Annotated in this window: 29 protein-coding genes and 1 pseudogene; 14 read left to right on the top strand and 16 right to left on the bottom strand. The window is 35.7% G+C overall.

Features of this window, described 5'->3' with window-relative positions; genetic code table 11:
* Window positions 1-627: 627 nt before the first annotated feature.
* Window positions 628-3,441: a T9SS-dependent M36 family metallopeptidase gene (locus EKM02_RS11715; RefSeq protein ID WP_126455367.1), complete on the top strand. Its 2,814-nt coding sequence runs from the start codon at window positions 628-630 to the stop codon at window positions 3,439-3,441.
* 259 nt (window positions 3,442-3,700) lie between these two features.
* Here the strand turns inward: EKM02_RS11715 and EKM02_RS11710 are convergent, their stop codons facing one another.
* The 7 genes from EKM02_RS11710 to EKM02_RS11680 all read right to left on the bottom strand — a co-directional run bounded on the left by EKM02_RS11710 (window position 3,701) and on the right by EKM02_RS11680 (window position 10,518).
* On the bottom strand, window positions 3,701-6,244 hold the full coding sequence (locus EKM02_RS11710) for a TonB-dependent receptor (RefSeq protein WP_126455365.1): 2,544 nt from the start codon (window positions 6,242-6,244) through the stop codon (window positions 3,701-3,703).
* Window positions 6,245-6,487: 243 nt separating this feature from the next.
* The gene (locus EKM02_RS11705) at window positions 6,488-6,901 is read right to left on the bottom strand and encodes an RrF2 family transcriptional regulator (protein ID WP_126455363.1); all 414 of its coding nucleotides are present in this window, start codon (window positions 6,899-6,901) and stop codon (window positions 6,488-6,490) included.
* Window positions 6,902-7,092: 191 nt separating this feature from the next.
* Window positions 7,093-7,887, bottom strand: a complete 795-nt coding sequence (locus tag EKM02_RS11700) for a TPM domain-containing protein (RefSeq protein ID WP_126455361.1) — start codon at window positions 7,885-7,887, stop codon at window positions 7,093-7,095.
* The gene (locus EKM02_RS11695; RefSeq protein ID WP_126455359.1) at window positions 7,887-8,324 is read right to left on the bottom strand and encodes a TPM domain-containing protein; all 438 of its coding nucleotides are present in this window, start codon (window positions 8,322-8,324) and stop codon (window positions 7,887-7,889) included. The genes EKM02_RS11700 and EKM02_RS11695 overlap by 1 nt, the downstream gene beginning before the upstream one ends.
* A 150-nt stretch (window positions 8,325-8,474) precedes the next feature.
* Window positions 8,475-9,062, bottom strand: a complete 588-nt coding sequence (locus EKM02_RS11690; protein ID WP_126455357.1) for a LemA family protein — start codon at window positions 9,060-9,062, stop codon at window positions 8,475-8,477.
* A 69-nt stretch (window positions 9,063-9,131) separates the two neighbouring features.
* Entirely contained in the window at window positions 9,132-9,464 is a 333-nt protein-coding gene (locus EKM02_RS11685; RefSeq protein ID WP_126455355.1) for a MerR family transcriptional regulator, read from the bottom strand.
* Between the two features lie 76 nt (window positions 9,465-9,540).
* The gene (locus EKM02_RS11680) at window positions 9,541-10,518 is read right to left on the bottom strand and encodes a M23 family metallopeptidase (protein WP_126455353.1); all 978 of its coding nucleotides are present in this window, start codon (window positions 10,516-10,518) and stop codon (window positions 9,541-9,543) included.
* A 338-nt stretch (window positions 10,519-10,856) separates the two neighbouring features.
* Between EKM02_RS11680 and alaS the strand changes: the two genes are divergently transcribed.
* The 4 genes and pseudogenes from alaS (at window position 10,857) to EKM02_RS11660 (ending at window position 15,570) form a co-directional block, all read left to right on the top strand.
* A complete protein-coding gene (gene alaS, locus EKM02_RS11675; RefSeq protein ID WP_126455351.1) occupies window positions 10,857-13,550 on the top strand; it encodes an alanine--tRNA ligase in 2,694 nt (897 codons plus the stop codon).
* Between the two features lie 90 nt (window positions 13,551-13,640).
* A pseudogene (locus EKM02_RS11670) lies at window positions 13,641-13,871 on the top strand (GxxExxY protein).
* A gap of 125 nt (window positions 13,872-13,996) precedes the next feature.
* On the top strand, window positions 13,997-14,947 hold the full coding sequence (locus tag EKM02_RS11665; protein WP_126455349.1) for a GSCFA domain-containing protein: 951 nt from the start codon (window positions 13,997-13,999) through the stop codon (window positions 14,945-14,947).
* A gap of 2 nt (window positions 14,948-14,949) precedes the next feature.
* On the top strand, window positions 14,950-15,570 hold the full coding sequence (locus EKM02_RS11660) for a DUF4230 domain-containing protein (RefSeq protein ID WP_126455347.1): 621 nt from the start codon (window positions 14,950-14,952) through the stop codon (window positions 15,568-15,570).
* 104 nt (window positions 15,571-15,674) lie between these two features.
* Here the strand turns inward: EKM02_RS11660 and EKM02_RS11655 are convergent, their stop codons facing one another.
* The 6 genes from EKM02_RS11655 to EKM02_RS11630 all read right to left on the bottom strand — a co-directional run bounded on the left by EKM02_RS11655 (window position 15,675) and on the right by EKM02_RS11630 (window position 22,892).
* On the bottom strand, window positions 15,675-17,432 hold the full coding sequence (locus EKM02_RS11655; RefSeq protein WP_126455345.1) for an aromatic amino acid hydroxylase: 1,758 nt from the start codon (window positions 17,430-17,432) through the stop codon (window positions 15,675-15,677).
* Between the two features lie 971 nt (window positions 17,433-18,403).
* Window positions 18,404-19,540 (bottom strand): esterase-like activity of phytase family protein, encoded by a 1,137-nt coding sequence (locus tag EKM02_RS11650; RefSeq protein ID WP_126455343.1) that lies wholly within the window; start codon window positions 19,538-19,540, stop codon window positions 18,404-18,406.
* Window positions 19,541-19,600: 60 nt separating this feature from the next.
* Entirely contained in the window at window positions 19,601-20,002 is a 402-nt protein-coding gene (locus EKM02_RS11645; RefSeq protein WP_126455341.1) for a group III truncated hemoglobin, read from the bottom strand.
* A 60-nt stretch (window positions 20,003-20,062) separates the two neighbouring features.
* Window positions 20,063-20,599: a DUF4136 domain-containing protein gene (locus tag EKM02_RS11640; protein ID WP_126455339.1), complete on the bottom strand. Its 537-nt coding sequence runs from the start codon at window positions 20,597-20,599 to the stop codon at window positions 20,063-20,065.
* 50 nt (window positions 20,600-20,649) lie between these two features.
* Window positions 20,650-22,686: a urocanate hydratase gene (locus EKM02_RS11635; RefSeq protein ID WP_126455337.1), complete on the bottom strand. Its 2,037-nt coding sequence runs from the start codon at window positions 22,684-22,686 to the stop codon at window positions 20,650-20,652.
* Window positions 22,687-22,703: 17 nt separating this feature from the next.
* On the bottom strand, window positions 22,704-22,892 hold the full coding sequence (locus EKM02_RS11630; protein ID WP_126455335.1) for a DUF5522 domain-containing protein: 189 nt from the start codon (window positions 22,890-22,892) through the stop codon (window positions 22,704-22,706).
* Window positions 22,893-23,927: 1,035 nt separating this feature from the next.
* Between EKM02_RS11630 and EKM02_RS11620 the strand changes: the two genes are divergently transcribed.
* The 4 genes from EKM02_RS11620 to hemL all read left to right on the top strand — a co-directional run bounded on the left by EKM02_RS11620 (window position 23,928) and on the right by hemL (window position 28,958).
* Complete coding sequence (locus tag EKM02_RS11620) at window positions 23,928-25,754, top strand: T9SS type A sorting domain-containing protein (protein WP_158614747.1); 1,827 nt, start codon at window positions 23,928-23,930, stop codon at window positions 25,752-25,754.
* Window positions 25,755-25,844: 90 nt separating this feature from the next.
* A complete protein-coding gene (locus EKM02_RS11615) occupies window positions 25,845-26,741 on the top strand; it encodes a 1-aminocyclopropane-1-carboxylate deaminase/D-cysteine desulfhydrase (protein ID WP_126455331.1) in 897 nt (298 codons plus the stop codon).
* Complete coding sequence (locus tag EKM02_RS11610) at window positions 26,734-27,639, top strand: glucosaminidase domain-containing protein (protein WP_126455329.1); 906 nt, start codon at window positions 26,734-26,736, stop codon at window positions 27,637-27,639. Before EKM02_RS11615 ends, EKM02_RS11610 begins: the two co-directional genes overlap by 8 nt.
* 32 nt (window positions 27,640-27,671) lie before the next feature.
* Window positions 27,672-28,958 carry a glutamate-1-semialdehyde 2,1-aminomutase gene (gene hemL, locus EKM02_RS11605; protein WP_126455327.1) on the top strand — a complete coding sequence of 429 codons (1,287 nt, stop codon included), beginning with the start codon at window positions 27,672-27,674 and terminating at the stop codon, window positions 28,956-28,958.
* Window positions 28,959-29,176: 218 nt separating this feature from the next.
* Here the strand turns inward: hemL and EKM02_RS11600 are convergent, their stop codons facing one another.
* Entirely contained in the window at window positions 29,177-29,641 is a 465-nt protein-coding gene (locus EKM02_RS11600) for a hypothetical protein (RefSeq protein ID WP_126455325.1), read from the bottom strand.
* Window positions 29,642-30,427: 786 nt separating this feature from the next.
* Window positions 30,428-32,137: a lysine--tRNA ligase gene (gene lysS, locus EKM02_RS11595; RefSeq protein WP_126455323.1), complete on the bottom strand. Its 1,710-nt coding sequence runs from the start codon at window positions 32,135-32,137 to the stop codon at window positions 30,428-30,430.
* Between the two features lie 396 nt (window positions 32,138-32,533).
* On the opposite strand from lysS, the gene EKM02_RS11590 reads away from it, so the two are divergent.
* Together EKM02_RS11590 and lipB are read left to right on the top strand one after the other, a co-directional pair.
* Window positions 32,534-32,788, top strand: a complete 255-nt coding sequence (locus tag EKM02_RS11590; protein ID WP_126455321.1) for a hypothetical protein — start codon at window positions 32,534-32,536, stop codon at window positions 32,786-32,788.
* 671 nt (window positions 32,789-33,459) lie between these two features.
* A complete protein-coding gene (lipB, locus tag EKM02_RS11585) occupies window positions 33,460-34,191 on the top strand; it encodes a lipoyl(octanoyl) transferase LipB (protein WP_126455318.1) in 732 nt (243 codons plus the stop codon).
* A 25-nt stretch (window positions 34,192-34,216) separates the two neighbouring features.
* On the opposite strand, the gene EKM02_RS11580 is transcribed toward lipB, so the two are convergent.
* Entirely contained in the window at window positions 34,217-34,876 is a 660-nt protein-coding gene (locus tag EKM02_RS11580) for a ribonuclease HII (RefSeq protein WP_126455316.1), read from the bottom strand.
* A 199-nt stretch (window positions 34,877-35,075) separates the two neighbouring features.
* On the opposite strand from EKM02_RS11580, the gene EKM02_RS11575 reads away from it, so the two are divergent.
* From EKM02_RS11575 to EKM02_RS11565, 3 genes are all read left to right on the top strand, one after another.
* Window positions 35,076-38,246: a SusC/RagA family TonB-linked outer membrane protein gene (locus EKM02_RS11575; RefSeq protein ID WP_126455314.1), complete on the top strand. Its 3,171-nt coding sequence runs from the start codon at window positions 35,076-35,078 to the stop codon at window positions 38,244-38,246.
* Between the two features lie 14 nt (window positions 38,247-38,260).
* Complete coding sequence (locus tag EKM02_RS11570; protein ID WP_126455312.1) at window positions 38,261-39,727, top strand: SusD/RagB family nutrient-binding outer membrane lipoprotein; 1,467 nt, start codon at window positions 38,261-38,263, stop codon at window positions 39,725-39,727.
* A gap of 820 nt (window positions 39,728-40,547) precedes the next feature.
* A complete protein-coding gene (locus tag EKM02_RS11565) occupies window positions 40,548-42,617 on the top strand; it encodes a SusC/RagA family TonB-linked outer membrane protein (RefSeq protein ID WP_126455310.1) in 2,070 nt (689 codons plus the stop codon).
* Window positions 42,618-42,676 lie beyond the last annotated feature (59 nt).

Here is a 42,676-nt window from a genome sequence, read left to right as displayed (position 1 = left end):
GCAAAAACGTTTTTGCAAGTGTTTAATTAAATATTTTTATCTAATAATCTGTATCGGTTATTCAGGACAAGACAAAAATATTTTAAAATTGGTGTGCATTCAAAATAAGGTGCTAACAGTCTGGTTATTATTAAGTGCATTAATGTTTTTGTAAGTAATTCATAGACAGATTTTTGCCTTATTATAGTGCTGGTATAACTTATAAAAACTCGGGTGTAGAACCAGTGGTTTTGTGTTCTTTGTACTGATTGTGGCCAAATATATAGCTGTTTTAACGCTGGTGCATTAGATGTGGATTGCATTTTGTAGTCTTCAAAACATTATACATTAGTTTGTTTTTAAAAGGAATAAAACTGATTGGTAAGTTTAGCTTGTAGTTTTAAGCACTAGAATTTTGAATAACAGAATATTGTCTTTTATAAACGTGTACAAATATGTTGTTGGTATTGCTAAAAAATATTTTTTTCTTTTATTTTAGGGCAATAAATTGCTATTTACATTCTTTTTTATGTTTAAATATAAATTATTGGTTTTTTATTTCAAATTATACGCTAAAATTTATAAAATTAAATTTCATAAATTACTTTCGTCGTAAATTTGAATTAAGTAATTAAAAATCGGCTATTTATGAAAAACCTTTACTCTGTTTTTTTGTTTTGTTCTTTTTTAACCTTGAGCACCGTGAGTCATGGTCAAGATAAAAAAGATATTATAAAAAACTATCTGCTTGTGAATTTTGCAAGTTTAAATTTATCTGCTTCAGATGCCAATCAATTTACCATAACTAGTTATGGAACGCTTAAAAATAAGGAGTATTTGGTTGCTTACCTACAACAAGAAGTTGGAGGCATTAAAATTGCTAATACATCAGCAACAGTGCTTTTAAAAAACAATGTGGTTACTAGCTTTACGCATATGTTCGTAAAAAACATATCGGGAAGCATTAGTAGCGGGACTGCAAGTTTAACTGCAACTGAAGCAGCTAAACAAGCAATTAATCAGCTAGGACTAAACGGTTCTGCTGGAGTAGAAGTAGTGAATTATGCCACTAAAAAGGATGTATTACCTTCCGAATTGGGTAGTACAACTTTTGAAGCACCACTAACTTATTTTAAGAACATCAGCAATAGCTATGTATTGGCGTATGAGATTATTGTCAAAGCTCCAGACTCACATTGGTGGTCAACTAAAATTAATGCTACAGATGGCGCCCTCTTGAGTCAGTCTGATTTAATGATCAGTTGCAACTTTGACGTTCCTGTTGTAACAGATGCAATTCCAATAGATGCAAGAAGCCACAAGAACCACACCCATAGCTATGGTACTGATAAGCTTTCATTCAACTTTAAAAATGACAGCAAAAAAGTTACTTTAGTGAAATCTAATTCAGCTCTTTCTGCTTCGGATGGGTCAAAATATAATGCGTTTCGTATGGGTGTTGAAACACCAAATCACGGTAGTCGCAGTATAATTCAAAATCCTGCCAACATTGCCACTCAACCAGCTGCAAGCGCTGTTCCTTCACCGCAAGGATGGCATGATTTTGCTGGAGCAAAAGAGACTAAAACAAAAGGAAATAACACACAATCTTATGAAGATAGCGGTAATAAAAATGCACCCGCTAATGATAATTCTTTTGCCGCAGAAAACGGCGCTACAGGAGCATTAAGTTTTGATTACCCTTTAGATTTGACCCAGGCACCAATCAACTACCAAAAGGCGGCTGTTGTTAATTTATTTGTATGGAATAATTACGTGCATGATTTTTCATACGCATACGGTTTTGACGAAAATAATGGAAATTTTCAAGAAGACTCTTACGCCCGATTTAACGCAATTGACGGTGTAGTAAACAATTGGGATGGTGATGAAGTACAGGCTGAGGCTCAGGATGGTAGTGGACTTAACAACGCTAATTTCGGTACGTTGATTGATGGATTTGAGCCAACCATGCAAATGTTTTTGTGGGGTGCTTCTCCTTTTGGAGAATTTCTTGATGTGATCGCTCCAAGTGCAACTGATATTCGTAAGTCATATGCATCAGCTCGTTTCCCATTTGTAGCTATTCCTAGAGAAGCAAATCCTTCTCTTGATAGTAAATTAGTACTTGCAGAAGATGACGGGACTCCGTGGCTTGGAACAAACACCACTCCCCCCGGTACACCAGCACAGAGTCCGGATCCTAGGGATGGATGTACAGCTTACACTGCTGCCGGTGCGGCTGCAGTTAAAGGTAAAATTGCTGTTGTTATCCGCGGTATTTGTCCGTTTGTTGATAAAATTACAATAGCGCAGGACAATGGTGCTATTGGTGTCATAGTGATTAATAACGCTCCAGGCGCTGGTCCAGTAAATGGAGGCGGTGTACCATATAAACCGATTACAATCCCCACAATAGGTTTATCTTTTGAGGATGGAAAGATATTGCTGGACAAAATGGCGACAGAAGCCGTTTTTGGTAGACTAATTGACAGAGGTCCAGCTGAAAATTTAATCAACAGAGATGGAGATTTAGATCAAGGGATCATCGCGCACGAATATGGGCATGGAATATCTACTCGTTTAGTAGGAGGCCGGAATCGTATTGACTGTTTATTGGGTCAAGCCCATGAAGAGCAAATGGGAGAAGGTTGGTCAGACTTTTTTGGACTTGTAATGACTCATAGAACCGGAGATACTCAAGGTCAAAAAAGAGGAATAGGAACATACGTACAATTTCAGAATACTGAAGGACCAGGAATACGTCCTTCTCCTTATTCTACTGACATGGGAATCAATGATTACACTTACGCTGATATTGCTAGTCCTAAATTAAGTGTGCCTCATGGTATTGGTTTTGTATGGGCAACTATGATTTGGGATATGTATTGGGCTTTTATCGGCACATACGGTTTTGACCCAGATATCTATTATGGAACTGGAGGAAACAACATGGCTATCCAATTAGTAATGGATGGTCTAAAATTGATTACCTGTGATAATGTTGGTTTTGTGGAGGGTAGAGATGCAATAATAAAGGCCGACGCAGCACTTTATGCAGGTAAAAATGAATGTTTGATTCGTGCAGTATTTGCAAGAAGAGGTGTTGGAGCTTTGGCCCTTCAGGGCACATCTGCACGCAGAGATGATCAAGTGGAAAACTTTCAAGTTAATCCTTTACTAGGTCCTTGTAATTCTTTATCTATTTTTGATAATACAAAAACTTTATTCAGTATCTATCCTAACCCGATGACTTCTGAAGTGTTTATCAATACAAATAAAAACGCAGGGAATGCTGTAATATCTATATTTGATATCAACGGAAGACAATTAATAGAGTCTAAAATGGACTTAGCTACCGAATCTAGAGTAGACACGGGTAATCTTGTTCAAGGGGTTTATATTATAACTATAAAATTAGAAGATGGTACAAGTTACAGTCAGAAGTTGATTAAAAAATAAGAACCTTCAATGGTTTTTTCAATGAGCCTATCTATATTAAACTGCCCTCAAAAAGTTAGCCGCTTTTTTGGGGCAGTTTTTTTGTATTACAAATGCCGCACAAAAAAAACAGAGTATATGCTGCTTTTGAGGACAAAATAGTTCAACATTAAAGGTTTAAAAATGTAAAAAAATTAATACGGTTAGTTTTATTTGCATATCTGGCACAATCAAAACTCAGTTTTACTGGTGCTGTTGTTCTTGTTTATATTTAGTGCTACTATAACGAATAACGAAGTGTAATACCGTACGTTCTTTGGTCACCTAATACTCCTGCATATTGTCCTGAATTTCCACCCGCCGGTAATAGTTGTTCGTAGTACTCTTTGTCGAAAAGGTTACGTCCCCAGAATTGTACCGACAAACCATCTGTTGCACGGAAACCTACACGAGCATTCAATAAGGCATAACCCTGAACGACTAAATATTTTGAAGCAGATGGACTAGAAGAGAATTCAGAACGGGCATAAGAATCAATTCCAAAGAATATTTTTCCTGTATTTCCAAAGAATCTTGCTTTATCGGAAAGTTCACCCCCTAAAGAACCTGCCCATTTTGAAGCACCAGGTAAAGCAGTTCCTGAAACATCTTTAAAGGATACTGCTGCTCCTGTTTCTTCTAACGGAAGAGGTGCATTTGTAAATTTGACATATTTACCGTCTGTATAGGTCGCTGCTCCATTGATGGTTAAATGTTTGTTGATTACAAAACTAGCGTCTAATTCTACCCCTTTTACCGTTACTTTATCTGCATTGGCAAGATAGCCACGGTTTACACCTAATTCAGCGGACTGTACATTGGTTTGAAAATCTTTGATATCGGTATTAAAGAAGGTAAAATTGAATATTGAGTTTTTAAACGGTGCTGTTTTTACTCCAATTTCATAATGATTTACTTCTTCCGGTTTAATTACTGCAAGTTCAAGAATGGGTTGTCCGGCAAGAGTAGGTAATCCAGCTACGTTTATTCCAACTGGTTTGTAGCTTTTTGCAAAAGTAGCATACACATTAATCTTTTCAGTAGCTTTAAAAAAAACAGTTACATTTCCAGAAAAGTCAGTATTATCAGTGTTAGAGGTAAAAGACTGCTCTGTATAAACTAATTTTTTCAAAGCAATTAAGGCTGGATCATTCGTTTGAAGTCCTCCGTAGGTTTTACGATTGTAGTCTGCTGCTTTTTTATCATAATTATATCGTAAACCTGTTAATACGTGCAAACGATCTGTTAATGCCCAGTCCAATTGTCCGAAAACTGCTGCACTGGATGACTTAATTTTAGCAGTAGTTTTTATTCCGTATCCTTCAAATAGACTCGGTGTTTTCCATAAATTACTAGTGGTACTTTGTGAAAATCTCCATTGCGCATTCCCAGACTCTTCGGTACCATCAGTTTTTGATGTTTGGTCAATAAAAAAGACACCTACAACACCATTTATTCTTGAGGTAAGTATACTGGCATACCGAACCTCTTGTGATATCTGTGTTTGTCTAGAAGGATTTTGCGATTTGGCTAATACTTGTAATCCTGTATAATCTCTATCGTTTGACGGATCCCAATTCCAAAAACGCCAAGCAGTTATTGATTTAAGTGTTCCATTGCCAGTTTTTGAATCTATATTAAGAGAAATACCTCCCATATCTTGTCCGGAACGCCAAGGTGTATCGTGGTCAATTTTACGATCAAACGCATTTGAACTTGGCAACTGATAATTCAAATCTGCAATTATTGCATCAAATTGTCGGTAAGCCGCTCTTTGTGTAGGTGCTACACCAGCAACTACCTGTGCATATCCGTCTGGACGATGCGTTGTGATATCTGCCGCTAATATAATATTGGTTCTTTCAAAAGGTGTATATAGCAATTGTCCCCTAATTCCGTGATTATTGAGGGTATTGGTAGATTTTCCTGTCGCAACATTATGGATTAAACCGTCACGTTGCGTTCCTGAAAATGATATCCGTCCAGCTATTTTTGAACTCAAAGCTCCAGTAACCGCAGCTTTAACTTGCAAAAAGTTATAATTTCCGTAACTGACTTCAAAGGTAGCATCTGGAATAAAACTTGGTTTACGTGTTGTAATGTTAAAGGCACCTGAAGTGGTGTTTTTACCAAATAGTGATCCTTGTGGGCCGCGCAATACCTCAATTTGTTCTACATCGATAAAATCTAAAGTGGCGGCGGCTGGACGTGCATAATAAACACCATCAACATAGAAACCAACACCCGGATCGATTCCGTCATTTGTAAGTCCAAAAGGGGAACCTAAGCTTCGAATATTAATTCCCGTATTTCTGGGGTTTGATGAATACAATTGAACGGATGGGACAAGTTCTTTTATGCGATTAACGTTAAAAGCTCCGGATTGTTCTGCCTGTTTTCCCGTTATTACGGAGATTGCAATTGGCACATCTTGTACTTTCTCTATCCGGCGTCTTGAAGAAACGACCACCTCGACCAATACATTTACTTCAGTAAGATTTATTTGTAATGTAGATATCGGTAAGGAAGTAATTTCTATTTCTGAGGTTTTATATCCCACATATTGAACTAAAAGAGTTAAAGGGAATTTTCCTTTCGAGTCAATCGTAAATTTTCCGCTAGAATCTGTAAATGAGTTAGAATCTGTTTCTTTTAGTACAATATTTGCGGCTTCTAATGGTATGTTTAGGTTTGTTGTAATTACACCTTTAATGTTTTGCGCAAATGATATTGAGAACGTTAAAACGGATAGTATTACAAGGGTATTATTTAGATAAATTTTCATGTTAAGTAAGTATATGTAATTAGTAGAATTTAATTTAAATTTTTTTACTAACTCATACACATCATTTGAGAGTTCTTTTTTGTACTTATAATTAGATGTTTTTTGCGGGATCGTCTATGCAAAAAAGCAAACTTACTTCGGTACGTTTTCATATTTTTAAATTTGTATTGTTAATGATATTTTAAATTCGAGGCAAATATATAATTAATTCTATAAAATTAGTAGAGTTTAAATAATATTTTTTTATTTTTTTACCAATGAAGCAATAGTGATGCCTTCCATAGCCTTTAAAGTTTCTTCTCTAATACTAATTAATCCGTGTCTTAGTAGGCATTCCGACTCATTAACGCAATCAGAACAACGTTCATAAAAATTCAATGAAGCACAAGGTAGCAGGGCAATTGCACCATCAAAAAGCCTGTGAATATCGGCTAAAGTAATGTCATTTTTGGATTTTAAAAGATAATAACCTCCAAATTTCCCTTGTTTGCTCCCTACGAAATGGCCTCGTTTAAGATCCAATAGAATCTGTTCCAAAAACTTTTTTGGAATAGAGGCTGCCTCGGCAATTTCGATAGTTCGAGAAATATGGGTTTCTTCTTGTTGCGCTAAAAACAGCAGTGCTTTTAGCGCATATTTGGCTTTATGTGAAAGCATGTAATATCATTGATTGATTAATTTGGCTACTAATTTGGATTATTGCTATTCTGTCAATAGATTTTAAAAAAATGAGCTAAATTATTGGTATTTAAAAAGAAATCTACTTTTATAAGTTGATTATCAATCACTGTCTTATTGTTTAGTTAGCAAGGTCTTAATTTGGAAACGCATCCCTGTAAGCGGTATTGCTACCAACTACCACTTGATCCGCCACCAGAGAATCCCCCGCCGCCAAAACCGCCACCAAAACCACCTCCAGAAGAGCCTCCGCCGCCAAAACCGCCGCCACCTCTGCCACCGGCAAGACTGCTTAAAATAATAACGTCGAGTAGACTTGGACCTCCGCCACCGGAATTTCCTGAATTTCCACCCCCTTTATTTCGGGATATTAATACCAGTATCACGATCACGATAACTATAATAGGCAGTATCGGGAATTCTTTTTCTTTTGGTGTTTGTTTGCGAACACCTTTGTATTTGCCTTTAAAAACATCAATTAAGGCATCTGTTCCTTTGTCTAATCCACTGTAATAGGTTCCCTTTTTAAATTCTGGAATGATTATATTCCGGATTATTTCTCCACCAGTTCCTGCGGTAAGCCTGTCTTCTAGACCATAACCAGGGTTTATTGCAATTTTTCTTTCGGTTTTAGAGAGTAAAATAATGACACCATTGTCTTCTTTTGCAGTTCCTCCAATTCCCCAAGTTTGTGCCCACCGGGTAGCTAATTGACTTACATCTTCCCCTTTTAGGCTTTCTATAGTGATCACTACAATTTGCGTTGTGGTAGAGTCAGAGTATTTAATCAGTTTTTCTTCTAATTGTGCTTTTTCTGTGGCACTTAAAACCTTGGCATAATCGTAAACAGAGGTTTGTAACGTTGGTTTTTCAGGTATGGTTAATTGCGCAAAACTAACTTGTGTAAATAACAGATAAACAAACAACTTTAGGCAAATTAGGGTATTCTTTTTTTGTAATAGCATTATCCTTTAGATATTTCGTTTGATAATTCATTCGTGTCTCCCTCTTGCCAAGGAAAATAACTTTGTAATTGTTCACCGGCTCTGGTGATTCCGTCAATAAGTCCTTGCTTGAAATTCCCGGTTTTAAACTGAACGACCATTAGATCCCGTGTACAATTCCAAAAGTCATCTTGAACAACATCATTGATGCCTTGGTCTCCACAAATTACAAATTGGTGATCATCAACAGCTAAATATATTAAAACACCATTTTTAAGTTCGGTTTCATCCATTTTAAGTTCATGAAAAACGTCTCTGGCTCGTTCATACGCATCCATGGAAGTTGTTTTTTCTATGTGAACTCTAATCTCACCAGAAGTGTTTTTTTCAGCCATGCGAATAGCTTCAACAATCTCCTGTTCGTTTTCCGGGGTTAATAATTCTGCTACTTTTGACATTGAGATATTTTTGAGTTAAGATTAACGATTTTTGATTTCAGCAATGTTAAATCTGAAGTCAAAAATCGTTAATTTTTAAAAGGTTGTTTCTTGAATTTAAATTTGATTTATTCTGACCTATAAAAATATATAAGATCTAATAATCCAATTTTAGAAGTTTACTTCAACAGGTGCATCCGCTCCTTCAACAGCAGTAAAATATGCTTTGTCTTTGAATCCAAACATTCCTGCAAATAAGCTGTTTGGAAACGTTTTAATGTGTGAATTATAAGGTTTAACTGCTTCGTTAAAACGTGTTCTTGCTGTTAGAATTTGATTTTCTGTGCTAGCTAATTCATCTTGTAATTTCAAGAAATTCTGGTTGGCTTTCAGCTCAGGATAGCGCTCTACTGATACTAACAATCGAGACAAAGAACTACTAACACCACTTTGTGCTTTGTTGAATTCAGCTAATTTTTCCGGTGTGATGTTCGTTGGGTCAATAGTAGTTGAGGTAGCTTTGGCACGTGCCTCAATAACAGCAGTCAAGGTACTTCTTTCAAAATCAGCAGCACCTTTTACAGTATTTACTAGATTTCCAATCAGGTCATTTCTTCTTTGGTACGCCGTTTGCACATCTCCCCATGATTGTTCTACTGTTTGGTTCATTGTTACCGCAGTATTATTAATCCCTTTAATCCAGCTGTACATACCAATAATAATAACTCCTACGATAATCCAAGGCAAAAATCTTTTCATCTTTGTTTAATTTAATGTTTGTTGTTTAATTTTAATTGTAAATGGTAGGATCCCTGTTTTGTTTTGGGATTACAATTCGTTTTTAATATTTGTTAATTGTGTGCGTATCGTTTCTAATTTCCGGATTATTTCAAAATTATCCAAAGCCTTCTTTTGTCCTTCCTTCAAATGGGTTTTAGCCCCTTCCAGCGTAAAACCTCTTTCCTTGACTAAATGATAAATCAATTGCAAATTAGTGATATCCTCGGGTGTAAACATGCGATTGCCCTTGGCATTTTTTTTTGGTTTCAAAATATCAAATTCATTGTCCCAAAAACGTATCAGCGAGGCGTTCACGTCAAATGCTTTGGCTACTTCGCCAATGCTATAATATCTTTTATCTTTAGAAAGTTCAATGTGCATATTTTTTATTTTAATCTTTTCTGAACACTTCTTTTATAAACTGTTACGACTGAATACTGAACACTTTGTTAAAGGATTAATCTAGCGATTGATTCTCTTGATTCGCTAATTGTGCTATAGCAACATACTCTACTGCCGAAATGTTTCCATAATAAAAATTAAGCGGATTTACCACTTTGTTATCTTTATGAACTTCATAATGCAAGTGCGGTGCTTCAGATCTTCCGGTACTTCCCACATATCCTATTACATCTCCGCGTTTTACACGCTGTCCAGCTCGTATTTTATATTTACTCAAATGCGCGTATAATGTTACGTATCCAAATCCATGCCGAATTACAATATGATTTCCATATCCAGAGGCCCTATTGTCGGCGGTTATTACAATTCCGTCTCCAGTGGCATAAATTGGAGTTCCTGTTTTGGCGGTAAAGTCCATTCCCTCATGCATTTTTCTTACTTTTGTAAACGGATCTGTTCGATAACCAAAACCAGATGCCAGTCGTTTTAAATTTTCATTTCGCACTGGCTGAATGGCAGGAATGGCAGACAAAAAATCACTTTTAGCATCTGCCATTTTCAAAATGACATCCAGTGATTTGGATTGAATGGCGAGTTCCTTACTTAATACATCAATTCTTTTGGTGGTATTCAGTACCAACTGGGAATTGTCATATCCCTCTAGTACTTTATACCTGTTTATTCCCGGTAATCCCGCTTTCCGGACAGAGTCAGGAATTGCTGTTTTATTAAAATATACCCGATACAAATTATTATCTCTCTCTTCAAGAGCCTCAACTACGCTATTTACCTGATCCATTTTTTTATTTAAAATCGCATAATTCAATCTTAAATTTTCAATTTCACGAGCCTGCAACCGATCTTTAGGCGTTTCAAAATAAGGGGTGTTCAATAATACAATAAAACTCAAAAAACCAAATAATATCGAGGCCAGCAAAAACAGAATGATAACACCAAATTTTCTTCTTTTTCGAGTTTTTATTTTCCTATACGCTAAATTTTCAGAATCGTAATAATATTTTACTTTCGACATATTTTAAAATACCCTATTTTTGCACACTGTAAAAGGTTAGACGAACAAATTTAAGAAATGTTTCATTTGTTACACCCTTTTTTCAATAATAAATAAAATAATGTGCCTATTCCAGCTATTTGTTGCAAGTTCTCGTTTATAAATTTTTTTTCTAATGAGCTAGCAGGAGCTTCCTTCGGTCGCTCTGCCACCTCAAGAAAAAATAAATGTATAAATCTCGAAGCTTTTCACTACTATCTGGGGCAAAAGAAATTAAAAGATTTAATGATTAAAAGATTGAAAAATTCAATTCTAACTAATCTTTAAATTTTTGAATCTTTAAATATTTAAATAAAAAAATGAAATCACAAGACGTACGCAAACAATTTTTGGATTTTTTCGCATCAAAGGGACACTTAATCGTTCCATCGGCACCCATAGTTCTCAAGGATGATCCAACACTAATGTTCAACAATTCAGGGATGGCCCAGTTCAAAGAATATTTTTTAGGTAACGGAACTCCAAAAAGCAACAGAATTGCTGATACGCAAAAATGCCTTCGTGTTTCAGGAAAACATAATGATCTGGAAGATGTAGGTTTTGATACCTACCATCACACCATGTTTGAAATGCTGGGGAACTGGTCTTTTGGAGATTATTTCAAGAAAGAAGCTATCAACTGGGCATGGGAACTTTTGACAGAAGTCTATAAAATTCCAAAAGAAAACTTATACGTATCCGTTTTTGAAGGTAATCCAAGTGAAAACGTACCATTCGATCAGGAAGCTTGGGATATTTGGGCGGCATTAATTGACGAAGACCGTATCATTCTTGGAAACAAGAAAGACAATTTCTGGGAAATGGGAGACCAAGGACCTTGCGGGCCGTGTTCAGAAATTCACGTTGATATTCGTTCTGCAGCAGAAAAAGCCTTAGTTTCAGGAAAAAGTTTGGTTAACAATGATCATCCCCAAGTAGTGGAAATCTGGAACAATGTATTCATGGAGTTCAACCGTAAAGCCGATGGTTCTCTGGAAAAATTGCCAGCAAAACACGTTGATACCGGAATGGGATTTGAGCGTTTGTGTATGGCATTACAAGGAAAAACATCCAATTATGATACGGATGTGTTTATGCCACTTATCGAAAAAGTAGAGCAAATTACAGGATTAAAATACACATCAAATTCCGTAGGTACAAGTCGAGACTTGTCCGTACCGAATGCAGATGAGGAAAAAATAAATATCGCTATTCGGGTAGTAGTCGATCACGTTCGTGCGGTTGCATTTGCTATTGCCGATGGACAATTGCCATCAAACACAGGTGCTGGTTACGTAATTCGTAGAATTTTGCGTCGTGCCATTCGGTACGGATTTACGTTTCTTAATATAAAAGAACCGTTCATCAATCAATTAGTTACTGTTTTAGCGAATCAAATGGGAGAGTTTTTTCCGGAAATCAAATCGCAACAACAATTGGTTACGAATGTAATTCGGGAAGAAGAAGTATCGTTCTTGAGAACATTAGACCAAGGATTGCAATTATTAGAAAATGTGGTTGCCGAAACTAAAGGTTCAACAGTTTCTGGAATAAAAGCGTTTGAATTGTATGATACGTTTGGATTTCCAATTGACTTGACCGCATTAATTCTTCGAGAAAAAGGATTCGAACTGGACGAAGCTGGTTTTAACGCCGCCATGCAAGAACAAAAAAAACGTTCCCGTGCGGCATCGGAAGTTTCTACCGAAGACTGGTTGCTATTAGTCCCAGGAAATGTAGAAACATTCGTAGGCTACGACCAATCAGAAAGTGACGTAAAAATCACTCGCATTCGTAAAGTAGACAGTAAAAAAGATGGTGTTTTATACCAAATCGTTTTAGACAAGACCCCGTTCTATCCAGAGGGTGGAGGACAAGTGGGTGATAAAGGAACGTTAGTTTGCTCCGCCAGTTCGCTAACGCTCGGGTCTGCAAATGAAACTATCGAAATCATCGATACGAAAAAAGAAAACAACCTGATTTTACATCTTGCAAAAAAATTACCGGAAAATATAAATGCTGGTTTTGTAGCCAAAGTAAATCAAGATTTGAGAAGTTTGTCTTCCAGAAATCACTCGGCGACACATCTAATGCACCAAGCCTTGAGAAGTATTCTTGGAACACACGTAGAACAAAAAGGTTCGCTAGTAAATCCAAACTACTTGCGTTTTGACTTTTCTCATTTTGCTAAAATGACGGAAACCGAATTGCAGCAAGTGGAAGATTTTGTAAATGCAAGAATTCAAGAGCAATTACCACTAATTGAAAGAAGAAATATTCCTTTTGCGCAAGCAGTTCAAGAAGGAGCGATGGCACTTTTTGGAGAGAAATATGGAGATGAGGTTCGGGCAATCAAATTTGGCGAAAGCATGGAATTATGCGGTGGAATCCACGTGAAAAATACAGCTGAAATCTGGCATTTCAAAATCGTTTCAGAAGGAGCGGTTGCTGCAGGAATTCGTCGTGTAGAAGCGATTACAAGTGATGCGGTAAAAGCACATTTTGCTTCGCATGAAAGCACATTGAATGAAGTAAAAATAGCCTTAAAAAATCCTCAGGATATTCTGAAAGCCGTTCATTCGATGCAAGAAGAAAATGTCAAATTGACTAAGCAAATTGAGTTTTTGGTAAAAGATAAAGTCAAAAATATTAAAGTGAGTTTAATCGCTGAGATACAGGAAATTAATGGCGTTCAATTCTTGGCAAAACAAGTCGATTTGAATCCGGAGGGAGCAAAAGATTTGGCGTACGAATTAGGAAATTTAGGAAATAACTTGTTTCTAGTTTTGGCTACAGTGAATCCCGAAGCTTCTGGAGAAAAACCAATGTTGACCTGTTATATTTCTAAAGAATTAGTTGCGGAGAAAAACCTAAATGCAGGACAAGTGGTTCGTGAATTGGGTAAATTTATCCAAGGTGGAGGCGGAGGACAACCATTTTTTGCAACAGCAGGAGGGAAGAATGTCGCAGGAATTCAGCAAGCTTTAGAAAAAGCAATTGAGTTTGTAAAGTAATTATATCGTAATTTTTTTAATATATTGGCGAGAAATAAAAAAATGACTGAAAACGAGATTTCAAAAATTGTTATTGATGTTTGTTAAAAGATGCACATTAAGTTTGGTCCAGGGTTATTAGAATCAGTTTATGAAGTTGTTTTGTTTTATGAGTTAACGAAAAGAGGACTACTAGTTGAAAGTCAAAAACCACTTCCCGTTGTCTGGGATTAAGTAAAATTAGATATTGGATTCAGAACTGGCTTGATCATAGAAAATAAAGTTATTTTAGAAATAAAATCAGTTGAACAAATTGCTAATGTTCATCCAATACAACTTTAAACGTAACTGAAAATTACAGGAATGAAATTTGGCTTGTTAATTAATTTCAACGAACCACCAATTAAAACAGGAATTACAAGAATTGTAAATAACCTTTAACCTATGCGGCTTTGCGAGAAATAAATATGAATTTCAGAACCCAAGTTCCCATTCCTAAAAGTAAGTTTCCTATTGATTATACTTCTAAAATTATTTCTTTAGGTTCTTGTTTTGCGGTAAATATGGCGCAGAAACTGGACTATTTTAAATTTCAAAATAGTTGTAATCCATTTGGCATTTTGTTTCATCCTATAGCGATTGAAAAACTAGTTGATTTTGCTGTTTCCGGAAAGCAATTTACAGAAAGCGACATTTTTTTTTACAACGAACGCTGGCATTGTTTTGATGTGCATTCGGATTTAAGCAGTTCTAGTAAAGAGGAATTGTTAGCATCTTTAAATGCAATGCTGATAGCTACAAAACTGCAATTGCAGCATGTTTCCCATATTATTATTACTTACGGAACTTCGTGGGTATATCGAAATATAGAAAGCAATTGTGTTGTGGCTAATTGTCATAAAGTACCGCAAAAGCTGTTTCAGAAAGAATTACTTTCTGTTGAAGAAATAGAAGAAAGTATAGTAAAGACACTGAAATTAATTCATGTTGTAAATCCTAGTTGCACCATTATTTTTACCGTTTCTCCAGTGCGTCACATCAAAGATGGTTTTGTCGAAAATCAATGGAGCAAAGCCAATATAATTAGTGCGCTTCATGGGACTTTTGATTTTCGACTTTCGACTATAAATTACTTTCCCAGCTACGAAATCATGATGGATGAACTTCGAGATTACCGTTTTTATACTGAAGATATGTTGCATCCCAATCCAGTGGCAATCGATTATATTTGGAAACGTTTCAAGGAAACTACAATTTCTGAAACTGCTTTTGCTACAATGGATGAAGTTTCAACTATTCAAAAAAGTCTTTCGCACAAGCCTTTTAATCCGAAATCTGAAAGTCATTTAAAATTTGAGTCTAAAGTCAGAGAAAAAATCACTAAATTGGAATCAGAATATTCATTTATGAAATTTTAATTATGTTAAGAAGAATAGGTATTGCAATAGTAGTTATCGGGGGAATATTTTTATTATTCAAATACTGCGATTTTAAGAAAAACGACGATGAAGATATCCAGTACAACACAAATCTCATTCAGCAACAAATTCTAAATGTTGGAAAATTAGTAGTTACTGAAGGTCATTTCTCCGAAGTGATTACCTATAAAAATCAGCAAAAATATTTGTTGGATATGCTTTCTTTTGAGAAAAAAGCATTGGTAATAGTCAATGCTGATGTTACAGTTGCTTATGATTTGCGCCAAATGAAATATGAAATAGATGAAAAAAATAAAACCATCACTATTGTCAGTATTCCAAAAGAAGAAATAAAAATAAGTCCAGATATTCAGTTTTATAACGTAGAACAAAGCAAGCTGAATCCGTTTACGGGAGATGATTATAATAAGATCAATAAATCGGTCAAAGCAAATCTCGCCAAGAAAATAGAAAAGTCTTCACTGAAAACCAATGCTCAAAACCGATTAATCAGCGAATTGTCCAAAATATTAATTTTGAGTAATTCAATGGGCTGGAAATTACAATACGAAGGAAAAGTAATCGAAAGCGAAAAAGATTTTGGACAAAAAATAAAATTATAATAGTTTTTTTGTCAGGTTGAGCGCAGTCGAAACCATTTTTATAGCTGTTTAAGCCTATTGAAAAATCTCGACTGCGCTCGATTTGACAAACCTAAATTGGAAAACTAAGCTTTCTCTTTGTCAAAGATTAAATCCAAACCACCAGTAATCAAATGCGCTACTTCAGGTCTTTTTTGTTTTAATTGATCGAGATAAACCAATATTTCCTGTAATAATTTAATTTCATTTCTTTCTTTTAGCAGCTCTGTGATTTCAACAGCTAGTAACCAATCCTTTGGGTGATTGGTTCGTAAATTTTCGAATATAGGCTTCAAGGGAGTTTCTGTATCCCTGGTTTCTCTACTATTTCTAACAGTTTGGTACAAAACCTCTAAATCATCACGTTCTGCGGTATGTTTCGCTTTAATGGTTTTGCTCGCGGGAAGATGCGAAATCAAATCAAAACTATTCACATCTGCAGGGCCTGAAAAAGCCGAAATCACTTTTTTACCCACAGCCATATCATAAATGCCCCATTCTGGTTGAAACAAAATCGTTTCTCCGTGTGACACAGTACAGTTTTTAAAGCGAATCAAAATAATTTCGCCTTGTAAGTTTCTGGAGCCGGTTATGATTTCACCTTCAACAGTGATGCCACCTTCAAACTCCAGTTTGACCGTTTTCGATTCCAATATATCGTAGTCATTCAAATCTTTTGGACTCATGTCTTCAATTGCCAGATTGATTCCTTCCAGCTTCCCAATAGGACTTCCAAAACCCTCAGGATGTGTCAAAGTTCCATGACCAACCAGTTCTTTTTGGCGAGAAGCTAAAGCCGTTTTTCCGATGGTTTGTATATAAATAGGCTTGCCTTCGTGTGCAATTACGGAACTGAAAATTCCAGAAATTTGCAAGCCTGTACTCAATTCAATTGTTCCCAGAGCATTTGAGTCTATCAGTTTTTCTATTCCGGATAAACCGCCCGTTCTAAGTGCCATTTTATTGGCAAATTCCTCTAAAATTAGGTTTAAATAAGCAAATGTTGGTGTGACATAAAGTTGCGGTTGCAATTTTGTGATGTCAAAACTCTGGTTTGCTGCTGATAGGTCGTACGGGATTTTCTTTACCTCGTTTGTCATGCAGTGCGCACTTTCGCCTATTGAAGATAACAAACCGGCACCATAAATTTTAGGATTTTCTACGGTTCCAATGAGACCGTATTCAACAGTCCACCAATGCAGGTTTCTAATTTGCGCCATTTCTGATAATTCACCCATATTGTTTTGCAAATCTTCTACCGCTTTTTCGGCAGCATCAATAACAGCTTGGGGAGTTCCCTCAGCTTCTTTTACGATGGAAAGCAGTCGGATGGCTTCATACATTTCATAATCCTTATGTGAAGAGAGCGCTTTACAGCCTATTTCGCCAAAACGGCGTAAATATTCCGCATATTCCGGATTAGCAATTATGGGAGCATGACCTGCACCTTCGTGAATAATATCTGGTGCGGGCGTGTATTCTATATGTTCAAGTTGGCGAATGTCAGAAGCAATTACAAGCACATTATAGGCCTGAAATTCCATGAAAGCATTGGGCGGAATAAATCCATCTACCGCAACCGCCGCCCAGCCTATTTCAGTCAGAATGCGGTTCATACCGTACATACTCGGAATATTATCAATCTCAATTCCTGTTTTTTTTAATCCTTCTAGGTAGGAACTATGCGCCACTTTTGATAAATAAGCTACATTTTTGCGCATCACATAACGCCAAACCGCTTGATTTATGGGCGTATAATCGCTATAATCCTGAGGCTTAATGAATTGTTTTAAGTGCTTTGGCAATCGGTCTAATAACGGATTGCTTTCTATAGTTGAGTTCATATCGAAAACGTTGTAGTTCTACTGCAAAAGTACGAATTTCAGGAGCGATTTCCCGCTTTTCATTGCAAGTTTTTGCAAACCCGTTTGTTTTTCTAATGTTCCGGCAGGAGAAATAAAAAGGGGTATTCCTCTTTTCTCCCTTTCCTTTGGAGAGGGTTGGGGAGAGGAGTCGCTTTTTATAAACAAGAAAAATCAAAACGGCTTTCACAAAAAGCTTTTCATTGCAATCGGGGTTAGAGGAGTTGGGGATTAATTAGAGATTTTGACATTTATGATGATTTTTGTCCATTTAGTCATTGCGAGGAACGAAGCAATCTCATCAATACATTCCGCGCACAAAGTCTGCTCAGTTCGTCACACTCTCGCTTAAGCTTATAAAGATTTTAAAGCTGTCAGTACAACAATAGAAATTGCTATGAAAATCCAGTTTTTTATGGTTGGGCTGTATTTCCGTTTGAATTCTATATTATTTAATGCGAATACAATAGCTATAAAAACAAATGTAATTATTCCTATAATAAATATAGAAATTAAATCTAACTCATTAGGATTGCTTTGGTTTAATCGATAGGAGTTAATTATCAATGTTATTATAAGCATAATCCAAGTTATAACACTCATCACCCAGCCCCTTGAGATAAGTTTTTGATTAAAAGTATTGCTGATGAAATAGCAATAAGTGATAGAATTACTAAAGTTATATTTTTTCTGACAGCCATTTGAACAATGCTATGATGGTCCATTAATGGATTTTTCCACAAAAAAGTATAATATTGATTGCAAGTTAAATAGACAAAAAACCATATTAAAATACCGAGGCAAATCTGAATTCCAGATAGTATAATTTCAAACATTCTCCAATTATGTTTCATTGACTTCCGCTAAATTAAACATTGTGCATTCTCATTTTTGTTGGTACTGAATATGTTCTTTGGCGAACTGGATAGAGGATTGATAGCTATTTTTTGGATTTACTTCTTCGCCAACTCAAACACCAAAACCTGCGTTTTTTGTTTATCTGAAAAATTATTATCTGAAATGAAAATAATAGATTGATTACCATTTGCCAATTTTGGACCAAAAGTAAGTCCTTCGATATTATCAATAAAAATCCCCAAATCATCCATGTTAAGGACCAGTTTTTTAGAAGCCAATTCGAATTTTTGATTTTGCAAAGAGCTGTAATTTTTTATATTAGTTGCTTTTTTCAGGTCACACAAAAATACTTTTATCGTGCAGGCTTGCGTTCCGGTAGAATAGGAGCGTTCCACTACCAGTAATTGATTTTTATCATAATACTGAATTGCCGAAACGCCATTTACACCAAATGCCCCTTTCGGATTAGGCTCACGAGCAATAGGTTCCAGTTTATAGCCGTATTGAGCGGTGTTCTTTTTTGTTTTGACATCAAATTGATACAACCGAATCAAACCGCCTTTGCTGGTATTGGCTTGGTCGCCATCTTCAAATAATGGTTCTTCAATATTGGTATAGACATTTTTATAGTTTTTGTCAAAAGTAATTCCTTCTAAAGTGCCGTTGTTTCGCGGACCTTTTTCCAGTTTCTGCATTTTTAAATTTTCCGGTAAGGTGACATTGCCTAGAAAATCACCTTTTAAATTCATGAAATTTAGAGAAGGATCTTGTAAAACTTCCTTATCTGCTGTTAGCACTCGAGCGCCTTCGCTACTCCAAACCAAAGTGTTCGTTATTGGATTGAATCGGATGTCTTCCGGGTCTGCGGAAGTAGTTGGCATGGTATTCCAATTGCCAAACGCTTTCCCAGTTGCATTTTTTAAAGTGGTGATACTTTGGAAATCAATACGTTCAGCTTTATTTTCGAGCAAATGAATTTTTGCCGTATAAAATCTTGAATTGTTAAACATGGATCTATCGTCACTGATCAAATAATACAAATCATTCTTGGCATCATAATCGATTCCGGACAATCCGCCCACTTTTGTGTTTTGAAACGTTTCCTCAAAAGGAATTTCAATGGAACTGATTAGTTTTAAACTTGGGGTTGACTTGTTGTCAGCTGTTTGCTTTAAATTGGAACAAGAAAGGAGGGAAGCTTGTAAAACGACAAGTAATAATAAATTGCGCATAAAATAATTTGTTGCTGTTTGCAAAAAGGAACATATTTTGGATTGAACCCACTTTAAAAACTATGAATTGTTCGTTTGATTTTTCTCAAGATTGCGGAAGTAGTCAATTTTGTAATTAAACATTTCAGCCATATTTTTTGCCCGAAGTTTAGCTTCGTCGGCTAATGGACCAGAAAATAAGTTGTCAGTTGTTTCAGTGAAAATTTGCATCCAGCGGTCAAAATGTTCTTTGGCGACCGGTAATTGTTTGTGTGGTGGAAATGGACTTCCGGAATAAGAATGCACTTCAAGTAAAATAGTTTGCCAAAAGCGATACATTTTTTCTAAATGTTCCGGCCAGCGATTGCCTATTTTTTCGTTGAATATGGGTCCGATAAATTCGTCTTTTTGAACTTTAGAATAAAAAGTATTCACTAGTAATTTGATATCTTCGAATGTGGAAATGTCGTTAAATTGTGCCATAATTAGGTATAAAAAAAGCCTACGCAAAGGTAGGCTTTTATGTTGAAATGTGATGGTAAACTATTTTACTTTGGGCGGAAATTGTTCAAGAATTTTTGCCACAAATTCGTTGATTTGTTTTTCTTTTTCACTTCGGGTTTCGGTCAAATAACCAACTCCTTCGCCTTGCCAAACCAATTCTTTTTTCTTGGCATCAATTAAATCAATATACAATGTCCCTTCTGTTGATGAGGAAACAAAACTGCTGCGGCCTCCCCAAAAGTAAGGATTCCATCCCCAACCCCATCCGTAACCCCATCCTGCGTTGAACTGATTTACGTCAGTGCGTTCTCTTTCTTTAGTTAATATATTAATCAGCAAATCTGGATTTTCACTTTTGGTCATTCCTTTTTTGCTTAATTCTCGATCTATGGCATTGAGTATTCTTTTTTTGTCCAATTCTGATATTTCAACTCGATCGATGCCTTTTTTATGAAAAGCATACGTTTTGTATGGAGTAAAATCGACATTATTATCATAATCAGAATATACTTTTACGGAAGCGCAAGAGGCAAATACTAAAAGTAGAAATGCGAGAAGGAGTTTAATTGCTTTCATGACCTGTTTTTTTTGATTACTAAATGTTTATTAAAGATACGTTCAAATTTTTAAAAATCCAACAAATTGTCAGCGACTGTATTAGGGATGGTTACTTTCAATAAAGGTTGTGTTTGCATCGCTCTTTTTATAGCAAATACTGCTCCTTCATTTCTAGCCCAGCTTCTTCTGGAAATTCCGTTGTTGACATCCCAGAAAAGCATTGATGCTAAACGTCTTGACGCTTCCTTTGAACCATCAAGAACCATACCAAATCCGCCGTTTATTACCTCTCCCCAGCCCACGCCACCGCCATTGTGAATAGATACCCAAGTGGCGCCACGAAAGCTGTCTCCAATGACGTTTTGTATCGCCATATCAGCGGTAAATCTTGAGCCATCATAAACGTTAGAAGTCTCTCTGTATGGAGAATCGGTGCCGGAAACATCATGGTGATCGCGACCTAAAATTACGGTTTCTATTTCGCCTTTGGCAATAGCCTGATTGAAAGCTTCGGCAATATTTACGCGTCCTTCAGCATCTGCATAAAGGATTCGTGCTTGTGAGCCTACAACCAATTTGTTTTCTTGTGCGCCTTTTATCCAATGAATATTGTCTTGTATTTGTTGCTGAATTTCTTCGGGAGCTGTTTTGGACATTTCTTCCAAAACCTGGCAAGCAATTACATCTGTTTTGGCTAAATCTTCTGGTTTTCCCGAAGCACAAACCCATCGGAAAGGGCCAAAACCGTAATCAAAACACATGGGTCCCATGATATCCTGTACATAACTCGGATATCTGAAATCGATGTGATTCTCTGCCATGACATCTGCACCGGCACGGGAAGCTTCCAGTAAGAAAGCATTTCCATAATCAAAGAAATACGTTCCTTTGGCAGTGTGTTTATTGATTGCTGTCGTATGACGTCGTAATGTTTCTTGTACTTTTGTTTTAAATAAATCAGGAGTTGATGCCATCATTTCATTGGCTTCTTCAAAGGAAATATCAGCAGGATAATAGCCACCTGCCCAAGGATTGTGTAGCGAAGTCTGATCTGATCCTAAATCAATATGGATGTTTTCCTGGTCAAATTTTTCCCAAACCTCAACCACATTTCCAAGATATCCGATGGACACAATTTCATTATTGGCTTGCGCCAAAGCGACTCTTTTTACCAGCGCATCAATATTTTCAATCACTTCATTAATCCATCCTTGACTGTGGCGAATATGTGTAATTTTAGGGTTTACTTCGGCACAAACGGTGATACAACCGGCAATATTTCCGGCTTTAGGTTGTGCGCCAGACATGCCGCCCAAACCAGAAGTAACAAATAATCCGCCCTTTGGACTGCGTTTTATTTTACGAAAACCATTCAAAACCGTGATAGTTGTTCCGTGTACAATTCCTTGCGGGCCAATATACATGTAACTTCCGGCGGTCATTTGGCCGTATTGAGAAACGCCTAAAGCATTCATTTTTTCCCAATCATCCGGTTTAGAATAATTAGGGATTACCATGCCGTTTGTTACTACAACTCGTGGCGCTTCTTTGTGCGAGGGAAATAATCCCATTGGATGCCCGGAATACATCGTCAATGTTTGCTCATCGGTCATTTCTGATAAGTATTGCATCGTCAATAAATACTGTGCCCAGTTTTGGAATACAGCTCCATTGCCGCCATAGGTTATCAATTCGTGCGGATGTTGTGCCACGGCGTAATCCAGATTGTTTTGAATCATCAGCATAATTGCTTTGGCCTGTTCGCTTTTTCCAGGATATTCATTTATTGGACGCGCACGCATTTCATAATCGGGACGAAAGCGATACATATAAATACGGCCGTATATTTCTAATTCTTGTCGAAATTCTTTTATTAGCTCTTTATGATGTTTTGGTTCAAAATAACGCAAAGCATTACGAAGGGCTAATTTTTTTTCTTCATTCGAAAGGATTTCTTTACGCTTAGGTGCGTGATTGATGTCCATATCGTATGGTTTTGGTTTTGGTAAAACCGATGGGATTCCTTGTTGTATTTGTTCTTGAAAAGAGGTCCTAGTTTCTGAAATCGGAATCGTGGTAGGAGTTATGTGAGGTGAATTAGTCATGGTAATGTAGGCTTTTATTATTCATAATCTCTTCTTTTTTCCCCTTTGGGTGTTAGCGGGCTTTTATACGGACAATGGCGACAGCCACTTTTACAGCAATAACCCCGTTTTAAATGGTATTTTTCAGTAAAACATTTATAGCCTTCGGGTGTGTAATAGAAATCTTCCCCTTCTATTAATTTATTTTCAGTATTTTGGTCCATCATATTTGGTATTGTGCGATTGCAGGCGTCATTCGATTTCGTTCAATTGCTAAATTGGGATTCAAACGATTGCGCTTTTTCATTAAAAAGGACCACTTTAGTAGTACAAATTTATAATTTTATAGCGAATGTTTCTGATTGTTTCTAAATATTTAATTCCAAAAGGATACAGTGGATTAGCGGTATTCCCATTTGCTGTGGTACAATAGCAAGAAGATAAAACAAATATCAGTTTAATTAATCATGAAAAAATTCATTTGCGCCAGCAATTAGAATTATTAATTATTCCTCTTTTTCTTGGTATCTGTTAGAATATTGTTTTCGATTGGTTCGGTATAAAAATGCAAATTTGGCTTACAGAAATAGTAGTTTTGAAAGAGAGGCGTATGCTCATGAGAGGAATTTTCAATACCTTAAAAGACGACTTTTTTACGGTTTTTTAAATATTTATGATCTATCGGCCAGTTTTTTTGTTTTAATGTTTCTTTTTATTTTAAACGGCGGGTTTTTTTATTAAATAAAAGGGATTGAACTACTGAAAAATGATTTTTTTTATAATAAGTAGCAAGAAAGATATATTGTCGCAATTATTAAAAAGAGTTTTTGCCACAGATTGTAAGGATTAAAAAGATTTTAAAATTACATAACGAATTAATCTGTGGTAATCTGTGAAATCTGTGGCAAAGAAATTTAGTATTTTATTAAAATACGACATTAAATTTTAGTCATTACTTACTTTGGAGAGTTTTGTATTGTTTTAATTTTGTTTATTTTTAATTTTATTTTTTTGAAAGGAATAACTTATTTAAACAATAGGTATAATTAGTTAAACGAATTTTAAATACTTTTTATTGGTACTTAGTCAAATAAAGATCCTGTTTTTTTGTAATTTTACTCGTTTTTAGAGAAAATTTCATGTTATGGTATTGAAAAAACTGATTTGTAGTTTTATTATGCAAGCAAGATTTTTTAATAGGATATATTTTGACTATCGTTTTAGAAAAAATAATATAGAAAAACAACTTAACATATATGCTTATGAACGCAGCAAGACTTAAACAGATAGTGGCAATTTTTGCGATAATTTTTTTGCAAAACAACATGAGTGCTCAAATGTATGTGAGTCCTAATAGTTATGTTTTTGTCAATAATGAGGTTGTTTTCATTAACCAACAATTAGAACTAAATGCGGTCAACAGTAATTTTTATTTAAGGGAAAATGGGCAGTTGATACAAGGGACAACTGCAGCAGGAACAAATCAAGGATTAGGAAGTTTGTCCGTATTTCAGGAAGGGACAACTAATAATTTTCAATATGACTATTGGTGTTCGCCTGTGGGACAAACAAGTGTCACCGCCGGAAATTCTCCTTTTGGGGTGACTCAACTTAAGGATGTTGATGGTTTGATTGCTTTCAAAGAGCCGGCAATATTGTCAATGAGTAATTATAATGGAACGGCGAATCCGTTAGCAATTGCACCCTATTGGGTCTATAAATTAATAGCGTCATCAGGTTATTCGAATTGGGTACGAGTGGGAGCCAGTTTCGGTCTGAACGCAGGAGAAGGATTTACAATGAAAGGAACATCAGGTACAAATGGCTTTACTGTAAATGGCGTTCAAAATAATCCCGGAAGTCAACAGCGATATGATTTTAGAGGAAAACCAAATGACGGAACAATAGCAATACCCGTTGCAGTGGAACAATTTACATTGACAGGAAATCCGTATCCATCCGCAATTGATTTATCAGCCTTTTTGCTGGCAGAAACAAATTGTACCGGAATAGCCTATTTTTGGGAACAAGACGCCACAGTGAATTCACATTATATAGCGGATTACAAAGGGGGTTATGGTGCTTTTTCCCCGGGTGCATTAGGAAGTGCCGGAATTTATGTTCCAGCTACTTTTAATTCGTATGACGGTTCTGGTAATGAAGGCGCAGCAGGCGTAACCGGAGGGAATTATCAGAGACGTTTTTCTCCAATAGGACAAGGTTTTTTGATTGGGGGATTAGCAAACGGTTTTGTTGAGATGAAAAATAGTTATAGGAGATTTGTTAAAGAAACGGTAAGTAATCAAGCCCGTACGAGAATAACGGGTGTTTCTAAAACAAAAAAAAATATTGGTTTGATGACTCAAAAGCAATCCGGATTTGATTACACATCGCTAGATTTAGTTACAACGCCACAAATCAGATTCAATACCTTGATGAACGACCATGGTGTGCGTCAATTAGCATTGGCATTGATTCCCGAAGCTACTGATGGAATTGATCGGGCTATGGATGCCATTTCTTCTAGTGATAGTACTCCGGCAGATGTTTATTTTGTACTAGAGGATTCTGAGTTCATTATCAATGCAATCCGTTTTGATAGTGATAAAAAAATCCCCTTAGGTTTTAGAAATGATAAATCAGCCAATTATAAAATCACAGTTAATGAAATTTTAAATCTTCCAGAGGTAGCAAACATTTATCTGCATGATAAGAAATCGGACAGATATTTTGATATCAAGAACGATTTCCATGAATTGTCACTTCCGGCTGGTGTCAATAATACACAGTTTGAAATTACCTTTAAAAACAATTCCAGTTTAGGTGTCGAAGAGGCAGTGCGTAAAGATTTTGTAATTTATCAAAACAATTCTGCAAAAGATCTAAAAATCAGTAATCCCATGTTATTGGATCTCGCTGCCTGCAGTTTATATGATGTCGCCGGAAAATTGATTTTTAAAAAAGAAAATTTGGGAGTTAATGCAAGCTATGCGTTTTCTACTGCGGGTCTTCGCGATGGAATTTACATCGTAAAATTAGCCACAAAAGACAAAATAGAGGTGGGTCAGAAAATTATAATTAAAAATTAAATCCTTTTGAAAAGAATTAATACAAAATGCGATCTATAAAGGTTGCATTTTTTTATATATAAATTTACCTTTGTGTTAAAAAATATTCGTTTGAATCAAAAGGTAATTACAGCATTTCCGCACTCTATTTCAGTAACCATCAAACGAGAAGATTTGATCCATCCTTTTGTTTCCGGAAATAAGTTTAGAAAACTGAAATACAATTTGCTTGAAGCCAAAAAAAACGAGCAGACCACATTGCTTACTTTTGGAGGTGCTTTTTCCAATCATATTGCCGCTGTGGCTTATGCGGGAAAAGAAAAAGGATTTAAAACCATCGGGATTATCCGTGGTGAGGAATTAGAAAGTAAAATCTCAGAGAATCCAACATTAATTTTCGCTCAAAATTGTGGAATGCAACTGGAATTTATTTCAAGAGACGCGTATAGGTTAAAAAGTGATGACTCATTTTTGGAGAAATTAAAACAACAATTTGGTCGTTTTTATCTCCTGCCAGAGGGCGGGACTAATGAACTTGCCATCAAGGGATGTGAAGAAATTCTGAGTCAGGAAGATGCTCAATTTGATTATATTTGTTGTGCGATAGGAACTGGCGGTACCATTTCCGGTATCATAAACAGTGCTTTACCGCATCAAAAAGTTTTAGGGTTTCCGGCCTTAAAAGGCGATTTTTTGAAAGAAGAAATTCGTAATTTTGTACAAAATGAAAACTGGGAGTTCATTACAGACTATCATTTTGGGGGCTACGGTAAAGTTAATGAAGCATTAATAGGGTTTATCAATTCATTTTATAAGCAAAATAAGATTCCTTTAGATCCAATTTATACGGGAAAGATGGTTTTTGGTGTTATCGAACTAATTCAAAAAAACTATTTTCCTGCCCAATCAAAAATTTTACTAATTCATACTGGTGGAATTCAGGGAATTCAGGGAATGAATATAAAACTTCGGAACAGACAATTACCAATAATTGAGATCAATGATTAAGAAAATCCTACTGCTATTTATACTAATAACTTTGGTGAGTTGTAATGCCACTAAACCACTTATTGTTATTACAAAAAAAGCGCCTTCAAAATCAAAAATTGCGACGACGGCTAAAAAGGGATATGAAAAGAAAACCAAAACAGTACGTGCCACCGCAGGAAAAGCATCAAGTAAAGATCTGAATAATAGTGAAGCGGAAGAGATTGTTTCAACTTCAAAAACAATAGTTACAAATGATGTGATTGTAACCTACGTTTCCATATTCAAAGATATTGCAATGGGCAATATGAGGAATTATGGTATTCCTGCAAGTATTATTTTAGCACAGGCCATTTTAGAGTCTGGTGCCGGGAGGGGTAATTTGGCTTTAAATGCGAACAATCATTTTGGTATAAAATGTCATGTAGGTTGGACAGGTGAAAGTATCAGGCATGATGACGATGCTGCACAGGAATGTTTTAGAAAATATGACAATCCATCAGAATCATTTAAAGATCACGCTTTATTTTTAACAGGAAGAAGCCGCTATGCTGGATTATTTGAATTCTCAAAAGGCGATTATAAAGCTTGGGCCAAAGGCTTAAAAGCCGCCGGATATGCCACAGATCCTAAATATCCGGATAAATTGATTTCGTATATTGAACGCTACAATTTGCATGAATATGACAATCAGGTTCTGGATATTAATTATGTGTCCAATGAAAAACAAATGATTGCAGAATTAACGGTTGAATCCAGAAATACAATCCCTAAGGGGCTGGATTCCTATGTGGTTCAAAAAGGCGATACGCTATATTCTATTTCGAAAAAATTCGAATTAAAGATTGAGGATTTAAAACAAAAAAACAACCTCTCGGACAATGCCCTTTCTATTGGACAAAAACTGGTAGTAAAATAATTTTAAAATAACGATAATTCATAATTCCATACATGTTATATAAAAGAAGTAGTCAGCTTTTTGCTGAAGCAGAAAAAGTAATTCCCGGTGGCGTAAATTCGCCCGTAAGAGCGTTTAAAGCAGTGGGAGGAACTCCTATTTTTGTCAAAAGTGCCAAAGGTGCTTATTTGTACGATGAAGATGGCAACCGTTTGATTGATTATATCAATTCTTGGGGGCCAATGATTTTAGGACACGCTTACGAACCGGTTGTACATGCCGTGATAGAGAAAGCAAAGTTGGGAACCTCGTTTGGGATGCCCACAGAATTAGAAACACAAATTGCCGCTTTAGCCGTTGCTATGGTTCCAAATATTGATAAAATTAGATTTGTAAACTCTGGTACCGAAGCCTGTATGAGCGCTGTACGGCTGGCTCGTGGTTTTACAAAAAAAGATAAAATAATCAAATTTGCAGGTTGTTACCACGGACATTCGGATTCGTTTTTGATACAAGCCGGAAGCGGAGCCATTACTTTTGGTTCGCCAAACAGTCCTGGTGTTACAGCAGGGACGGCCAAAGATACTTTGCTGGCACGATACAATGATTTAGAAAACGTAGCCATTTTAATTGAAGCAAATAAAAATGAAATTGCAGCAATAATCGTTGAGCCTGTTGCTGGGAATATGGGTTGTATTCCGCCTAATAAAGGCTTTTTAGAAGGCTTACGTCAATTGTGTACTGACAACGGAATCCTCTTGATTTTTGATGAGGTAATGACCGGATTTAGACTCGCCGCTGGTGGTGTTCAGGAATTATTGCATGTAACGGCTGATATCGTTTGTTTTGGGAAAGTAATCGGTGGAGGATTGCCTGTCGGTGCTTTTGCTGCCCGAGCAGAAATCATGAACTATCTTGCTCCGTTAGGTCCTGTATATCAGGCTGGAACATTGTCTGGAAACCCATTGGCAATGGCCGCAGGATTAGCCATGTTACAAGCTTTAGACAGTGATCGTACTATTTTTAAAAGACTAGAAGAAAAAACAGCGTATTTGGCTGCAGGAATCGATAAAGTTCTGAAAGCAAATGATGTTACATTTACAATCAACACTATTGGCTCAATGATTTCGATTCACTTTGACGCGGCTCCGGTTGTAGACTTTCAAACGGCTGCAAACGGCGACAACGAAACGTTCAAGAATTTTTTTCACGGATTATTGCAGGAAGGAATTTATATTGCGCCATCCGCCTATGAGACATGGTTTATTACGGATGCATTAACGTATGCTGATTTAGATTTTACCATTCAAGCGATAGATAAAGTTTCGAAAACATTTTAAACCAAAAAAAGCCCCAAAAATAGACTGCCTCTAAAAAATTAGACACTATTTCAGGGCTTTTTTATGAAATAAAATGAAATAAGTAACAGCCACTGTATAATGTCGTGTTTTAAAATTAGACAAAATGACGCAACAGATTAATTTTAAACTACTGTTTGCAACAGTGTATCTTTTGACTTTATGAAGTTTAAACTTTTGACTTACTTCAAGTAAATGGATTATTTTTTATCGCCTATTTTTGTTGGTTTTCTATTCTGATGGTATGCCATTCTTTTTTTTATTCGGTTGTGTCTTTTCCCTTTTATGTCATCCCATTTTTTATATTGGTCTAAGGAAAGAATTTTTTTCATTCTCTCTTTCATCACAATTTGCTCATCTAACATTTGGCTTTTTTTAGCAAAAAGTTCATCAGAGGTAAGCCGTTTTTTAGCCGAATCTTTGTTAGCTTTTCGTTCGGCCATTTTAGCTTCTCTTTTAGTGCTTTGTTCCGCGAGGATTGTACTCATTTCTTTTTGCTGTGAAGCATTCAAATCTAATTCCAAAGTCATCTTTTTTAACTGCAGTTGATTTCTTTGATCAGGAGTTAATTGCCCCATTTGAGCTCTTTCCGGTCTTACTTCTTTTTCTTGTGCAAAGCTTGTCATTCCGACAACTAATAATGCAACGATAAATAATTTTTTCATTTGTTTTGTTTTAAGTATATAAGACCGGGTTCTTATTTAAAAGTTTAATCATTAACAAAATTTTGGGTTTAATATTTAAATTCGAAGAATACTTTAATCCGATTTTTCGGTACTCCAGCATTCTAAAAAAAGAAATTTCAGCGATACAAAAGCATGATATTTATCAGTTTTTATCCGGTTATGTTTCTCGAACTTTGTGGCTTATTTATCAAATCATTTTAGCATGACAACATGTAAACTACTTCATACTTTTCATATCCCTATTGTAAGGACCTACTTATATTATGGATAGTCTGATACGAGTGTGGAATATGGAATTTCATCCATTATTTCTATTATGGATGACGTACTTATCGAAAAAATAAATGCTTTTTATAGCAGGAAATTCGATTTGTCGTAGCAGGGAATTACTCAAAAAACAGAGGATTACCGCGTAGAACGCATCACTTCTTATCTGAATTTGGCAAACAAAATCGAGAAGGAACAATTTGAAAATTTTAAAACGGAAGTAACAGCGCGCGCGGATTTCCAATTCGTGCCCGTAAAGTTTTTTATATTTTAAAAATATAAAGAAATAATAACTTTAATTATTTGCTGTTGTGGCTTATGTTTGTGGGCACGGATTGCAAATCCGCTATCAAATCCGCGATATCGGGTTAGATTGATGATTACTGATTTAGAAACAACTTGGGATTAGTTACGGACAGTCATAAAAAATAATAGTATTTATAAAAATGGAGCTTCAATTTGAAGCTCCATTTTTATAAATATAGCTCTATAATACACTTAGGATTTCAATCGACACGCTTTGCTGTCGCCATTTACCACAACTTCGGTCAATCCTAAAGAAGATAAATTTTTCATTGCTTTATCCCATTTTTTACCGCTCAGTTCCGATTTGATTTTTAGTAAACCAAAATCCATTTGGTTTTCATTGACTTTCAAAAGGTCAATAATCAATTTCTCATCGTCTTCCAATTCAATTTTAACTTGAGTTTTTTCTGGGCGCATTTGCGGGAACAACAACACTTCCTGGATAGAAGCATTATTTGTCAAATACATAATCAATCGATCCATTCCAATTCCCATTCCGGATGTTGGAGGCATTCCGTATTCTAATGCTCTCAAGAAATCTTCGTCAATTATTCCTGTGGCTTCATCATCTCCTTTTTCAGCCAATCTCATTTGGTCTTCAAAACGGGCTCTTTGATCAATTGGGTCATTCAATTCAGAATAGGCGTTTGCCACTTCTTTTCCGCAAACCATCAATTCAAAACGTTCTGTCAATTCTGGATTGTCACGGTGTTGCTTGCAAAGCGGAGACATTTCCTTTGGGTAATCCGTGATGTAAGTAGGCTGAATGTAATTTCCTTCGCATTTCGCGCCAAAAATCTCATCAATCAGTTTTCCTTTCCCCATGGTTGCATCTACATCAATTCCCATTCCTCTGGCAGCATCAAATAACGCTGTTTCACTTTTTCCTGAAATATCAAATCCAGTAAAATGTTTGATAGAGTCCGTCATTGTCACTCTGGCGTAAGGCGCTTTAAAATTGATGGTATGTTCTCCAAAAGTAACTTCTGAGCTTCCATTTACGGCAATCGCGCAATGTTCTAAAAGGTCTTCGGCAAATTTCATCATCCAGTTGTAGTCTTTGTAGGCTACATATATTTCCATGGCAGTAAATTCTGGGTTGTGGGTACGGTCCATTCCTTCGTTACGAAAATTTTTCGAAAACTCATAAACCCCTTCAAAACCACCAACAATCAATCTTTTTAAGTATAATTCATTCGCAATACGCATGTACAAAGGCATATCAAGCGAGTTGTGATGCGTGATAAAAGGACGCGCTGCAGCACCACCGGGAATTGGTTGCAAAACAGGCGTTTCTACTTCAAGATATCCTTTGTCATTAAAAAAAGAACGCATTGCATTGAACAATTTTGTTCTTTTGATAAACGTTTCTTTTACATGATCATTCACGGTTAAATCCACGTACCGACGACGGTATCTTTGTTCCGGATCAGCAAAAGCATCGTGTGTTTTACCATCAGCATCCGTTTTCACAACAGGAAGTGGTTTCAAGGCTTTGGCCAAAACTGTTAATCCATAAACATGAACCGATATTTCTCCCACTTGCGTTTTGAAAACCGTTCCGCGAATCCCAATAAAATCGCCAATATCCAACAGTTTTTTGAAAACGACATTATACATGGTTTTCTCCTCATCTGTCGAAATATCATCTCTCGAAACATAGATTTGAATACGCCCTTCAGCATCTTTCAATTCGGCAAATGACGCCTTTCCCATGATACGCTTCCCCATCAAACGACCCGCTAAAACCACTTCCTTACCTTCGTATTTTGCAAAATCAGCTAGGATTTCGCTAGAATATGCGGTTGTAATAAATTCGGCTGCAGGATAAGGTTCAATACCTAAATTGCGTAATTCTGTAAGTGCTTCTCTACGTAATATTTCTTGTTCGGATAATGCCATTTTATGCTGATTTTAAGAGCGCAAAGATACTATTTAAGTTTTAAAATTTAAAGTTTAAAATGTACCGTTTTTTGGAGCAGAATATTTTGTTTCTTCAAGACGATCCGTCCCGCTATTCGTTCTATCTTTTTTTCTTGTTCAAAAAAAACAAGAAAAAAAGGATGCCACTGCTATCGGGGCTATGCTACGATTTTTATTTTTTTAAATCAACATGAAAAATAGTATAAATAACATATATAGAAACCAATAAGTATTTTAAATTACCAAATGGAAAAACACGATTTACTGCTTTTAGTGTTATTTTTGATCAGTTGCCAAGTATAAGAAACCATTTGTCTAAACCAAGACGGAACCGGAGAAATTGAAACAGAATTACTCCACGATGAACATCGTTGTATGCAATTTATAGCTGAAAATCACTCCAAAGAAGACGTTTTTCTTGATGCAAATTATGTTTTTAAAGATCTGATAACCAAAAATTCCGAGACGTTTTCCAAATTACCAGCATCCGAAAAAGCCATTTTTAAAAAAATTACTACGGTAAAAGTCCATAGTAAGAAAAGTTCCTTCGAGAAAGAATTTTGCACAACAATCTGTCAAAAATTCAATACAATAGCCGAAGTTGCTGATTTATACAAAACCGAAGAATAGGCAGATGATATAGAAAATAATTACGCACTGGTTGCCGAAGAACATTATTATAGTGTGAACTATGCTTTTGATGCAAGTGTTTTTCAGGAGAATAGTAAAAATAACAAATGCAGTTGAACTAATAAGACAACAGGATAAGATTAAAGGATCCAAACGCAAGTTTCTAAATTCAAAATTACGCAGTCTTATGCTCTGAAATATCATTTTCCTCGAAAAATAAAATCGGTTTCAAATATAAATTCAAAAATAAGCGATGACAAAAAAGCAATGGAAATGCAATTTCTAATCACAGATTGTTTAAAAACCCGGAGAGTATAAATCTTGAAGTTGTTTTGGAATAATAATATTGAACTTAAATAATCGCCTTATGGTCAAGTCGAGCGCAGTCGAGACTCATTTGGTTAGTCTCGACGGCGCTCAACTTGACAGAAATATGAGTTAATCCTTCAATGGTTTTTTCAAATCTTGTAGGTGACTTTTTTGGCGCAATGATAAAACATCGAAATTAGTTCAAGTCCGAGACTAATTATTTTTGATTCATAATTTTATATTATACCTGCAAGGTTTAAAAAAAAACCTTATTGGAAAAAACAGTAAACTCAAAACGTTGTACCTTTGTCATTCAAAAATAAGTGAACGAAATAGGATTGCTTCGTTCCTCGCAATGACACATGAATAAAAACATCCAACTTCAAGATTTAGGAACTAAAGATTACAAAGAAACTTGGGAATACCAAGAAGAATTGTTCAAAGAAATAGTTGACTTAAAAATTAAAAATAGGAGAGAAGAAACGAGTTTACAAACACCCAATTATTTCCTTTTTGTAGCACATCCGCATGTATATACATTAGGCAAAAGTGGTGATTTAAGTAATTTACTTTTGTCTGAAAAACAATTGGAAGCTAAAGGAGCTACTTTTTATAAAATTAATCGTGGCGGTGACATAACGTATCATGGACCTGGACAAATCGTAGGATATCCTATTATAGACTTAGAAAATTTCTTTACGGATATTCATAAATACCTACGGTTTCTGGAGGAAGCTATTATTCTTACCCTTGAAGAATATGGAATTGCTTGCGGCAGAAGCGAAGGCGAAACCGGTGTTTGGTTAGGCGCAGGAACACCATTTGCCAGAAAAATTTGTGCAATGGGCGTTCGCGCTTCCCGTTGGGTCACTATGCACGGATTTGCTTTAAACGTAAATGCTGATTTGGGTTATTTTGACAATATTATTCCCTGTGGGATTCGCGGTAAAGCCGTAACTTCTTTGAACGTAGAACTAGGCGTAGCCAAAGTGAATGAACAAGAAGTCAAAGAAAAAATCCTGAAATATTTTGCCATTCTTTTTGACGCGACTTTTGAGAAACCAGCACTCAAAAATCGTTACACGAGCCTGTAAGGCGAACTGGCGAAGCAATCTAAATTCAAAAATCAAAACAATACTGTTCCGGCAACAAACGAAATGTCATTCGGTGGTGTTTTGTAACCCCATATTTCCGAATGGCTTCCCGGTGTTCTTTTGTAGGATATCCTTTATTTTGTTTCCAATTGTACATTGGGAATTCCTCATGAATCCGATTCATATATTCATCCCGATACGTTTTTGCTAGTACAGAAGCGGCGGCAATACTCATAAATTTTGAATCTCCTTTTATGATACTGGCATTCGGAATCGAATGTAGGATTTCAATTTCAGCATCGGTAAAAATCTTTCCTCCGCAATTTTTAATCCCATCCTTAGGAATCAATGGAGTATTTCCGTCTACAATAATGGATTCAGGTCTTGGATTTAGTTTTAAAATACTTTCCTGCATTGCTTTTATGGAGGCATTAAGAATGTTTATTTCGTCAATTATCAAAGGCTCCAGATGGGTTACGGCAAATGAAACACATTCTTGTTCGATAATAGGTTTTAATTTTTCTCTTGTTTTTTCAGACAATTGTTTACTGTCATTTAATAACTCATTTTGGAAATGCGCAGGCAGTATTACGGCTGCTGCAGTGACAGGTCCTGCCAGACAACCCCGACCGGCTTCATCCGTTCCGGTTTCTAAATATGGCGTTAAAAAGAAGGGGCTTAACATTATATTGATTTTGACAAAAATAATATTTTTTAAGTGATTATCCGCAGTTTGTAGTGTTATAATAGCTAAATTTCATTTGTATGTTTATTTTTTGAAAAGGAATGGTGTAAAAAATATAATGTGTTAAATTTTATAAAAGCTTGTTTTTTTAAGAAATTATTAAGAAATTTGTAAAATAACTAATTCAAAACAAATTAATATGAGATCAAAATTTAAATGGATTTTTACGTTGCTGTTGGCTTTGTCAATGCAATTTGTGTTCGCACAAGAAAAAACTGTTACAGGTGTAGTGTCTGATGCAACTGGTCCTATACCAGGGGTAAACATCGTTATTAAAGGTACAAAAAAAGGGGTTTCAACAAGCTTAGATGGGAAGTACTCTGTAGCTGTTCCCGCTAATGCAATATTAGAATTCAGTTCATTGGGTTATCTAGCTCAATCAAAAAGCGTGGGTAAACTATCGACAATTAATGTGACTTTAGTTGCTGATGCGCAATCGCTAAATGAGGTTGTGATAACGTCCTTTGGGATAAAAAGAGATAAAAAATCTCTGGGTTATTCTACACCAAAAATCCAAGCAAAAGAACTTACTGCCGCAAAAGCTACTAACGTCACCAACCAACTTGTAGGTAAAGTTGCAGGTGTACGCGTAACCGGATCAGGAGGAGCTTTTACGGGTTCTAGTATAATAATAAGAGGGCTTACAACTTTTACAGGAAGTAATCAGCCGTTGTTTGTTGTGGATGGAGTGCCTATCGATAACAGTGGTGGAGGTGCTTCATTACAAAGAGGAGCCTCGCCATCAAATCGTGGTATCGATATTAATCCTGAAGACATCGAAAGCGTAGTTGTTTTAAAAGATGCTGCTTCAACAGTTCTTTATGGATCTAGAGGTGCGTCTGGTGTTATAGTTATTACTACTAAAAAAGGTAGAAAAGGAGAGAAATCGTCAATTACTTTTGATTCAAGTTTTAACATAGGAAATGTTAATCGTTTACCAGATTATCAAAATGAATATGCGCAAGGTTTAAACGGTACGTTAACATCTGCTCAAATTGGGTCTGCTTTAGTGCCTAATAGGTCAAATTCAACAGGGCTTATGGTCGCATCTTCATGGGGGCCTAGGATTATGGGTCAAACCATTACAAACGCATATGGTCAACCTGAAGTGTTACAAGCTTATAAAAATAATGTTAAAGATTTTTTTAAAACTTCGTATAATGCTCAAAATAACTTAAGCTTTACTGGAGGTTCTGAAAAGTCTAGTTTTAGACTTGCTATAGGAAATACAAAAGAAACATATGTTATTGACAACAACAATTTATCTCGAACTAATCTAACTTTTTCTGGAAACACTCAAATGTCTGAAAAGTTGAATGTAGGAGCTAATATAACCTACACCAATACAACTTCACAAAGAACTTTACAAGGAAACAATTTGTCTAATCCTTTGTTTAGAGGATATTTTACCCCAAGATCCTATAATTTAAGTGGTTTGCCATTTGAAAATGCACAAGGTCAGCAGTTGTATGCTGGTGGTGAGGACAATCCTTATTGGACTGTTAAAAACAATCTGTACAATGATAAGGTAAATAGAATATTGGCTAATTTTAACGCTAAATACGATTTTTCTTCATGGTTGAATGCTGACTTTAAAATTGGTACAGATTTCTATAATTTGAATAGTGTTGGTTTTGACGAGATTGGAAACAGAGGTGCTGGTTTTGTGCAAGGTTCAACTAATATTGGTGGTTTAATTGAGGGTGCGACAAACGTTCATAACTTGAACCAATATTTCACATTGAATGCCTCTAAAAAGTTCAATGATTTCACTTTGTCTGGATCACTTGGAAATGAGTTTAATAATAACTACAGCTTCGCTTCTCAGGTTACAGGCCTAAATTTAGTGGTTCCTGGATTTGCCAATTTATCTAATGCTGTGACGTATGCTCCTGGTTCCTCTATCAGAAATACAAAATTGTTTGGAGTTTTTGCAGATGTTGTTCTAGAGTATAAAAATTTCTTGTCCGTAAACGTTAAGGCAAGAAATGACTGGTCCTCTACGTTAGCTCCAGCGAACAATTCTATTTTCTATTCGGCAGTGTCAGGAAGTTTTGTATTAACTGAGGCATTTCCTGCAATTAAGTTTGGCGATAAAATCAATTTAATAAAGTTTAGAGCAAGTGCAGGTGAAGTAGGAAAAGGTGCTCCTGCTTATGCAACGAATACGTACTTCTCTCAAGCTAATGCTGCTGATGGTTTTGGTCCACAAATTATTTTCCCTTATAATGGGAATGCTGGTTTTTCTCTTTCTAATACAGCGGGTAATGCAGATCTTACACCAGAGTTTACTAGAGAGATTGCTTTTGGAACTGAAATGGCATTTTTTAATAATCGATTAAATATTGATGCAACCTATTACGAACGAAATACTCGTAATGTAATTTTAAGTGTGCCTGTGTCAGCAGGATCAGGAGTTACAAATGTTTTGCAGAATGCAGGAAAGCTTTCTACAAAAGGGCTTGAAATTGCAGTATCTGGAACACCAATCAGAACTCAAAATTTTTCATGGGATTTGGGAGCAAATTATACTCAATATGTATCAATGGTTGATGAATTGGCTCCAGGTGTAACTAACATATTTTTAGGTGGTTTTGTAACTCCTAATATTCGTTTAGTTGCAGGAGATGAATATGGTCAACTTTATGGTTCTAAATATCAACGCAATGCTAATGGGCAAATGTTAATTAGTCCTACAACCGGTTTGCCATTGCAAACTACAAGCGTAGAGAAAATTGGAAATCCTAATCCTGATTTTACAATGGGTATTACTAATACTTTTACTTACAAAAACTTTAGTTTATACGTTTTGTTAGATATTCGTGAAGGAGGAGATCAATATTCAAGAAATATAGCTGACGTACAAAGAAATGGTGTGGCCATAGAAACAGCTGAATTTCCTAGATTTGCAGCCGATAATGTTACAGCTAACACACCATATCTTTATGAAGGTGTTTATGCTTCAGGTGCAAATGCAGGTCAGCCGAACACGATACAGGTAAATGCTCAGTCTTATTATGGTAATAGTGGGAAGTATATTGCTGCTGAAGGATTTATATATGACACCTCTTGGTTTAGAGTTAGGGAGATGTCCTTTTCATACAAACTAGGTTCTAGTTTATTAGCGAATACCGGAATTAAACAATTCGAAGTTGGAGTATTTGGAAGAAATTTATTCTTGCACGCACCTAATTATCCACATTTTGACCCAGAACAAAATGCTTTAGGGGTTAGTAATGCACAAGGTTTAGAGTTTAACTCTTTACCAAATACAAGAACAATTGGATTTAATCTTAAAGTAGTACTTTAATAATAATTTTAAATATGAAAAACATAAAAAATAAAATAGTAGCCGTTCTATTCTTAGTTGCTTTCGTAGTGACTGGCTGTGAATTTGGTGATATTAATGAGGATCCAAGTAGTGTAGTTTCGGCTCCAATTAATCAGCAGTTAACTTCATTGACTGTTAATGTTGGTTTTTTAGCTGGGAGCGATTTAAACCGATACTCTTCTTTGATAATGCAGCAGTATTCAGGGCAAACTGTTGGGGCAACTAATCAGACTCAATTCTTCGAACAGTTTCAGATTGTTGGTTCGGATTTAAATAATGTATGGTCAAGTATTTATGCTACTATCTTAAATGATGCAGAGAATATTATAGTTGACGCAACGGCTTCTAATAGCCCGCACTATTCAGGTGTTGCCAAAATTTTAAAGGCATATACGTATCAAATTGCTGTAGATACTTGGGGTAGTATTCCTTATTCAGACACTCAAAAGTTAGCTGCAAATGTTAAGCCTAAGTATGATTCGGATGAAAGTATTTACGCGGATTTAATTACTTTAATAGATCAAGGTATAGCGGAGGTAAATGCGCCAACCTCGGTAATTTCGCCAGGCACTAATAGTACAATATATCCAGGGGCATTTTCAACTACTAAAAACAACTGGATTAGGTTTGCTAACACATTAAAACTAAGAATATTTTTACATTACAGTGAAAAAAATCCAAGTTTTGCTAAATCTAATATTGATGCATTGATTAATTCAGGAGCTCTTTTAATGGCCAGTAACTCAGATAGCTTTCAGATGAATTTTGTTGATGCTGCTAATGCGAGAAACCCAATTGACCAATTTGAAACTAATAGACTTGGTAATTTAGTGGTTAATGCAAAATTGGTTAATATGATGAATTCTAAAACAGACCCTAGAAGACAATTTTATTTTACTCAATTGCCTGCAGGTTCTGGTTCGTATGTTGGTGCTGTTGCCGGAGCTCCGGCGGGACCAGGGAACTATTCTAAATTCCACACTTATCTAAGAGGATCGCTAACGGGTTCAGTGTATACTGGAGCGGCGCCTATTAGAATGTTGACCTTTGCTGAATATAATTTTATTAGAGCTGAGGCATCACTAAGGTTTAGTTCTCCTGGTGTTGCTCAAACATTTTTTCAAGAAGGTATTAGGGCTTCAATGGTGAGTGCTGGTGTTACTGTAACAGCGGACATTACTAATTATTTAGCCACAAATGGTACATTAACAGGAACTGATGCTCAAAAACTTGAGCAAATAATAAACGAAAAATTTATTGCTAATTATGGTGTAACGTTAGAGCCATGGTCAGATTTTCGTAGAACAGGCTATCCTGTTTTAACTTTACCGTCAAATGCGATTGTGCCATATTTTCCGAGGTCACTTTTTTATCCTCAATCAGAGATTGATTTAAATCCTGAAAATGTTAAGCAAAAAGCAGGTATGAATGCGAAAGTTTTTTGGGATACACGTCAATAAAACTTCTTAAGTATTATTAAACCTTCTCTTTCATGAGAAGGTTTTTTTTTGCTTAATTATTTTTATTTTTGATGTTTTCATAAAATATTTTATGACCAATACTACAAAATACATCTGATTTATTGATATCGAGATACTATGTTTTGATAATTTTATATCGCTTTTCGATATAAATAATTATGAGAGTTTATTTTCCTATTTTGATCTAAAAAACCAACGATATTAATACATATTTCAGTTTTGTATCTGTGCTTTAAAGAGTTCAATATTTACAAGAAAATCTGTACTTCAGGAAACTAATAATAACCAACATGGATAGCAGAGCAAGAGCAGAATCTGGGTTGAAAAACTTAAAATCATTTTTTTTGTAAGATAAAACCTAGTTGAAAATTGATTTTTAAAACAGCTGTAGGATCTATTTCTCACGATTTTTTTTACAGTCACTTTTGATATAAATTCTAAAGGCGTTTTAAATATTGTACAAATGTAATTTTTATATTTTTTTTTAATGATAAATGCTTTGGAGTTTTGTCATTAAATAGCTCTTAACTGTTAAAATTGTTGATGGTTCCATCTGCTCTAGTTTCTAAATATGGTGTTAAAATGAAAGGACTTAATGTTGAATTAATTTTGACAAAAAGTAGATTTTTGAAGTGATTTTTTGCGTTTTGTAATGTCTTAAAAACTAAATTCCATGCTTTTTTTTATTTTTTAAAAAGGAATGGTGTCAAAAATATATTGTGTTAAACTTTGAGATAATTCGTCTCCTTATGAAATTATTAAGAAGTTTGTTAAATAACTAACTCAAAATAAATGTAATATGAGATCAAAATTCAAATGGATTTTTTCGTTGCTTTTGGCTTTGTCAATGCAATTTGTGTTCGCACAAGAAAAGACTGTTACAGGTGTAGTTTCAGATGCTACAGGAACCTTGCCTGGCGCAAATGTCGTTGTCAAAGGAACTACAAGAGGGATACAAACAGATTTAGAAGGGAAATATTCTATCAGAGTAGCAGCTGGAGAAGTATTAGTTTTTTCTTTTATTGGTTTGGAAGACCAATCTAAAGTTGTTGGTGCTTCAGATGTTATTAATGTAATATTAGCGCCATCATCTGAAAGCCTTGAAGAGGTAGTCGTTGTTGGTTATGGTACACAAAGAAGATCAAAGGTTGTTCAGGCTAGTAAAGTTGTAGGCAACTCAGCAATGGAGAACCTAACGGTTTTGTCTCCGCAGCAAATGCTACAAGGTCAAGCAGCCGGTGTTCAGGTTGTTCAGTCATCTGGGGTTCTTGGAGCTGCAACGGTTGTTAAAATTAGAGGAAATGCGTCAATAACTGCGGGTGGTAGACCATTGTATGTAATTGATGGTGTTCCTTTGAATGATAATTCTTTTTCGGGAGCTCAAGGAGGTCAAGCTCTAAACCCATTATTAGAAATAAATCCTAATGACATTGAGAGTCAAACAGTTTTAAAAGATGCTTCTGCAACTGCTATTTATGGTTCCAGAGGATCAAATGGTGTGATTTTAATTACAACCAAAAAAGGTAAGAAAAATCAACCGGCAAGAGTGACTTTTGAACAAAATATGTCAATTAGTAGAGCTACTGATTTATTACCTACACTGAATGGTGAAGAATATCGTCGTTTCAAGACTTTGAGAGGAGATGATCCTGCTAACTTCTTGAATGATGATTATAATTGGCAAAAGGGAGTAACAAGAGACGGTGTTTCTAGAGCAACTAATCTATCTATTTCAGGTGGAAACGACAAAACTACTTATTACGTTGGTTTTGGTAGATCTGATCAGCAAGGGTTTATTGTTGGCAATAATTTAAGTTCAACGAATGGAAAAATTTCAGTTAATAGTGACGTAAATGACAAAATTAAAATTGGGGGTAACCTTTCTTACAGCGAAGTGCTAAATGACAGAGTTAATTCAGAGAATAGTGTTGCTGCGCCTTTAACCTCTGCGTATCTGCAAAGTCCGTGGGTTTCACCTTTTAATTCAGCGGGTGATCTAACTAGACTTCCAGGTTTCATTCCTAACGTTGTTGCTGTTGAAAGATTCAATACTAACTTAGCTAAAACAACAAGGGCTTTTGGTAATATTTTTGGGGAAGTTCAATTGTTTGAAGGTCTTAAATATAGAGTAGATTTTGGTATGGATAGATTACTGCTTGAGCAGAAAGAGAGATGGTTGGAGATTAATACACCAGGAGGATATGGGTCGTATTCTACAGATATTCAAAATAAATACGTTGTTACAAATACCTTAAATTATGAGAAGTCTATTAATAAGCACTCGTTTTCAGGGGTCTTAGGGACTGCTTATGAGCAAAATGACATCACAAGAGCGGCTGTCTCAGCTATTAATTTTGCTTCAGATTTACAGTTAAATGTTATTTCAGGTGCTGAAAAGATAACAACTACTTCCCAGACCCAAAATTCTAGATTAAATGGATATTTTGCAAGAGTTGCTTATGATTTCGATTCAAAATATCTCCTTGAAGCATCAGGTAGGAGAGATGGTTCTTCAAGATTTGCACAGGACAGCAAATATGGTAATTTTTGGGCACTTTCTGCAGGTTGGAATGTAATCAATGAGGAATTCATGAGTAATGTAAACTTTATATCTGATTTGAAATTAAGGGGTTCGATTGGAACAAATGGAAATGATAGAGTAGGTGATTTCTCATTTTTCCCTCTTTATGAAGGTGGTAGAAATGGAGCTTACAATAATAATCCTGGTTTTACAAATACGCAGCCAGAAAATACAGATTATAGATGGGAGCAATCTAAGACATCCAACTTAGGTATAGATGTAGCTTTTCTTAACAATAGAATTAGATTATCTGTTGATGCATATTATAAAATATGCTTGTCCGTTTAGTTACCTATAATTCATTCCATTGATGATTAACTCCAGCAATGATTAGTCTTTCCATTGTT

The organism is Flavobacterium sp. RSP49 (genome assembly GCF_003968735.1).
GTDB lineage: Bacteria > Bacteroidota > Bacteroidia > Flavobacteriales > Flavobacteriaceae > Flavobacterium.
The sequence above is the reverse complement of the archived record's forward strand: the minus strand, read 5'-3'. Positions and strand labels throughout refer to the sequence as shown.

Excerpts from the sequence above, each read along its gene's own strand:
- EKM02_RS11580 (WP_126455316.1), bottom strand. The coding sequence starts at position 34,876 with ATGTTAAGCCCCTTCTTTTTAACGCCATATTTAGAAACCGGAACGGAT.
- EKM02_RS11710 (WP_126455365.1), bottom strand. The coding sequence starts at position 6,244 with ATGAAAATTTATCTAAATAATACCCTTGTAATACTATCCGTTTTAACG.
- EKM02_RS11575 (WP_126455314.1), top strand. The coding sequence starts at position 35,076 with ATGAGATCAAAATTTAAATGGATTTTTACGTTGCTGTTGGCTTTGTCA.
- EKM02_RS11680 (WP_126455353.1), bottom strand. The coding sequence starts at position 10,518 with ATGTCGAAAGTAAAATATTATTACGATTCTGAAAATTTAGCGTATAGG.
- EKM02_RS11660 (WP_126455347.1), top strand. The coding sequence starts at position 14,950 with ATGTTAAGAAGAATAGGTATTGCAATAGTAGTTATCGGGGGAATATTT.
- EKM02_RS11640 (WP_126455339.1), bottom strand. The coding sequence starts at position 20,599 with ATGAAAGCAATTAAACTCCTTCTCGCATTTCTACTTTTAGTATTTGCC.
- EKM02_RS11610 (WP_126455329.1), top strand. The coding sequence starts at position 26,734 with ATGATTAAGAAAATCCTACTGCTATTTATACTAATAACTTTGGTGAGT.
- EKM02_RS11620 (WP_158614747.1), top strand. The coding sequence starts at position 23,928 with ATGAACGCAGCAAGACTTAAACAGATAGTGGCAATTTTTGCGATAATT.
- EKM02_RS11635 (WP_126455337.1), bottom strand. The coding sequence starts at position 22,686 with ATGACTAATTCACCTCACATAACTCCTACCACGATTCCGATTTCAGAA.
- EKM02_RS11665 (WP_126455349.1), top strand. The coding sequence starts at position 13,997 with ATGAATTTCAGAACCCAAGTTCCCATTCCTAAAAGTAAGTTTCCTATT.
- EKM02_RS11685 (WP_126455355.1), bottom strand. The coding sequence starts at position 9,464 with ATGCACATTGAACTTTCTAAAGATAAAAGATATTATAGCATTGGCGAA.
- EKM02_RS11695 (WP_126455359.1), bottom strand. The coding sequence starts at position 8,324 with ATGTCAAAAGTAGCAGAATTATTAACCCCGGAAAACGAACAGGAGATT.
- lysS (WP_126455323.1), bottom strand. The coding sequence starts at position 32,137 with ATGGCATTATCCGAACAAGAAATATTACGTAGAGAAGCACTTACAGAA.
- EKM02_RS11565 (WP_126455310.1), top strand. The coding sequence starts at position 40,548 with ATGAGATCAAAATTCAAATGGATTTTTTCGTTGCTTTTGGCTTTGTCA.
- lipB (WP_126455318.1), top strand. The coding sequence starts at position 33,460 with ATGAATAAAAACATCCAACTTCAAGATTTAGGAACTAAAGATTACAAA.
- EKM02_RS11630 (WP_126455335.1), bottom strand. The coding sequence starts at position 22,892 with ATGATGGACCAAAATACTGAAAATAAATTAATAGAAGGGGAAGATTTC.
- EKM02_RS11655 (WP_126455345.1), bottom strand. The coding sequence starts at position 17,432 with ATGAACTCAACTATAGAAAGCAATCCGTTATTAGACCGATTGCCAAAG.
- EKM02_RS11715 (WP_126455367.1), top strand. The coding sequence starts at position 628 with ATGAAAAACCTTTACTCTGTTTTTTTGTTTTGTTCTTTTTTAACCTTG.
- EKM02_RS11570 (WP_126455312.1), top strand. The coding sequence starts at position 38,261 with ATGAAAAACATAAAAAATAAAATAGTAGCCGTTCTATTCTTAGTTGCT.
- EKM02_RS11650 (WP_126455343.1), bottom strand. The coding sequence starts at position 19,540 with ATGCGCAATTTATTATTACTTGTCGTTTTACAAGCTTCCCTCCTTTCT.
- hemL (WP_126455327.1), top strand. The coding sequence starts at position 27,672 with ATGTTATATAAAAGAAGTAGTCAGCTTTTTGCTGAAGCAGAAAAAGTA.
- EKM02_RS11705 (WP_126455363.1), bottom strand. The coding sequence starts at position 6,901 with ATGCTTTCACATAAAGCCAAATATGCGCTAAAAGCACTGCTGTTTTTA.
- EKM02_RS11645 (WP_126455341.1), bottom strand. The coding sequence starts at position 20,002 with ATGGCACAATTTAACGACATTTCCACATTCGAAGATATCAAATTACTA.
- EKM02_RS11700 (WP_126455361.1), bottom strand. The coding sequence starts at position 7,887 with ATGCTATTACAAAAAAAGAATACCCTAATTTGCCTAAAGTTGTTTGTT.
- EKM02_RS11590 (WP_126455321.1), top strand. The coding sequence starts at position 32,534 with ATGCAATTTATAGCTGAAAATCACTCCAAAGAAGACGTTTTTCTTGAT.
- alaS (WP_126455351.1), top strand. The coding sequence starts at position 10,857 with ATGAAATCACAAGACGTACGCAAACAATTTTTGGATTTTTTCGCATCA.
- EKM02_RS11600 (WP_126455325.1), bottom strand. The coding sequence starts at position 29,641 with ATGAAAAAATTATTTATCGTTGCATTATTAGTTGTCGGAATGACAAGC.
- EKM02_RS11690 (WP_126455357.1), bottom strand. The coding sequence starts at position 9,062 with ATGAAAAGATTTTTGCCTTGGATTATCGTAGGAGTTATTATTATTGGT.